The 49,980-nt window shown below is 71.2% G+C and carries 35 protein-coding genes, 6 tRNA genes and 1 riboswitch; of the genes, 20 read left to right on the top strand and 21 right to left on the bottom strand.

Annotation, left to right across the window (positions count from 1 at the left end; genetic code table 11):
* Window positions 1-422: 422 nt before the first annotated feature.
* Complete coding sequence (locus ACFVYF_RS04450; RefSeq protein ID WP_389450685.1) at window positions 423-977, bottom strand: MarR family winged helix-turn-helix transcriptional regulator; 555 nt, start codon at window positions 975-977, stop codon at window positions 423-425.
* A 171-nt stretch (window positions 978-1,148) separates the two neighbouring features.
* Here ACFVYF_RS04450 and ACFVYF_RS04455 point away from each other — a divergent pair, with 171 nt between their 5' ends.
* Window positions 1,149-2,426 (top strand): MFS transporter, encoded by a 1,278-nt coding sequence (locus ACFVYF_RS04455; protein ID WP_389450688.1) that lies wholly within the window; start codon window positions 1,149-1,151, stop codon window positions 2,424-2,426.
* Window positions 2,427-2,467: 41 nt separating this feature from the next.
* On the opposite strand, the gene ACFVYF_RS04460 is transcribed toward ACFVYF_RS04455, so the two are convergent.
* Window positions 2,468-4,156, bottom strand: a complete 1,689-nt coding sequence (locus tag ACFVYF_RS04460) for a SpoIIE family protein phosphatase (protein ID WP_389450690.1) — start codon at window positions 4,154-4,156, stop codon at window positions 2,468-2,470.
* A 124-nt stretch (window positions 4,157-4,280) separates the two neighbouring features.
* Complete coding sequence (locus tag ACFVYF_RS04465; RefSeq protein ID WP_389450693.1) at window positions 4,281-5,684, bottom strand: NAD(P)/FAD-dependent oxidoreductase; 1,404 nt, start codon at window positions 5,682-5,684, stop codon at window positions 4,281-4,283.
* 374 nt (window positions 5,685-6,058) lie between these two features.
* Between ACFVYF_RS04465 and ACFVYF_RS04470 the strand changes: the two genes are divergently transcribed.
* Together ACFVYF_RS04470 and ACFVYF_RS04475 are read left to right on the top strand one after the other, a co-directional pair.
* A complete protein-coding gene (locus ACFVYF_RS04470; protein WP_389450696.1) occupies window positions 6,059-6,823 on the top strand; it encodes a TetR/AcrR family transcriptional regulator in 765 nt (254 codons plus the stop codon).
* A gap of 442 nt (window positions 6,824-7,265) precedes the next feature.
* A complete protein-coding gene (locus tag ACFVYF_RS04475) occupies window positions 7,266-9,191 on the top strand; it encodes a sigma-70 family RNA polymerase sigma factor (RefSeq protein ID WP_389450699.1) in 1,926 nt (641 codons plus the stop codon).
* On the opposite strand, the gene ACFVYF_RS04480 is transcribed toward ACFVYF_RS04475, so the two are convergent.
* From ACFVYF_RS04480 to ACFVYF_RS04490, 3 genes are all read right to left on the bottom strand, one after another.
* Window positions 9,178-12,498 carry a BTAD domain-containing putative transcriptional regulator gene (locus ACFVYF_RS04480; RefSeq protein WP_389450702.1) on the bottom strand — a complete coding sequence of 1,107 codons (3,321 nt, stop codon included), beginning with the start codon at window positions 12,496-12,498 and terminating at the stop codon, window positions 9,178-9,180. The two genes, ACFVYF_RS04475 and ACFVYF_RS04480, sit on opposite strands and share 14 nt — an antisense overlap.
* A 176-nt stretch (window positions 12,499-12,674) precedes the next feature.
* Window positions 12,675-13,028, bottom strand: a complete 354-nt coding sequence (locus ACFVYF_RS04485) for a VOC family protein (protein ID WP_389450705.1) — start codon at window positions 13,026-13,028, stop codon at window positions 12,675-12,677.
* A gap of 4 nt (window positions 13,029-13,032) precedes the next feature.
* Complete coding sequence (locus ACFVYF_RS04490; RefSeq protein ID WP_389450708.1) at window positions 13,033-14,136, bottom strand: Glu/Leu/Phe/Val dehydrogenase dimerization domain-containing protein; 1,104 nt, start codon at window positions 14,134-14,136, stop codon at window positions 13,033-13,035.
* Between the two features lie 77 nt (window positions 14,137-14,213).
* On the opposite strand from ACFVYF_RS04490, the gene ACFVYF_RS04495 reads away from it, so the two are divergent.
* Entirely contained in the window at window positions 14,214-14,672 is a 459-nt protein-coding gene (locus ACFVYF_RS04495; RefSeq protein WP_389450711.1) for an Lrp/AsnC family transcriptional regulator, read from the top strand.
* A gap of 348 nt (window positions 14,673-15,020) precedes the next feature.
* Here the strand turns inward: ACFVYF_RS04495 and ACFVYF_RS04500 are convergent, their stop codons facing one another.
* Window positions 15,021-17,102: an asparagine synthase-related protein gene (locus ACFVYF_RS04500; protein WP_389450713.1), complete on the bottom strand. Its 2,082-nt coding sequence runs from the start codon at window positions 17,100-17,102 to the stop codon at window positions 15,021-15,023.
* 712 nt (window positions 17,103-17,814) lie between these two features.
* Between ACFVYF_RS04500 and ACFVYF_RS04505 the strand changes: the two genes are divergently transcribed.
* From ACFVYF_RS04505 to ACFVYF_RS04520, 4 genes are all read left to right on the top strand, one after another.
* Window positions 17,815-19,239: an MFS transporter gene (locus tag ACFVYF_RS04505; RefSeq protein WP_389450715.1), complete on the top strand. Its 1,425-nt coding sequence runs from the start codon at window positions 17,815-17,817 to the stop codon at window positions 19,237-19,239.
* A gap of 172 nt (window positions 19,240-19,411) precedes the next feature.
* A complete protein-coding gene (lhgO, locus tag ACFVYF_RS04510; protein ID WP_389450718.1) occupies window positions 19,412-20,626 on the top strand; it encodes an L-2-hydroxyglutarate oxidase in 1,215 nt (404 codons plus the stop codon).
* A 245-nt stretch (window positions 20,627-20,871) separates the two neighbouring features.
* Window positions 20,872-21,711, top strand: coding sequence for a tRNA (guanosine(46)-N7)-methyltransferase TrmB (gene trmB / locus ACFVYF_RS04515; protein WP_389450721.1), 840 nt, complete (start codon window positions 20,872-20,874; stop codon window positions 21,709-21,711).
* 66 nt (window positions 21,712-21,777) lie between these two features.
* Window positions 21,778-23,157 (top strand): PrsW family intramembrane metalloprotease, encoded by a 1,380-nt coding sequence (locus tag ACFVYF_RS04520; RefSeq protein ID WP_389450724.1) that lies wholly within the window; start codon window positions 21,778-21,780, stop codon window positions 23,155-23,157.
* A gap of 112 nt (window positions 23,158-23,269) precedes the next feature.
* Here ACFVYF_RS04520 and ACFVYF_RS04525 read toward each other — a convergent pair whose 3' ends face one another.
* The 6 genes from ACFVYF_RS04525 to ACFVYF_RS04550 all read right to left on the bottom strand — a co-directional run bounded on the left by ACFVYF_RS04525 (window position 23,270) and on the right by ACFVYF_RS04550 (window position 30,129).
* Window positions 23,270-24,217, bottom strand: coding sequence for an aldo/keto reductase (locus tag ACFVYF_RS04525; RefSeq protein WP_389450727.1), 948 nt, complete (start codon window positions 24,215-24,217; stop codon window positions 23,270-23,272).
* A 172-nt stretch (window positions 24,218-24,389) separates the two neighbouring features.
* The gene (locus ACFVYF_RS04530; protein WP_389450730.1) at window positions 24,390-25,433 is read right to left on the bottom strand and encodes a M23 family metallopeptidase; all 1,044 of its coding nucleotides are present in this window, start codon (window positions 25,431-25,433) and stop codon (window positions 24,390-24,392) included.
* Between the two features lie 11 nt (window positions 25,434-25,444).
* A riboswitch (cyclic di-AMP (ydaO/yuaA leader) is annotated at window positions 25,445-25,602 on the bottom strand.
* A 255-nt stretch (window positions 25,603-25,857) separates the two neighbouring features.
* Complete coding sequence (locus ACFVYF_RS04535; protein ID WP_389450732.1) at window positions 25,858-26,985, bottom strand: PP2C family protein-serine/threonine phosphatase; 1,128 nt, start codon at window positions 26,983-26,985, stop codon at window positions 25,858-25,860.
* 311 nt (window positions 26,986-27,296) lie between these two features.
* Window positions 27,297-27,370, bottom strand: a tRNA-Met gene (locus tag ACFVYF_RS04540).
* A gap of 108 nt (window positions 27,371-27,478) precedes the next feature.
* Entirely contained in the window at window positions 27,479-28,705 is a 1,227-nt protein-coding gene (locus tag ACFVYF_RS04545) for an alginate lyase family protein (RefSeq protein ID WP_389450735.1), read from the bottom strand.
* A gap of 269 nt (window positions 28,706-28,974) precedes the next feature.
* The gene (locus ACFVYF_RS04550) at window positions 28,975-30,129 is read right to left on the bottom strand and encodes a dihydrofolate reductase family protein (protein ID WP_389450738.1); all 1,155 of its coding nucleotides are present in this window, start codon (window positions 30,127-30,129) and stop codon (window positions 28,975-28,977) included.
* A 73-nt stretch (window positions 30,130-30,202) separates the two neighbouring features.
* Here ACFVYF_RS04550 and ACFVYF_RS04555 point away from each other — a divergent pair, with 73 nt between their 5' ends.
* The 3 genes from ACFVYF_RS04555 to ACFVYF_RS04565 all read left to right on the top strand — a co-directional run bounded on the left by ACFVYF_RS04555 (window position 30,203) and on the right by ACFVYF_RS04565 (window position 32,171).
* The gene (locus tag ACFVYF_RS04555) at window positions 30,203-30,715 is read left to right on the top strand and encodes a MarR family winged helix-turn-helix transcriptional regulator (protein WP_389450741.1); all 513 of its coding nucleotides are present in this window, start codon (window positions 30,203-30,205) and stop codon (window positions 30,713-30,715) included.
* Window positions 30,716-30,890: 175 nt separating this feature from the next.
* On the top strand, window positions 30,891-31,538 hold the full coding sequence (gene ribA, locus ACFVYF_RS04560) for a GTP cyclohydrolase II (RefSeq protein WP_389450744.1): 648 nt from the start codon (window positions 30,891-30,893) through the stop codon (window positions 31,536-31,538).
* Window positions 31,539-31,616: 78 nt separating this feature from the next.
* A complete protein-coding gene (locus ACFVYF_RS04565; RefSeq protein WP_389450747.1) occupies window positions 31,617-32,171 on the top strand; it encodes a DUF6817 domain-containing protein in 555 nt (184 codons plus the stop codon).
* A 174-nt stretch (window positions 32,172-32,345) separates the two neighbouring features.
* Here the strand turns inward: ACFVYF_RS04565 and ACFVYF_RS04570 are convergent, their stop codons facing one another.
* From ACFVYF_RS04570 to ACFVYF_RS04580, 3 genes are read right to left on the bottom strand one after another with little or no spacing between them, the layout of a single operon-like run.
* Window positions 32,346-33,200 (bottom strand): helix-turn-helix domain-containing protein, encoded by an 855-nt coding sequence (locus ACFVYF_RS04570; protein WP_389450750.1) that lies wholly within the window; start codon window positions 33,198-33,200, stop codon window positions 32,346-32,348.
* 25 nt (window positions 33,201-33,225) lie between these two features.
* Entirely contained in the window at window positions 33,226-33,753 is a 528-nt protein-coding gene (locus ACFVYF_RS04575; RefSeq protein ID WP_389450753.1) for a DUF6879 family protein, read from the bottom strand.
* Window positions 33,725-33,985 (bottom strand): hypothetical protein, encoded by a 261-nt coding sequence (locus ACFVYF_RS04580; protein ID WP_389452044.1) that lies wholly within the window; start codon window positions 33,983-33,985, stop codon window positions 33,725-33,727. Before ACFVYF_RS04580 ends, ACFVYF_RS04575 begins: the two co-directional genes overlap by 29 nt.
* 242 nt (window positions 33,986-34,227) lie before the next feature.
* Here ACFVYF_RS04580 and ACFVYF_RS04585 point away from each other — a divergent pair, with 242 nt between their 5' ends.
* Together ACFVYF_RS04585 and ACFVYF_RS04590 are read left to right on the top strand one after the other, a co-directional pair.
* Window positions 34,228-34,428 carry a hypothetical protein gene (locus tag ACFVYF_RS04585; protein WP_389450756.1) on the top strand — a complete coding sequence of 67 codons (201 nt, stop codon included), beginning with the start codon at window positions 34,228-34,230 and terminating at the stop codon, window positions 34,426-34,428.
* Between the two features lie 47 nt (window positions 34,429-34,475).
* On the top strand, window positions 34,476-34,634 hold the full coding sequence (locus ACFVYF_RS04590; RefSeq protein ID WP_389450759.1) for a hypothetical protein: 159 nt from the start codon (window positions 34,476-34,478) through the stop codon (window positions 34,632-34,634).
* Window positions 34,635-34,827: 193 nt separating this feature from the next.
* Here ACFVYF_RS04590 and ACFVYF_RS04595 read toward each other — a convergent pair.
* From ACFVYF_RS04595 to ACFVYF_RS04610, 4 genes are all read right to left on the bottom strand, one after another.
* A tRNA-Lys gene (locus tag ACFVYF_RS04595) sits at window positions 34,828-34,900 on the bottom strand.
* Between the two features lie 107 nt (window positions 34,901-35,007).
* The gene (locus ACFVYF_RS04600) at window positions 35,008-36,543 is read right to left on the bottom strand and encodes an amino acid permease (protein ID WP_389450761.1); all 1,536 of its coding nucleotides are present in this window, start codon (window positions 36,541-36,543) and stop codon (window positions 35,008-35,010) included.
* A 133-nt stretch (window positions 36,544-36,676) separates the two neighbouring features.
* Window positions 36,677-38,854 (bottom strand): DEAD/DEAH box helicase, encoded by a 2,178-nt coding sequence (locus ACFVYF_RS04605; protein WP_389450764.1) that lies wholly within the window; start codon window positions 38,852-38,854, stop codon window positions 36,677-36,679.
* A 1,392-nt stretch (window positions 38,855-40,246) separates the two neighbouring features.
* Window positions 40,247-40,597, bottom strand: coding sequence for a metallopeptidase family protein (locus tag ACFVYF_RS04610; RefSeq protein ID WP_389450767.1), 351 nt, complete (start codon window positions 40,595-40,597; stop codon window positions 40,247-40,249).
* Window positions 40,598-40,681: 84 nt separating this feature from the next.
* On the opposite strand from ACFVYF_RS04610, the gene ACFVYF_RS04615 reads away from it, so the two are divergent.
* The 5 genes from ACFVYF_RS04615 to ACFVYF_RS04635 all read left to right on the top strand — a co-directional run bounded on the left by ACFVYF_RS04615 (window position 40,682) and on the right by ACFVYF_RS04635 (window position 44,412).
* Window positions 40,682-42,265, top strand: a complete 1,584-nt coding sequence (locus tag ACFVYF_RS04615; protein WP_389450770.1) for a metallophosphoesterase — start codon at window positions 40,682-40,684, stop codon at window positions 42,263-42,265.
* 147 nt (window positions 42,266-42,412) lie between these two features.
* Window positions 42,413-42,485: transfer RNA gene (locus tag ACFVYF_RS04620), tRNA-Glu, on the top strand.
* Between the two features lie 49 nt (window positions 42,486-42,534).
* Window positions 42,535-42,609, top strand: a tRNA-Asp gene (locus ACFVYF_RS04625).
* 24 nt (window positions 42,610-42,633) lie between these two features.
* Window positions 42,634-42,707, top strand: a tRNA-Phe gene (locus ACFVYF_RS04630).
* 70 nt (window positions 42,708-42,777) lie between these two features.
* Window positions 42,778-44,412: a hypothetical protein gene (locus ACFVYF_RS04635; RefSeq protein ID WP_389450773.1), complete on the top strand. Its 1,635-nt coding sequence runs from the start codon at window positions 42,778-42,780 to the stop codon at window positions 44,410-44,412.
* Between the two features lie 151 nt (window positions 44,413-44,563).
* On the opposite strand, the gene ACFVYF_RS04640 is transcribed toward ACFVYF_RS04635, so the two are convergent.
* Window positions 44,564-45,616, bottom strand: coding sequence for an ABC transporter permease (locus tag ACFVYF_RS04640; RefSeq protein WP_389452047.1), 1,053 nt, complete (start codon window positions 45,614-45,616; stop codon window positions 44,564-44,566).
* A 169-nt stretch (window positions 45,617-45,785) separates the two neighbouring features.
* Here ACFVYF_RS04640 and hrpA point away from each other — a divergent pair, with 169 nt between their 5' ends.
* Together hrpA and ACFVYF_RS04650 are read left to right on the top strand one after the other, a co-directional pair.
* On the top strand, window positions 45,786-49,754 hold the full coding sequence (hrpA, locus tag ACFVYF_RS04645; protein WP_389450776.1) for an ATP-dependent RNA helicase HrpA: 3,969 nt from the start codon (window positions 45,786-45,788) through the stop codon (window positions 49,752-49,754).
* 95 nt (window positions 49,755-49,849) lie between these two features.
* Window positions 49,850-49,924: transfer RNA gene (locus tag ACFVYF_RS04650), tRNA-Asp, on the top strand.
* The last annotated feature ends 56 nt before the right edge of the window (window positions 49,925-49,980 follow it).

Here is a 49,980-nt window from a genome sequence, read left to right on the forward strand (position 1 = left end):
TTCGGTCTTGCGTTTCCGACTCTATCAGACCGTTTCCGGTTCCGATTTCCTCGGTGCTTTCCAGGTTTCCGCTTCCGCGTTTCCCTTTCCGGCGGTTCCGACTCTATCAGATCCTTTCGGGCCTGATTCCCAGTCAGCGGGGGTTGTCTTCCCGGCCGTTGGGCCGTTCCGACGTCCCAAACTTTAGCGGATCCTCTCGGCGGTTCCTAATCGGAGCCGTCGAACCCAAATCGAATTGAATTCGGGCGCGCCGAAATACAACCCGGTCAGGGAGATCGTGCTGGTGGTTTGGTGCCGCTTCTGCGGCGGGATGTGCTGTCGCAGAACCGTTACGGCTCCGTGGCAACTCGAAGAACCTTACGGATCCGGCATGGGGCTGTCAAGCCGCCCTGTCAAGATCTTTTGGGGGCCGCGCGGCGACCTCAGTCCAGGTCCGTGAGCCGGCCGCCGGCGTCCGGCTGGGCGTGCTCCACCCGACGCAGCAGCCGGGTCAGCACCTCGCCCAGGACACCGCGCTCCTCGGTGGAGAGGTCCTGGAGCAGGTCCTCCTCGAAGACCGTGGCCAGACGCATCGCCTCCAGCCACTTCTCACGGCCCTCGCCGGTGAGCTCCACGATGACGCGGACGCGGTTCGATTCGTCCCGCTCCCTGGTGACCAGTCCCTCCGTGACCATGCGGTCGATCCGGTGGGTCATCGCGGCCGGTGTGAGACCCAGCCGCTTGGCCAGGTCGCTCGGGCCCAGGCGATAGGGAGCCCCGGAGAGGACCAGGGCCTTGAGCACCTCCCACTCGGCGTTGCTGATGCCGAGGGTGGCGGTCTGCCGGCCGTAGGCGACGTGCATGCGCCGGTTGAGCCTGCCCAGCGCCGAGACGATCTTCTCGACCTGGGGATCGAGGTCCTGGAACTCGCGCTGGTAGGCCTCGATCTGCTCTTCGAGGGTCGGCTCGCTGACGCCGACGCCGGGGATGTCGCCCATGGCCGCAGTATGGCACGCCCTCGCTTGGCATCGAAGTCCTTCGAGGTGTACTGTTTAGCTCTGAACTTTAGCTTTGAAGTCTTCAGGGCTAACTCCTCGTACACCTCGGACCGGCTCCCCCTCGGGGGCCGGCCGGTCCGCGTTCAAAGGCAGGTGAAAGTGACCAGGGCGATGGGCGCAGCGATGCGCCGGATCCACGTGGGCAACGCACTCAGCGCGTTCGGGCTCGGCTTCACGGTTCCGTATCTCTACGTCTATGTGGCGCAGGTGCGGGATCTGGGAGCCATGACTGCGGGTCTTGTGCTCGCTGTCTTCGCCGTGGCCGCGCTGGTCGTGCTTCCGTTCGCCGGGCGGGCCATCGTCCGGCGCGGTCCGCGGCCGGTCCTCATCGCCGCCCTGGTCACCGCGGCCGTCGGTGCGCTGAGCCTGGGGCTCGCGGGCAGCGCCACCTCCGTACTGCTGTCGGCCGCCGCCCTCGGTGCCGGACAGGCCGTGATGCAGCCGGCGCTGGCCACGATGATCGTGGACTGCTCGTCCGCGGACACGCGGTCGCGTGCCTTCGCGATGCAGTTCTTCCTGCAGAACCTGGGGCTCGGCGTCGGTGGTCTGATCGGCGGCCACCTCGTCGACACCACGCGCGCCGGCTCCTTCACGCTGCTGTTCTCGATCGAGGCGGCGATGTTCCTGCTGCTCGCCGGGATCATGGCGACGGTGCGGATGCCGCAGGCGCCGCAGGTCGAGGACGCACCGCAGGCCGCGGGGGGCAGTTGGAAGCGGCTGCTCGGGAACCGCGCCATGGTGCAGCTGTGCGTGCTCGGCTTCGTGCTGTTCTTCGCCTGCTACGGGCAGTTCGAGTCCGGGCTGAGCGCGTACGGCGTCGAGGCGGCGGGCATCTCGACCTCCGCGCTCGGTACGGCGCTGGCGGCGAACACGGCGATGATCGTGGTCGCGCAGTTCGCGGTGCTGAAGTTCGTCGAGCGCCGGAAGCGGTCTCGGGTGATCGCGGCGGTCGGGCTCATCTGGGCCGTCGCGTGGGTCGTGGCGGGATACGCCGGGCTCGGGCACGGCAGCAAGACGATGGCGACGGCTGCGTTCGTCTCGACGTACGCGCTGTTCGGGCTCGGCGAGGCGATGCTGTCGCCGACGGTCGCTCCGCTGGTGGCGGATCTGGCGCCGAGCGGTATGGCGGGGCAGTACAACTCCGCTTTCGCCCTGGTGAAGCAACTTGCGCTGGCGGTCGGCCCGGCGGTGGGCGGTCCGATGGGGGCGTCGCTGCACGCGCCGTACGTGGTGACCTTCCTGCTCTTCTCCCTGAGCATCACGTATCTGGCCATCCGCCTCGGCCGCCGGCTCACGCCCGTACAGAACCAGCCGTCCCTGGGCAAGAGCCGCGTCGTCGCCCAAGGCGCCCCGCGGCATCCCGTACGAGACACCTCGCCGGCGGCCTGACCGTCGTACGGATGGGCCCCCCGGTGTCGGTGGGGCCCAGGTCAGTGTCCCGCGCGCGGGAGGGCGAATTCGCACCAGACCGCCTTGCCGCCGCCCGGCGTACGCCGGGATCCCCAGCTGGAGGCGATCGTGGCGACGATGGCGATCCCGCGTCCCGCCTCGTCCGCGGGATCGGCCCGCCGACGCCGCGGCAGGTGATCATCGCCGTCGGTGACCTCGATGATCAGGCGACGGTCGGTACGGCGCAGCCGCAGCCGCATCGGCGGGGTCCCGTGCTGGAGCGAGTTGGCGACCAGCTCGCTGGCGGCGAGGACACCGAGGTCATGCAGCTCACGCGAGAAGCGCCAGCTGGTGAGCACGCCGGAGGCGAACGCACGCGCGCGTGGCGTCGCCTCCACACCCCCCAGCAGCTCCAGCGCCGCATTGCGGAAGAGCTCACTGTCCGGACCGGTATGCGCCGGGTGCTGAAGGACGAGGACGGCCACGTCGTCGTCGTGGTCGGCGGTGACGCCGGCCGAGCGGACCAGCCGGTCGCAGACCACCTGCGGTGTCCCCGTGGCACCGGCCAGCGCCCGCTGCAGCGAGGCGATCCCCTCGTCCAGGTCCTCGGTGCGGCGTTCGACGAGACCGTCCGTGTAGAGGACGGCCGTGGCACCGGGGCCCAGCGGGACCGAGCCCGACGCGTGCATCCAGCCGCCCGTGCCGAGCGGGGGCCCGGTGGGTTCGTCCGCCCGCAGCACGACGCCGCTCTCGTCCCGGACGAGGATCGGCAGGTGGCCGGCCGACGCGTACACCAGCCGCCCCTCGTTGGGGTCGTGGACGGCGTACACGCAGGTGGCGATCTGGTTGGCGTCGATCTCCGTGGCGAGTCCGTCGAGGAGTTGCAGGACCTCGTGCGGGGGCAGGTCCAGGCGGGCGTACGCGCGTACGGCCGTGCGCAGTTGACCCATGACCGCCGCCGCGCGCACCCCGCGGCCCATGACGTCGCCGATGACGAGCGCCGTGCGGCCGCCGCCGAGAGTGATCACGTCGTACCAGTCGCCGCCGACCGCGGCCTCCGTGCCGCCGGGCTGGTAGGTGGCCGCGATGCGCAGGTCGTCGGGCTCCTCCAGCTCCTGGGGGAGGAGGGAGCGCTGGAGGGTGACGGCGGTCTCGCGCTGGCTGCGCTCGCTGGCGCGCAGCCGCTCGGCGGCCTCGGCATGGTCGGTGACGTCGGTGGCGAAGATCAGCACGCCCCCGCGCCCGCCCCCGCCCTTGCCGCCGGACGCCTCGTCGCCTTGGGGGCGGGCGGGGACGTCGACCGGTGTGCAGGTGAACGTGTACGACCGGCCGTCGGGGGCCTTGCGGGACTTGACCGTGCGCGGCTTGACGCTGCGCAGCACCTGGTCGAGGAGCGGCAGCAGGCCCAGCTCGTCCAGCTCCGGCAGCGCCTCACGCGCGGGTTCACCCGCGGGGCGTACACCGAAGGCCGCCACATACGCGTCGTTGACGTACGCGACGCGGTGGTCGGGGCCGTGCAGCAGGGCGACGAGAGCCGGTACGCGGTCGAGGACCTCGCGCACCGGCAGTTCGTCGACGGCGGGCACCGGCGCGTCGTCGGTCAGCTGCTCGGCCCGGGCCGCGGGCACGGCCCCTTCCCCTCGCCGGTCCGGGGAGACCACGGGCTCGGTCCGCGCTGCGGCGCGGCGCTGCGTTCCGGGAAGTCGGGCGCTCCAGCGCGTGAAGTTCACCTGGGAAAAGCCTCATGGGGTTCGAAGAGCGAGCGGTGGGCCCGCCCAAGGTCGGGGACCAGTCTGGCCGACCGGACCGGTATCCGTCAGACGCCGGCCTGTCCGGGGGAGTTCCTGGGTCCGGTCAGGACGACCCCTTCGGGTCCTGAGGAGGCTTTCCACCGGCCGCGAGTTCGAACTCCGCACGGGGATGTTCGAGTGAACCGAGGGACACGATCTCCCTCTTGAAGAGCCCCGAGAGCGTCCATTCGGCCAGTACGCGGGCCTTGCGGTTGAAGGTGGGCACCCTGCTCAGGTGGTAGGCGCGGTGCATGAGCCAGGCAGGGTAGCCCTTGAGCTTGCGTCCGTAGACCTGCGCTACGCCCTTGTGCAGTCCGAGGGAGGCGACGGAACCGACGTACTTGTGGGAGTACGTCTCCAGCTCCTCGCCGCGCAGGGAGTGGACGATGTTGTCGCCGAGGACCTTGGCCTGGCGCACCGCGTGCTGGGCGTTGGGCGCGGTCTCCGTGCCGGGCTCCTGGGCGGTGACGTCGGGGACGGCCGCGGCGTCTCCCGCGGCCCACGCGTGCGGGGCGCCGTCCACGGTCAGCCGGGGGGTGCACTTGAGGCGTCCGCGCTCGTTCAGCGGCAGGTCGGTGGCGGCGAGCAGGGGGTGCGGCTTCACTCCGGCGGTCCATACGACCGTACGCGTGGGGAAGCGTGCGCCGTCGCTCAGGACGGCGACCCGGTCGACGCAGGATTCGAGCCGTGTGTGCAGGCGTACGTCGATGTTGCGCCGCCGCAGTTCGGTGACCGCGTACTTGCCCATCTCCTCGCCGACCTCGGGGAGGATGCGGTTCGTCGCCTCCACGAGGATCCACTTCATGTCCTCGGGCTGGACGTTGTGGTAGTACCGCGCGGCGTAGCGGGCCATGTCCTCCAGCTCGCCGAGTGCCTCCACGCCCGCGTAACCGCCTCCTACGAAGACGAAGGTCAGGGCCGCGTCACGGATCGCGGGGTCGCGGGTCGAGGAGGCGATGTCCATCTGCTCGATGACGTGGTTGCGCAGGCCGATGGCTTCCTCAACGGTCTTGAAGCCGATGCCGTGCTCGGCGAGCCCGGGGACGGGCAGGGCGCGCGAGACGGAGCCGGGGGCGAGGACGAGTTCGTCGTAGGTGATCTGCTCCGCGCCCGCGCCCTCCTCCTCGGTGGCGAGTGTGACGAGGGTGGCCGTGCGCTTGGCGTGGTCGATCGACTGGACCTCGCCGATGAGGACCTTGCACTGGCCGAGGACCCGGCGCAGGGGTACGACGACATGGCGCGGCGAGATGGAGCCGGCGGCCGCCTCCGGCAGGAACGGCTGATACGTCATATATGGGTCGGGGGAGATCACGACGACTTCGACGTCGCCTGCCTTGAGCTCCCGTTTCAGCTTCCGCTGCAGACACAGCGCGGTGTACAGCCCCACATAGCCGCCGCCGACGATGAGAATGCGCGCAGTCTTCCGGGCTTCGGGGGTCGTCCCCTGATTGATCGCAGCCGTCACCACACCATGACGCACCCGACTCAGGAGTTTGTCCACAGGCCCGGCAATTTGTGTGACCGGCCGCCGCGGTCGCCCAGGGTTGGCCGATTTGCCGGAGCGTGCGAGAAGTTCGCAGGTCAGATGGGGTGAGCCAGGGACCGGGAGGGGAAGCAATCGGGATCAAACCGACCCGTACTCCGATCGGGGGGCGCTCCGTGCGGAACCTGCCCCTTCTGAATTGACCCCCTCTCAACTATGTTCGTGTGTCGACGGGGTGTAGGGGGATGCGCTCGGCGAGTCCGCGAGACGGGCTCGTGAAACACGCTCGTTCCACACGCTCCGGCTACCAATGGCGGGGAGAGTCTCCGGGGGGAGACGTCATTACCGGGGGAACGCTTATGCACATTCAGGACTCTCATTGGGCTTCCGCTTCCGCCCTCGCACCCAGTGGTGCGGTCGGCGCGGCGGGTGGCAACGGACGCGGTCCGGGGGACGGTTCACGGACGACCCCGTTGCGCGTGGACGCACAGCGCAATCTCGAGCACGTACTGCGCGCGGCGCGCGAGGTCTTCGGCGAGCTGGGGTACGGCGCGCCGATGGAGGACGTCGCGCGGCGCGCCCGGGTCGGTGTCGGCACGGTCTACCGGCGCTTCCCGAGCAAGGACGTCCTGGTGCACCGGATAGCCGAGGAGGAGACCTCCCGGCTGACCGACCAGGCGCGCTCGGCCCTCGGCCAGGAGGACGAGCCGTGGTCGGCGCTGTCGCGCTTCCTGCGCACCTCGGTGGCCTCCGGCGCCGGCCGGCTGCTGCCCCCGCAGGTGCTGCGGGTGGGGGTCGCCGACGAGGAGGCCGAGGACGTGCTGGTGGACGAGGCGCGGGTGCCGCAGCAGCGGTCCCAGTCCAGCGCGGAACTGCGGCTCATCGAGGACGCGGAGCCGGAGATCGGTGACGGCACCGGTGCGGCCGCCCTGCTCGAGGTCGTCGGGCAGCTCGTGGAGCGGGCCCGCGCGGCGGGCGAGCTGCGGCCGGACGTGACGGTCTCGGACGTCCTGCTGGTGATCGCCACGGCGGCGCCCTCGCTGCCGGACGCCGCGCAGCAGGCCGCGGCCTCGGCCCGGCTGCTGGACATCCTGCTGGAGGGACTGCGGTCGCGCCCGCTGTAGGCGACGGTCACCGGGCCTGCGCCGGGATCTCCGCCGCAGGCGCCGGTCGGGGCGCGACAGAGACCACCGCCGCAGGCGACGGTCGGGCACGACGGAAACCTGCGCCACGGGTGACGGTCGGGCGCGACACAAACCTGCGCCACGGACGACGGTCACCGGGCTCGCGACGGACATCTCCGCTGCCTGCATGGGGCGGTGTCCGGTGCGGGACCGGTGACCGGCTCCGGCTCCCTCTTCGGGCATTCCGGTCATTTCAGTCCATGTTCAACTCCCGTTCCGGGGAGGTCCGTTGAGCCTTCCCCGATCGGGTGACGGCTAGTGCTGTCGTATGGGAAGTCCCCACGGACGAGTGGTTGGTCCGTACTACAGGGCCTGCCCTGCGCCTCGTGTGGCACGCTTTCCCGGTATCCGGGTCCGAGTGTGCAGGCGGGGGCATTCCGCAATGAGCGTTGACGGGCGGGACGAGTCACTCGGTGACGGGGGCGCGGAGGCCGGCGGACCGGCTCCGCGGCAGGTGCCCAGTCAGGGTGGCCCCGCGAGGAGCGGCGGCCTGGCCGGGCCGCCCGGCGCGGGCCCCGGCATGGACGGCGGCCCCGACCCCAGCGTCCCTCCCCAGCGCGAGCGGCGCGACGAGGGCGTACTGCCGCCGCCGGTCGAACTCCCGCCCTCCGACGCCGGTCTGATCGCCCGCATGCGTGCGGGCGACGACACCGCGTACGAGGCGCTCTACCGCCGGCACGCGGATGCCGTACGCCGCTATGCCCGTACCTGCTGCCGCGACGGACACACCGCGGACGACCTCACGGCCGAGGTGTTCGCGCGCATGCTCCAGGCGGTGCGCGGCGGCAGCGGCCCCGAGCACGCCGTACGCGCATATCTGCTGACGACCGTCCGGCGCGTCGCCGCGAACTGGACGAAGACGGCGAAGCGTGAGCAACTGGTCGACGACTTCGCGGTGTTCGCCGCGCAGGCCGCCCGCGGTTCCGAGGTCTCCGACGACGACACCCTCGATCTGGGCGCGGACGTACGGGCGATGCACGAGGCCGAGCAGTCCATGGCCATGCAGGCGTTCCGTTCGCTGCCGGAGCGCTGGCAGGCCGTGCTGTGGCACACGGAGGTCGAGGACGAGTCGCCGAGCGAGGTCGCCACCCTCTTCGGTCTGGACGCCAACGGCACGCGCGTCCTTGCCAGTCGGGCCCGTGAAGGCCTCAAGCAGGCCTATCTCCAGGCGCATGTCAGCGCCACGCTGATCCTGGACGAGGAGTGCGCGCGTTACGCGGACCGGCTCGGCGCCTACGCCCGCGGCGGGCTGCGTACCCGGGCCGAGCGCGGGCTGCGCAAGCACCTGGAGGAGTGCGCCAAGTGCCGCCTCGCGGCGGGCCAGATCAAGGAAGTGGCCAGCGGGATTCCGGCGGTCGTACCGCTCGCGGTCATCGGCTGGTTCGGAGCCGCCGGGTACGCGAAGGCGGTCGCGCTCATCGCCGGCGGGGCCGGTGCGGGTGCGGCGGGGGCCGCGGGTGCGGCCGCAGCGGCGGGCGGCTCCGGCGGGGCGAGCGCCGGTGGTGGCGCGGCGGCCTCGGAGGGGCTGGGCGCACCGGTGAAGGCGGGTATCGCGGCAGGTGTCGTCGCGGTGGCCGCCGCGGCGCTGGCGCTCGCGCTGGCGGGCAGTGACGGCGCCGCCAAGAAGCCCGAGGCCAAGCCGGACACCTCGCACGCGGTCGAGTCGGAACCACCGGCACCGACCCCGAACCCGCCGAAGGCCGCGCCGGCGCAACAGCCGCTGCCGATCGTCGCCCCGACGTCGGCGGCCCCGGCTCCCCCGCCGAAGCCCACACCGTCGAAGGCCGAGCCGTCGCCGGCGCCCACCAAGGCGAAGCCGAGGCCCACGCCGCCCCGGCCCGCCCCGAAGCCCACCCCGCCCCCGGCGCCCGCCCCCGCCATCTACCAGTGGAACGAGCTGAAGTACGGCATCACCGGCGACGGAACGGCTCCCGAGATGCGGCTCGGCGAAAGCAGCTGGGTGTGGCAGCGGTGGGGCGTCTCGGTCGGCGACCGGCAGTACGCGCACGGCGTGACCGTCCACGGCAGGTCCTCGGTGACCATCGACCTCAACCGCAGCTGCACGGCGTACGACGCGATGGTCGGGGTCGACGACATGACGCTGGGGCTGGGCAGGCTCCGCTTCTCCGTGTACGCCGACGGGGTCCGTCAGTGGCAGTCGCCGCTGATCAGGGGCGGCGACCCGGCCGTCCCCGTCCATGTGAACCTCAGCGGGCGCAAGACGATCCGCCTGGTCGTCGAACCCCACACCGCGTTCGACTCCGTCGCGTTGGCGGACTGGGCCGAGTCGAAGTTCATGTGCCGGTGACGCCGGCGGCGTCCTTCAGCGCGTCCGCCAGGTCCTTCAGCACGTCGTCCGGGGTGAAGCCCGCGCCCCTGGCCCGCTCGGACTCGTAGCGGGGACGGCCCAGGGCCGCCAGCGCGCCGGCCTCGATCCGCTCGGCGTCCGAGCACTCCCGGCCCGGCCGGGCATGGCCACCGCGCCAGCGTCCCGACGCGGCGAGCAGCCGGACCGCGCGCGGCAGATCGCCGTACTCGGCCAGCAGCCGGGCCGCGTGGTCGACGAGCGCGCCCGTCACCCACTCCGCGCAGCGCGCGTCCACCGCCTCGCGCAGTGCGTCGGCCAGCAGGCTCAGGCCCCGCAGCGGACCGGACTCGGCGGCCGCGGCCAGGGCGTCCGTCTGGTTCAGGACGGCGGCGAACTGCGGCGGCGGGCTGCCCCGCCCGGCCTCCGTGCGCGCCGCGTCGCTGAGCTCGCGCGCCCGGGCCGTCTCCCCGTCGTCCAGCGCCAACTGGGCCCGCAGCAGGAGGATGAAGGCACGGGAGTCGATCACCCCGTAGCGATCGGCCGCCGCGCTCGCCTCGTCCAGCCGCGCCAGGGCTCCGGAACGGTCCCCCGTGCGGTAGGCGATCTCGGCGAGCCGGGCCATGAGGAACGGCGTCTCCGCCTGCGCGCCCACCTCGTAGGCGAGGCGCAGGGCTTCCTCGTACTCCTCCTTCGCCTCGTCGAAGGAGCCGAGGGCCATCGCCCGCTCACCGGCCGCGCTGGAGGTCTGCGCGCGCATCCAGCGGTCGCCGACCCGGCGGCTGAGGGCGCGCAGTTCCGTCAGGTCGCCGTCCATGTCGCGCAGGCCGCCCGGTGAGTCGACGACCAGGTGCGTACGGAACATCAGGCTGACGCCGATCTCCCAGTCGCCGCCGTACGCACGGCAGTTGGCGACGGTCGCGTCCATGGCGGACAGCATGTCCTCACCGCCGCCGAGGAAGAAGACGGCCAGCCCCCAGGCGAGGCCCGGCAGCCGGGCCGCGTCCGGGCCGCCCTTCTCGAAGGCGGCCCGCGTCCGCCGGACGTATTCCTCCGCGACCTCGTCGCGCAGGAGTTCGGCCGGCTGGGCCTCCGCGACGAGGAAGAGGTGCTGCATCCGCAGCCTCATCCGCATGCCGTGCAGCGGATGGGTCGCCTCGGCGTCGGCCCCGGCCACATACGCCTTGGTCGCGTCGATGGTGGTCAGCCTGTCGAGGATGTCGTCGCCCAGGGGCCCGCCGGTGTCCAGGACCACTCCGAGCTGCAGGACGCGGCTCGTCCACTCGATGCCCTCGCGGCGGAAGTTGCGCAGCCACCAGAACCAGCCGATGTCGAGGGCGAGGGCGCCGGCCTCCTCCTCTGCGCCGGCGGCGGTCGCGCGGTGGAGGGCCGCCCTGATGTTGTCGAGCTCGGTCTCCAGGCGCCGGATCCACGGGAGTTGGCCACCGGAGCGGATCTGGGGCTCGGCCTCCGCGAGCAGGGCGCGCACCCATGCGCGGTGGCCGAGCTCGGCCGCGACGCGCTGGTCCGGCTGCTCGGCGGCGCGCTCGGTGGCGTACTCGTGGATGGTCTCCAGCATGCGGTAGCGCATGCCGCTGCTGCGGGCGGTGCCGGCGCCGCCGTCCTCGTACGGGGTCGCGACGATCAGGGACTTGTCGACGAGCGCGCCGACCAGGTCGGACACGGGACCGCTGCATACGGCCTCGGCGGCGGCGAGGTCCCAGCCGCCGGCGAACACGGACGCCTCGCGCAGCACGGTCCGCTCCCCCTCGTCGAGCAGGTCCCAGGACCAGTCGACGACGGCACGCAGGGTCTGCTGGCGGGGCAGCACCGTACGACTGCCGGAGGTGAGCAGCCGGAAGCGGTCGTCGAGACGGTCGGCGATCTGCCGGGGGGTGAGCAGCCGCAGCCGGGCCGCGGCCAGCTCGATGGCCAGGGGCAGTCCGTCGAGCCGGCGGCAGATCTCGTCGACGGCCTCGGGATCGTGCGCCGCCTCGCCGGCGGGGCGGACGGCGGCGGCGCGCTCCATGAAGAGGCGGTGCGCCGACACCGGCGGCAGCGGCTCGACCGGGCGGACGGACTCGCCGGGCACGCCCAGGGGTTCACGGCTGGTGGCGAGGATCGTGAGCCCCGGGCAGCGGGTCAGGAGCGTCTCCGCGAGGGCGGCGGCGGCGCCGATGACATGCTCGCAGTTGTCAAGGATCAGCAGCAGGCTGCGCGGAGCGCAGTACTCCACGAGAAGGGCGACGGGGTCGTCCTGCGCGACCGCTGCCGACATCTCGCTGGTGATCAACGCCGTCTCGCGCAGACCGAGGGCGCTGACCACCGCACTGGCGACCGCCTCCGGCCGGTCGAGCGGGGCGAGCTCGGCCAGCCAGGCCTGCGGAAGCCCGGCGGCGGCTTCCTCGGCGAGGCGGGTCTTTCCGGAGCCGCCCGGTCCGGTCAGGGTGACCAGGCGTGCCCTCTGCACATCCGAACGGATGGCCTCGATCTCCGGTTCCCGCCCGACGAACGAGTTCAGCCGACGCCGGATGTTCCCCCGCGGCTCGCCCCGTGCGCCGTCGGGTTCGACCCCTGCACCCGGGGCGGGGTCCAGCAACTCCTGGTGCAGTGCGCGCAGTTCCGGTCCAGGGTCCGCGCCCAGCCCCTCCAGCAGCGCGCGGCGCGCCCCCTCGTACGCGGCGAGCGCGTCCGCGTGACGGCCCGTGTCGCGCAGGGCGCGGATGAGCAGCGCGTGCAGCGGTTCGTCGTACGGATGGTCCGCCGTCAGCGCCTGCAACTCCGGTACGGCGTCGGGGGCGCGGCCCAGTCGCAGATCCGCGGTGAGCCGGGTGCGCGTCGCCTCCAGGCGCAGCGCTTCCGGGCGGGTCGCGGCGGAGCGGTCGGGGAGGTCGGCGAGGGCGGGGCCGCGCCACAGGGCGAGGGCCTCGCGGAGCAGCCGGGCGGCGGCCGTGGCGTCCCCCCGGCCGAGGGCCGCCTTGCCGTCCCGCACCAGCCTTTCGAACACGAACAGGTCTACGTCGTCCGGTGCGGCGGCGAGCCGGTAGCCGCCGGGTTCCGAGGTGACCGCGTCCTTGCCGAGGGCTCGGCGCAGCCGGCCGACGAGGGCCTGCAGGGCGGCCGGGGCGTCCTGGGGCGGGTCCTGCGCCCACACCTCGTCGATGAGGGTCTCCGGGGTGGCCGTGCGGCCGGGGCGCAGGGCGAGGGCCGTGAGCAGGGTACGCAGGCGGGGGCCGCCGACGGCTACGGGCGTCCCCTGGTCGTCCTCCGCCTGGGTAACGCCCAGGATTCTGTACCGCACCCCACCCATTCTCCCTGCCCATCCCCCCACAGCAGCGCCTTTCCCCCGGCCCGGCGCCCCTGCCCGGCATATCGAGAGTGACCGGCAGTTCCGGGACCGGAACGTCCGCGGGCCGTCTGCCGGCGAACGATCCTTTGCCGGCGCCCGCTTGACATGTGGTGCGCCGTGACGGGGCGTAGCGCGGGTCAGTAGTACTGGGCCAGGCAGAATTCGTGTTCTTCGGGATCGGCCATCACGACGACCACACCCTCGTCGTAGTCGTGCCGTTCGCCGGTGAACCGGCCGCCGAGGGAAATGACTTGGGCAATGCCCTCGTCGATGTCGTCGACGACGACGTCGAGGTGCAGGCGTACCTTGCCGCGCTTCGGCTCGGCCACCGGCTGGAAGACGAGTCGGGGCAGCGGGTCGTCGCGGTCGCCGAGGTAGACCCAGCCAGGCCGGGACGGCCCCGGCTGACGGTCCAGCAGGACGCTCCAAAAGGCTGCCACCTTTTCGACGTCGGCGCAGTCGATGGTCACTCCGGCCCAACGGTTCGGCATGTTGTCAGCGCTCCTGTTTCATGGCGTGGGTGGTTGTCGGTCCCCGGCGGACCCGGTCCTGGGTCAATCGTGCGGCCGCGACCGCGGGTGTGGTCCGGTGGGTCCTGGCCAGGTGGAAGACCTGGCGGAGCGTGACCGCGATGCCGTCGATCCGCGCGGTCAGCCGCTCCTCGGATTCCTGGCGCAGTTCGACCCCGGTGGCGTGGATGACGCCTCCGGCACTGACCACCACGTCCGGCGCCCACAGGATGCCACGCGCCGCGAGGAGGTCTGCGGTGGCCGGTTCGTCCAGTTGATTGTTCGCCGGGCCGGCGACGGCGACGCACCGCAGGCGCGGCACCGTGCAGGCGGTCAACAGCCCGCCGAGCGCGGCCGGAACGAGGACATCGACCTCCATGGCGAGGGCGTCGTCCGGATCCACCCAGGTCGCGCCCAGCTCCTCGGCCAGGTGGTGTGCGGCCGGGTCGATGTCTGTCACCACGAGCCGGGCACCAGCCCGGTTGAGCAGCCGCGCCACATGGCCACCGACCGCACCGAGACCGATCACCCCGAACGTCCGGCCTGCGAACTGCGCTGCCCCGAAGGCTTCCTCAGCCACCGCGCCCAGTGCCGCGAGGGTGCCGCGCGCGGTGTGCAGAGAGGAGTTGCCGCTGCCGCCGTCCTCGACGGGCCGGCAGCAGACATGGCTGGTGCGTGCGCCGATCACAGACATGTCGGCCGGGCTGCTGCCCACGTCCGGCCCTGCGATGTAACGGCCGCCCAGCGATTCGATCGCGTCCCCGAGGTCGTGGAGCAGCGCCGTGCGCTCCGCTCCGGCCGGCCGGGCTGCGGTCGGCAGGGCGACAACTGCCTTGGCGCCGCCGTGTTCCAGACCGGCCAGCGCGTTCTTCCCGGTCATTGCCTCCGAAAGCCGCAGCGCGTCCGCGACCGCCGCGCCCGGGTCGGCGTAGTGAGCGATCCGGCAGCCGCCGGCAGCCGGGCCGAGAACGGTCGAGTGGATGGCGACACAGATCGCGTGGCCGCTGCGGCGGCCGCGTACCACCTGTACCAACTCGTGCGAGAGATTCGGGATGTCAAGGGTCAGAGCTTGCGCAAGTACGGCTGTCATCCCGTGAAGCTAAGCGCTCCGGCACAGCTTGCGGCCTCCAGCCGAATGAAAGTCGGCACGAGGGCGATACTCGCCGCATGGACGAACTTGATTCGGCGATACTCCGGCTTCTGCAGCGTGATGCGCGCCAGACCAACCGCGCCATCGCCCGCACCCTCGGCATCGCCCCCTCGACCTGTCTCGAACGCATCCGGGCGCTGCGCGCCCGCGGGGTGATCACCGGCTTTCACACGGCGATCGACCCGGCGGCCCTGAACCGCCATGTCCAGGCGCTCATCCACTTCCAGATCCGCCCCCTCAGCCGGTCGGTCATCGAGGCATTCAAGACGTACGCCGTCGGCCTGCCCGAGGTCAGCACGGTGTACGTCGTCACAGGCGGCGACGACATGATCGTGCACGTCTCCGCGCCCAGCGTGGACTACCTCCACGGCTTCCTGATGGACAAGTTCACCGCGCGCCGCGAAGTCGTCGGATTCCGCACCTCGGTGATCTACCAGCACACCCACAACCAGGTGCTCCCACCCCTCACCGCATGACCGCACCAGATGTCGCGCTGACGCCGGCACCCAGGGGACCGCCCCCGCACACCCGCACCCGCCCACGCACCGACGAGGCCACCCCGGGGCCCCCGCCCGCAACCCCCACACCCCCGCAGCCGCCCACTCGCCGAAGGGTCCGTGCCGGTACATCACATGCCCGTCGCCATGCGCGAGAACACCCGACCGAGCACCCCCAGAAGACAGCACAGCCGGTAGGGCGACGGGCGGATGTACCGGCACGGACCCGACCCACCCCCGGGCGCCAGGCGACCCACCCACCCACCGCCGGACAGCGAACCGACGCCCACCGGCACAAGGACCCCCGCTCAAGGCGCCCCCGCCAGATCACGCTCCCAACGCCCTCCCCCGAGGCGCAATCCCCGCAGGAACCGCCCGCTGCCGAGCCGGCGTCCCCGTCCAGCACGTGCCCCGGCGGGACAGCAGCCGGCGGAGCCAGAGTTCGAGGGAGACCAGGTCGGCGAGGCCGTCCAGGGGCAGCGGCTCGCCGTCCGCCGCCGCGCGGAGCGCCTTGCGGACGACGCGCGCCTCGACCAGCCCCGCCTCGGCAAGCAACGGCGTGTCGAACAGGGCGACAAGGGAGTCCACGGAAACCCGCAGCCCCGTACGCGCGGCCGCCGCCGACGAGGCGTGGGACGGCGCCCCCCAGCCGGCCGGAAGGTCGGCGACCCCGGCCCCCTCCAGCACCGTACGGAGAATCGCCGCCCGCGCCCCCGGCTGGACCCGGAGCGCCTCGGGAAGGGCCCGGCACGCGCGTACCACCTGGTTGTCCAGGAACGGCGCGTGCAGCCGCTGGAAGCGGACCTCCGCGGCCTGCTCCAGGATGCGCAGATCCGCCGCGTGCCTCGCCAGCGCGGCACGCGCGCGGAAGTCGCCGGGCCGCTGCCCCGGCCCCACCCCCGGCCGCCCCATCGCCGCCGTCCCCAGGCGAACCGATACTTCAGCAAGCGCCTCACCGGTCAGCCAGCGCGCGGCGGGCCCGGGCCTGGCCCAGGTGAGCGCGGCGAGCGACGCCCCGACGGCACCGCCGGGCTCCTCGAACCGCCGGTGCAGCAACCGGTCGGCGAGCGCGTCGACGCCGGTCCGGTACGGCGTACGGGCCAGTTTCCGCGCCGCGCCATACACGCGCGCGGGGACCATCACCGAGCCGTCCGCCTTCGCCAACGCGGCCACGGGCCGCACCAGATGACGCCGTTTGCGGTCCATCAGCAGATCGGCGAGGCGCGCGGGGTGCGCGTCCAGCACCTGCCGGGCCCCGTACCCCGTGAAGTGGTCCGCGCTGCCCGCGGCGAGCCGCGCCCGGTGCCGGGCGGCCGTGACCAGCGAGGGCCCCGGCTCGTCGGTCAGCGGCCCCTCCAGGTCGGCGTACGGCAGGACCTCTTCACCGCCGGCGACGACCACATGGTGCAGCCGGGGATTCGCGGCCAGCGACCCGGCGCGCTGCAGCTCGGCCTCCCGCCCGCTGACCGCGAGGTCGTTGAAGGTGAGGGCCAGCAGCCGCTCGCCGGCGCCCGTGCCGTGCCCCAGGACGGTCCCCGGCATCCCGGGGAGCCCGGCCGCGAGCAGCGCGAGTGTCCCCGAGGCGGGCCCTCCGGAGAGGTCGGCCCCGATCCCGGGCACCGGCATACCGCGCGCCGCGCGGCGCTCGGCGGGTCCCATCCCGGGCACGGGGCCGGGGTCCACATCGGCGCCGGGGACATGCCGGGGCGCGGCGAGCCGGGCGCGTACGGCATCGATGAGGGCGTCCCGGACGGCGTCCACGGCGCTCGTCGGGTCGGCGATGGGCGCGGCCACCGCGAGCGAGGCGACCTGCTCGTACCCGGCGATCTCCCGGGCGCCCGCGCGCAGAATCAGCGCGTGCCCCGGCGGAATGCGCCGCACGCCGTCGTACGGCGTCGAGTCGTGCACCGCGGCCGGTACGTCGGGGGCGGCGAGGAGCGCGGCGAGGTGCCCGAAGTCGAGGTTGGCCTCGATGAGGTCGGCGAGGGGCAGGGCGGCGGTCGCGTAGGCCGTACCGCCCGCCCAGGGGGTGTAGAACACGGGCCGCGCGCCCGCGATGTCGCCGCAGACCATGACGCGGCGGCCGACCTGGACGACGGCGGTGTAGCTGCCGGACCAGTTGGTCAGATGGCGAAGTGCCCCTCCCCGGGCGGCGACGAGACCGAGCCGGAGCTCTTCGTCGGAGGCGCCGCAGATGCCGAGGACGGCGATCCGGTTCTGTGCGTCGGCCTGCACGACGCGCACTTCGTCGGGACGCCAGTCGCCGACCGCCCAGAGCGGATCGGGGTCGCCCCACAGGAGTTGGGAGCCCACCGGGTGCACGGTCTCGCCGTCGCTTCCGGTGGATCCTGCCGAGCCGATCTCAGAGGCTCTGGCGGCGGTACTGCTCCACCCCACCAACCACCGCATCGCCGCCTCCACAGGCTGTGGACAACCAGTGCACCGTACGAACTCGGCACCATGCTGCCACGAAGGAAGCACACAGGAGACTCCGTGCGACTGCTCGCGCTCCCCGCAATGCGCCCCCGCGAGCCTCCCACGGGCTCCGGGGCGACGCCGGCGGGTGGCCGAACTGCCGCACAGGGCACGGCGATCCGAGGGGAGGCGGGCGAAGGCGGCGACGCGAATGCGCCCCCGTTGCGCTCCCCCAAAACTCCTAACGCGCCCTCAAGACACGTGGTGAGAACGGGAATTACCCTCTGGGGGCACCGTCGAAAATCAGCCAAATCGTCGACAGATGGCCAGCCCTGCACACGCTCCGTACAGGCCTTGCGCAAGGCGAGCGGCGCACAGTCCGGGAGGCGGAGTCCGCCTCCCGGACCGGTCCGCCGCCCGCGGGGATGTAGGCGGCGGCGTTCCCCCAGCCCACTGGATCCAGTACAGCGGGCCGACCCACGCACGATCCATGGAAGCGCTCCCCCGGTGGCCGGAGAAGAGCGCACGGACAGGCGCACAGCCACACAACGGGAGCACGCCGCAACCGTCCGTACTGTCGTACGGACCACAATCCCGCCATCCGGACCTACGCCCCTTAACGCTTGGGATCGGGCGAACTACGCTGGGTTTACGAATGCCGCGTGGTTATGCCAGCGCGGCAGCCGTCTGTGTCGAGGGGTGGCGCATGTCCAGGGAGCAACGCGGGCCGAACGAAAAACTCGGCACCGTTCTCGCCCTCGCGGGAATCAGCAACGCAGGCCTCGCACGACGCGTCAACGACCTTGGCGCTCAACGCGGTCTGACTCTTCGCTACGACAAGACGTCGGTGGCGCGCTGGGTGTCGAAGGGAATGGTGCCGCAGGGTGCGGCGCCGCATCTCATCGCCGCCGCCATCGGCCAGAAACTCGGCCGCCCCGTACCGCTCCACGAGATCGGTCTGGCGGACGCGGATCCCGCACCCGAAGTGGGCCTCGCCTTCCCCCGTGACGTCGGGCAGGCGGTGCGGTCGGCGACGGAGCTGTACCGCCTCGACCTGGCCGGGCGCCGGGCCGGCAGCGGCGGCATCTGGCAGTCGCTCGCCGGATCGTTCGCAGTGAGCGCTTACGCAACTCCCGCTTCACGGTGGCTGATAACACCGGCCGACAGTTCGGTGGCGCGGGACGCGAGCCCGGCCGAGGGCTCCGGAGCACCGCTGAAAGTCGGCCACACCGACGTGCTGAAACTCCGCGAGGCGGCGGAGGACGCGCGGCGCTGGGACTCCAAGTACGGCGGCGGCGACTGGCGTTCGTCGATGGTGCCCGAGTGCTTACGGGTGGAGGCGGCACCCCTGCTGCTCGGCTCGTACTCGGACGACGTGGGCAGAGCCCTCTTCGGGGCGAGCGCCGAACTGACCCGGCTGGCCGGCTGGATGGCCTTCGACACCGGCCAGCAGGAAGCGGCCCAGCGCTACTACATCCAGGCACTGCGCCTGGCCCGCGCGGCCGCCGACGTGCCCCTCGGGGGCTATGTGCTCGCCTCCATGTCCCTCCAGGCGACCTACCGCGGCTTCGGCGACGAGGGCGTCGACCTCGCCCAGGCCGCTCTGGAGCGCAACCGCGGCCTGGCCACCGCGCGCACCATGAGCTTCTTCCGCCTCGTCGAGGCACGGGCCCACGCGCGCGCGGGTGACGCCCACGCGGCAGGCGGCGCCCTGAAGGCCGCCGAGGGCTGGCTGGAGCGGGCCCGTGACGGCGACCAGGATCCGTCCTGGCTCGGCTTCTACTCGTACGACCGGTTCGCCGCCGACGCGGCCGAGTGCTATCGCGACCTGAAGGCGCCGCGCCAGGTCCGCCGCTTCACCGAGCAGGCACTGTCGAAGCCGACGGAGGAGTTCGTACGCTCGCACGGGCTGCGCCTGGTGGTGTCCGCGGTCGCCGAGCTGGAGTCGGGCAACCTGGACGCGGCCTGCGAACAGGGCGTCCGGGCGGTCGAGGTCGCCGGCCGTATCTCGTCGGCGCGCACCACCGAGTACGTGAAGGATCTCCTGCACCGACTGGAGCCGTACGGCGACGAACCGCGCGTGGTGGAGCTGCGGGAGCGCGCACGCCCGCTGCTCATGGCTCCCGCGTAGGCGCTCCGCTTTGATCGCCTGTCCCGGAGAGCGTCTGCCCGATTGCTCGCGTCTTGGGCTGCGGGTGATCTGTGGCTGATCACGCACTTCCTCGCGCCCCTACCGGGGCGCCGGGGCCTCCCCCTGGTTTGAGGGCGTTGTCAGTGGCGCAGTGCACTCTTGAAGTCGGGAGGTGGTGCAGGTGTCCATCGTGTACGACTGCGATGTGCTGGTGATCGGCGGCGGGATCGTCGGTCTGTCGACGGCGTACGCGATCACGCGGGCCGCGCCGGGCACGCGCGTCATGGTGCTGGAGAAGGAGCTGGGCCCCGCCCGCCATCAGACGGGGCGCAACAGCGGCGTCATCCACAGCGGGATCTACTACCGCCCCGGCTCCCTGAAGGCGCGCTTCGCGGTGCGGGGCGCCACCGAGATGGTCAAGTTCTGCGCCGAGTACGGCATCGACCACGCCGTCACCGGCAAGCTGATCGTCGCCACCCACAAGGCCGAGCTGCCCCGGCTGCACGCGCTCGTGCAGCGCGGCCGGGAGAACGGCATTCCGGTCCGCGAGCTGGGCGCGGCCCAGATCGGGGAGTACGAGCCGGAGGTCCGCGGCCTCGCCGCCATCCAGGTCGGTACGACAGGGATCTGCGACTTCGTCGCCGTGGCCCGCCGCCTCGCGGAGTCCTCCGGCGCGGAGATCCACTACGGCGCGCGGGTCATCCGGATCGACCGCCGCCCCGAGCTCGGCGTCGCCGTCCGCACGGCCGACGGCCGGGTCGTCCGCGCGCGCGTGCTGGTCAACTGCGCGGGGCTGCACTGCGACGAGATCGCCCGGCTCAGCGGGGACGACCCGGGGATGCGGATCGTCCCGTTCCGGGGCGAGTACTACACGCTGGCGCGCCCGGAGCTGGTGCGCGGCCTGGTCTATCCCGTCCCGGACCCGGCGTTCCCGTTCCTCGGCGTGCATCTCACCCGCGGCATCGACGCGAGCGTGCACATCGGACCGAACGCGGTCCCGGCCCTGGCCCGCGAGGGGTACGGCTGGGGGACCGTCCGCCCCCGCGAGCTGGCGGCCACCCTGGCCTGGCCCGGTTCCTGGCGCATAGCCCGCCGCCACTGGCGCTACGGCGGAGGGGAGCTGCTGCGCTCGGTGTCGAAGGCGGCCTTCACGGACGCCGTCCGGCGGCTGCTGCCCGCGGTGACCCCGGACGACCTGATCCCGGCAGCCGCCGGGGTCCGGGCCCAGGCGGTCCTGCGGGACGGGACGCTGGTGGACGACTTCCTGATCCAGGAGACCCCCCGGACGGTCCACGTCCTGAACGCACCGTCACCCGCGGCCACCGCGTCCCTGCCGATCGGCCGCGAGGTCGCCCGACGGGCCCTGACCGCACTGTCGACCGCCTGACCTGCGCGAGGTGCCCGGCCGGCCACGGATCGGGCACCGGCTTCTCCGGCCGGCGCCTTGCCTGCACCGAGCCGCCAGGCACGAAACCCGCCCGAGGCCACCGCCCTACCCGCACCAAGCCGCCAGGCACGAAACCCGCCCGAGGCCACCGCCCTGCACAAAATCGCCCGCAGGGCACTCCGTCCGCACCCCCCGTACCGCCGCGGGAGGCGCGTCCGCCGGACCCCCGTAAAATCGACCCCACTGTGTCTGACTCCCTCAAGTCCTCCGAAGAGTCCCCAGAGTCCCGGCCCTCCGTCGCCGGCGGCTCGCTGCGTCATGCCCGGGCCAAGGGCGAGCCCCGCTTTCCGGACGGCCCCAAGGCCGACCCCGCCGGATCGCACTTCGAGCGGCGGATCCGCAGCTTCCAGCCGCGGCGCAGCCGGGTGACGGCCGGGCAGGCGGACGCCCTGCAGCGGCTGTGGCCCAAGTGGGGGCTGGACATCGACGGGCACGCGCTGGACCTCGCGGAGCTGTTCGGCTCCGACCGTCCCGTCGTCCTCGAAATCGGGTTCGGGATGGGCGAGGCCACCGCGCGGATGGCGGCCGAGGACCCGGAGACCGGAATCCTCGCCGTCGATGTGCACACCCCTGGGCAGGGCAACCTGCTCAATCTCGCCGACCAGAGCGGGCTGTCCAACGTCCGGGTCGCCAACGGCGACGCGATCATCCTGCTCCGGGAGATGCTCCCGCCCGAGTCCCTCAGCGGACTGCGGGTGTACTTCCCCGACCCCTGGCCCAAGAAGCGGCATCACAAGCGCCGCCTCATCCAGCCCGAGTTCCTGACGCTCGCCGCGACCCGCCTCCGGCCCGGTGCCCTCGTGCACTGCGCGACCGACTGGGAGCCGTATGCCGAACAGATGCTCGAAGTGCTGACCGCTCACCCGGACTTCGAGAACACCCGGACCGACGGCGGATACGCGCCACGTCCCGACTTCCGCCCGCTGACCCGTTTCGAGGGCCAGGGACTGGAGAAGGGTCATGTGGTGAATGACCTGCTCTTCCGCCGCGTACAGCATCGAGACCAGCCCTCTGCCGGCGACTGAGCCGGGCCCCCGGGCCCCACCAGGCACCGTCGCAGGCAGCGTCCCTCCCTCGTTAGGGTCAATGCCGTGGCCACCTGTCCTCCGTACCCGACGCACCCCAGCGGTCCCGCCGGCGGTGCCCTGCGGCACGCGCACTGGTGGCAGCGCAGGTGGGTCCGCTACGGGGCACTGATCACCCTGCTCGCACTCTCCGGCCTCGTCATCCTCGCCCTGGTCCGCCAACAGACCGGCACCGAGGGCTTCCTGGTCGGCCTGGGCCTTGCCGTGCTGCCGGTACCGCTCCTCATGGCCGCCTTCCGCTGGCTGGACCGGGTGGAGCCGGGCCCCTGGCGCAACCTGCTCTTCGCGTTCGCCTGGGGCGCCTGCGCCGCCGCGCTCATAGCGATCGTCGCCAACAGCTTCGCGACGAAATGGATAGCGACCGCCACCGCCGACCCGTCCAGCGCCGACACCCTCGGCGCGACCGTCATAGCGCCCATCGTGGAGGAGTCCGCGAAGGCCGCGGCCGTCCTGCTGATCTTCCTCTTCCGCAGACGGGATTTCACGGGGATCGTCGACGGAGTGGTCATAGCCGGGGTCACCGCCACCGGCTTCGCCTTCACCGAGAACATCCTCTACCTCGGCACCGCGTTCGGTACCGACCAGCTCAGCGGCGAGCGCGGGCTCGCCTCCGTCACCGCCGCCACCTTCTTCGTACGCGTGGTGATGTCGCCCTTCGCGCACCCCCTGTTCACCGTCCTGACCGGCATCGGCTTCGGCATCGCCGCGCTGTCCCCGGAGGGCCGGCAGCTGCGCCGGGTCCTTCTCCCGCTGTCCGGGCTGCTGCTCGCCATGGGGATGCACGCCGTCTGGAACGGCTCGTCGTCCTTCGGGGAGTACGGGTTCTTCGCCGTGTACGCGGCCTTCATGGTGCCCACGTTCGGGCTGCTCACCTGGCTCGTCATCTGGACCCGGCAGCGGGAGCTGCGCACGGTGCGCGCCGAACTGCCCGCCTACGCGGTCGCCGGGTGGCTGGCCCCGCCCGAGCCGTTCGTACTCGGCTCCATGCGGGCGCGGCGGCTTGCCCGCGACTACGCCGGGCAGCACTTCGGCAAGGGCGCCGCGCGCTCCGTCGCCGAGTACGAGGCGTACGCGACCTCGCTCGCGTTTCTGCGGCACCGCGCGCGCCGGGGCCGTGCGGGGGCCGGTTTCGGTGACCGGGAGCGGGAGTTGCTGAACGAACTGTGGCGGCGCCGGGAGGTGGCCCGGCCGGCCCTGGCATACGCCGCCCGGGCGACGGCACCGGTCGCGTTGCCGCCGTGGCCGATGTACACGCCCTTGTACGGCCGCGGCGGGCCGTACATCGGGTCTGCGACGCCGTATCCGGGCGGGGCGCCCTATTCGGGCGGGGCGCCTTATGCCGGTCCGGCGGCGCCGTATCCCGCGTACAACCCGTATCGGTCGTAGACACGGGGGTACGGCGGGTACGGCACCGCCGGAGAACACCGTCACGGCTGATCACCGTCGCGGCGGAAAGGACTCCGGCCCAGCGACGGGAACACGCTTCCGCGAGACGGAACTACACGGCCGACGCCTTCGTCAGCGTCGTCAGTTCCCCGTCCGTCAGGGTCAGGTCGGCGACCCCCAGCAGCGCGGGCAGTTGCTCGACCGTCCGCGCGGAGGCGATCGGCGCGGCCACCGTCGGCTGGGCGGCGAGCCAGGCCAGCGCCACCGTGGCGACCGGGACGTCGTGGGTCCGGGCGATCTCGTCCAGGGCCGCGAGGACGTTCACACCACGCTCCGTCTCCAGGTGCTTGGCGGCGCCGCCCGCCCGCGGGGAGTCGACGGTCGTACCGGGCCGGTACTTGCCCGTGAGGAAGCCGGAGGCGAGCGCGTAGTACGGGACGGCGGCCAGGCCGGAGCGGGAGGCGACCTCCTGGAGCGGACCCTCGTACGTCTCGCGCGAGACCAGGTTGTACTCCGGCTGGACGGCGACGTACCGCGCCAGCCCCTCGCGGTCGGAGAACTCCAGGGACTCCTGGAGCCGCTCGGGCGAGATGTTGGAGGCGGCGATGGCCCGCACCTTGCCCGCCCGCACCAGCTCGTCGAGCGCGCCGATGATGTCCTCGACGGGGACGGAGGGGTCGTCGCGGTGCGTGTAGTAGAGGTCGATGTAATCCGTGCCCAGCCGGCGCAGCGACGCGTCGGCCGCGGCCCGCACGTTGTCCGGGGCCAGCCCCTTGTAGTCGGGGTGGGAGCCCACCTTGGTGGCCAGGACGATGTCGGAGCGGTTGCCGCGCGCGGCGAACCACTTGCCGATGATCGTCTCCGACTCACCGCCCTTGTTGCCCGGCACCCAGGCGGAGTACGTGTCGGCGGTGTCCACGAAGTTGCCGCCCGCGGCCGCGTAGGCGTCCAGCACGGCGAAGGACTGTGTCTCGTCTGCGGTCCAGCCGAAGACGTTGCCGCCGAGGGCGAGCGGGAAGACCTCGAGCTCGGACGGGCCCAGCTTGCGAAGAGAAGTCATGTCGATCAGCAACACCGGTGGCGGAGCCATCTATTCCGCAAGCCCGCGGAAAAGCCCGCACGAAACGGGCGAAGCGCCCCGCGTAGAAGGCGAGGCGCTCACACCGGGAAACTGTCAGGGATGCCGGGTGCCGATGTGGCTGCCAGGAGCCGTCATGGGCGCCCGGAAGCTGTCAGGGGTTGAGTCCCTTGCTCTGCAGCCAGGCCATCGGGTCGATTCCGGTGGCGTTGCCGCCGGGGTGCACCTCAAGGTGCAGATGCGGCCCGGTCACGTTGCCGGTCGCGCCCACGCGCCCGATGACGTCACCCGTGGCCACCTTCTGCCCCACGCTCGCGCTGATGGAGGACTGGTGGCAGAACCACAGCTCCGTACCGTCATCGAGGGTCAGGATCGTGCGGTAGCCGTACGAACCGGCCCAGCCCGCTTCCGTGATGGTGCCGCTGTGGACGGCCTTGATCAGCGTGCCCGTGGGAGCCGCGAAGTCGAGGCCGGTGTGGTACCCCGAGGACCACAGCGCGCCGGCCTCGCCGAAGCGCGAGGTCAGCGTGTACGAGGAGGTGGGCAGCGAGTAGCTCTTGGCCAGCTTGGCGAGGCGCTCGGCCTCGGCCTTCTGCTTGGCCTCCTCCTCCGCCTTCTTCTTGACGGCGGCGGCCTTGGCCTTCGCCTCGTCCTGCGTCTTGGACGCTTCGGCGGCGGCCTTCTTCGCGGCGGCGGTCTCGGCGGCCCGCTGGGCCGCGCTGTCGACCTGGTCCTGCTGCGACTCGGCCTGCTGCATGATCCGCGCGCGCAGCGCCTCGCCGGCGTCGGTGGTGCCCTGCGCGGTGTCGTCGGTGGTGAGACCGGCGCTGGTGAGCGGGGTGGCGGAGCCCTTCGCAGGGGCCTCGCCGTCGGATATCAGGGCCTTGGCCGAGGTGGCGACCGACGACAGGTCGGGCATCGAGATGGACACCGGGGGCTTGCCGGTCTGCGCGGTGGCCATGCCACCCGCACCGACGGCGGCGATGACGCCGACGCCCAGAACGGTGGAGCTGCGGGCGAGTCCTCCGCCACGCTGCTTGGAGACGCGGTGCCGGCCGCGGACGGGACGGACGGAATCCGCGGTGGGATTCCACTCCTCCCAGGGCCCCTCGTCGCTGCCGCGGCCGTAGCCGAAGGTGTCGCTCTGCTTCTCACTCGGCGCGAACGAGGTGGGTTGTGCAGGCCGGTTTGACGCCACGTGGGCGCGCTCCTTTCCTTCCTTCTCGCCTACCGGGTTAGCTGACGGGTTCGGAGCAGGAAGGTCTCCTACGCGCGTCAACCGCAGTGTGATCCACCGCGAAAGACGCTCGATTCACCCCAAGTTGGTGGTTCCCCGGTTCCCTTGCGGGATTCGGCGCGTGCGCACGGAGCCGACTCCAGTGACGGCTGTGACGACCGCGCTGCGTTATCGAACGTTAATAGACTCGGGCTACGGATTCCAAGCTGTTCGGACTGATCATTAACGTCTTCCGCCTGGACTTACGGGTCATGAGGGGTGGAAAACGGGCGAGTTGACCACGCCTCATAAACCCCAGTTCAATTGACGGTTCGTCAGCTGTTATGCGGAGGGGTGCCATCCGGTCACCTCCGGTGACAACGATCAAGAACAGTTCGTACGACGCTCATGGCCGGCGTACGGCGAGCAGCGCGAGGTCGTCCGTCGTCCCGCCGCCCGTGTGCCGGCGCACGTCTCGCGTGAGGGCTGCCAGCAGCGCGTCGGGGCCGGCGAAGACCCGTCCGGCCAGCCGCGCCGCCGGATCGTAGAACTCCCCGCGCCCGTCACGCGCCTCCGAGAGCCCGTCGGTGTAGAAGAGCAGCGTGGCCCCGCTCGGGAAGGCCGCCTCCTCCGCACGGTCGGGCCGGCTGCCCAACTCGCCCAGCCCGAGCGGCAGTGCGGGCTCCGCGGCGTCCAGGACGCGCAGCGTGCCGTCCGCGCCCAGGAGCAGGGGCGGGGGGTGGCCGCGACTGACGATGCGTACGACGCCGTCGCCGTGCGGGATCTCGGCGAGGACGGCCGTGGTGAACCCCTCGAAGGCGTCGAGTCCGTCGCGCCGGGTCCCTTCGCGCGCCAGCGCCCGCTCCAGTCGCTGGGCGACCGCCTCCAGCGTCGACTCGTGCTCGGCCGCCTCCCGGAACGATCCGATGACCACCGCGACGGCCGCCACCGCGCCCATGCCCTTGCCCCGTACGTCGCCCACCACCAGCCGTACGCCGTGCGGGGAGTCCTGCACCGCGTACAGGTCGCCGCCGATGAACGCGTCGGCCTGCGCCGCCTCGTACCGGGCCGCGAACTCGAAGCCGCCGATCCGTTCGGCCGGCCGCGGCAGGACGGCGCGCTGGGCGGCCTCGGCGATCTCGCGGGCGGAGGCGAGCCGCTCGTCGGTGCGCCGGACCAGGATGTTGATGAGGACGGCCAGGACGGCGACGGTCGCCACGGTGACCAGTTCGGTGACCGAGTCGACGTTCAGGGCGATGCCGAGCCTGATGTGGATGGTGAGGACGGACACCAGGGCGCCGAGGCCGGTGAGGATCGTGCCGCGCAGCGAGAAGAGGGGCGCGGCGACCAGCGGGGCCGCGGTGAAGAGGGGGGCCGCGGTGAAGTCCGAGGGGGTGAGGTAGTCGTAGACGATCCCGACCACGATGAGCAGCGCGGGCAGCGCCCGGACGAAGCTGCGGGCGCGCGAGATGCGCCGGGTGGCCGGCTCGGCAGCGGCGGGGGACGGACTCTCCCCGAGCCCGGGATCAGGCACGGCATCCCCGGGCAACCGGCCCCCGGCCCACTCGAACCCATCGGCATCCCCGGGCAACCGGCCCCCGGCCCGCTCATACCCATCGGGATCGGCCTCGCGGCCGGCCCCGCCGGACGCCTTCTCCGGCCGCTGTGAACCTCCCTGCTGCCCCACCCGTCCAGGCTTCCCGGCGCGGGGGCGGGCGGCGACCGCTGAGGGCCGACCGGATGACGTCCGGCGCACAGGGCGGGACCCGGATCGGACGGATCGGACCCCACGGCAAACACCAAGGGCCGGAACTCAATATCTGAGTTCCGGCCCTTGGCCTTCAGTAGCGGGGACAGGATTTGAACCTGCGACCTCTGGGTTATGAGCCCAGCGAGCTACCGAGCTGCTCCACCCCGCGTCGTTAGAACCAGTGTACGCCATGCGCGGGACCCCTCGCGCACACGCTGACGTGCACCGGCCTTCACCAGGCGTATTCCGCCCGTCGGGACCGGAGGCCCGGGGGCACCTAGTCGGCCGGGTTGCCCGCGTGGGTCAGCGTCTCCCAGGACACGAACAGATCGTCCGTGCCGGCGGGGCGCGTCTGCTCGACGAGCTTGTGAGCGGCCGGGACGTGCACGTCCATCCGGTTCTCCAGGTGGTTGAGCGCGACCTCCACGTCGGGCCCCATGTTCCGGTCGACCTTCCCGCCGCACAGCCAGGCGGGCGCCGCCTCCCCCATCTGGTACCTGGAGTGGAAGTCGAGCGCGGCCTTCAGCCGGTCCTTGACGTCGCGGTAGAGGTCGACGCCCTGGTGCCAGGCGGTCTCGGCGATGTGGGCGGTGGCGGCGAGGGAGTACCCGACGTGCTTGAAGTTGCGGCAGGTCTCCTGCGCGACCCCGTCCATGTACCGCTGCTGCCCGAACCAGTACGTGGTCATCTTCTGCGGGGTGTCGACGGTGCTGCCGACCGGCGTGAGCGGCACGTGCCCGTCCTTCTGGAGGTAGAAGTACGCGGGCACGCGCTGGCGGAACCGTTCCAGGGCGTCGTCGAAGGCCTGGTGGTCGTCGAGGAAGACGGCGATCCCGATGGCGGCGTCGGTCATGGCGAGGTCCCAGTTGCCGTTGAAGTCCGGGACCTTCTTGGTGACTTCGGGGAGATAGGCCGTGCGCAGCATGGTCCGGAACCGCTCCACCCGGTCGGCCGGCCAGCCCGCGCCCGGTGTGTACCGGACGAGCTCGGCGGCCCGCGACCAGGTCGACCCGGCCCACGCGGTCTGCAGCCCGGCGTCCTCCTCGGTGTGCCCCTTCATCTTGGCCGACCAGGCGTCCATGATCTCCCTGGCCTTGACCGCGTGCTCCTGCTTGCCGGTGATGCCGAACAGCAGGGCCTGGGTGTAGGCGGCGATGGCGTCCTCGCGCTCCTCGACACAGCCGTGCACCGGCTCGGCCGACTTGTCACCGCCCGGGCAGTCGACGCTGGCGTACGGCTTCGCCTGGTACTTGTACGAGCCGTACTTGCTGTCGCGCATGTCGAGGAACGCCTTCAGCCAGGGCTGCTTGCCCGCGCCCACGCGGGCCCGCACGGTGTCTAGCTGCCCCTTGCTGACCAGCACTCCTGGGTGCTGGAACGCCGCGTTCTTGGGCCGTGCCCGCGCTTGCGTGCGCGTCTGCGACGACGCCCCGCACGAGGCCACCAGCCCCACCAGCACCGGCGCGAGCAGCACCGCCGTCACACGCCGCCCGACTGAACGCATCGCTCCGCCTCCCGGGTCCACCACCGCACCGACTCACTCGCAGCCTGGCGCTTCGGCGGCACCCCCGCAGAATCTCTTAGCCCGTCCGGCGTTCGGGGCCAGGCCCTTCAGGCGACGGGGGCAGGCCCTTCGGGCGAACGAGCCCGTGCGGCGTTCGGAGGCAGGCCCTTGCAGGCCCGTTGCGCGAACCAGCCCGCCCGGCGTTCGCAGGCAGGCCCGTCGCCGAAGCCGAACGAGGGCGCGGGACCGGGGACAGGTGGGCCAGGACCTCACGCCCGGTCGGCGGCCGTCGGCGGCAGGAGGTGCCGATTGGGCGCCTTGGCCGGCTCCTCGTATTCGGGGAGTACGACGACATCGGCGCCCCCGGCGGCCAGCACCCCGCTCCCGTCGGCCCCGGCGACGAACGTGTCGGGCTCCCGCCACGCCGTCACCACCCGTCGTACTCCGGCATCGAGAATCAACCGCGCGCAGGGCGCGGGGCGTGACGCCCGCCGTGCGCATGGCTCCAGGCTGCTGTAGACCGTGGCCCCGGCCAGCCGCGGATCCGCGGGGTCGGCCTTGACGAGCGCGGACTCCTCGGCGTGCTCCACCGGGTCGCCCTCGCGGGAGTACCCGCGGGAGATCTCGGTGCCGTCCGCCGCCACCACGACCGCGCCCACGCTGAACGCGGTCCGCGACGGCGGGCACTGCGCGGCCAGTTCGCAGGCCAGCGCGAGCCACCGCCGGTCGGCGGCCGAGGCGAGCGGCCCGCTGCCGGGTGCGGTGGGGACGTACCGCATGAGGACGACGTCCCCGACGGGCCTGGTCTCCACCAGGCGCAGCCGCCCGCCGGGATAGGGCCCGGGGCCGAGCATGCGGGGCGCGTCCGGCTCGCCCACGAACAGCGGCGCAAGGACGAGTTGGAGCTCGTCGGCGAGGCCCTGGCGCAGCAGCTGGGTGTGGACCCGGCCGCCGCCCTCGACCATGAGGCGCCGCACCCCGCGCACGTCGTGGAGGTGCTCCAGGACGACGCGCCAGTCCAGTTCGGGCCCGGCGGCGACGACGTCGACGCCGAGACCGCGCAGGGCGTCGGCGGCCCGGCCGGCGCCCTTGTCCGTCGTATAGACGACCTTCTCGCCGCCCGTGTGCCAGAACTGGGCGGCCGGGTCGAGGTCGCCGGATCCGCTGACCGTGACCTTCAGCGGGTACTCCGGCCGCCCGGCGGCGACCCGGGCCGCCCGCCGCTCGGCCGAGTTGACCAGCAGCCGGGGGTTGTCGGCGCGGATCGTGCCCGCGCCGATCAGGATCGCGTCACTGGACGCCCGTACCTCGTCGACCCGGTCGAAGTCGGCCGGGCCCGAGAGCAGCAGCCGGTCGGGACCGGTGTCGTCCAGGTAGCCGTCGAGGGAGACGGCGGCGGACAACAGGACGTAGGGGTGGGGCATGGGACGCACCCTCCAGCTCCGAGCTCTCGGCTCTTAGTGGTTCAACTTTTAAACAATACCTACACTGGACGGCATGACGTCGACCCGCTGGCTCACCCCCGAGGAACTGCGCGCCTGGAAGGCGTACCTCGCCGCGTCGCTGCTCCTGGAGGACGCGATCGACCGGCAGCTCCAGCAGGAGGCCGGCATGCCGCACCTCTACTACTCCGTCCTGGCCACCCTCTCCGACGCGCCGGACCGGCGCCTGCGTATGACCGAACTGGCCGAGGCGCTGAAGATCACGCGCAGCCGGCTGACGTATGCCGTGACGCGGCTGGAGAAGGACGGAACGGTACGACGCGAAGGATGCCCCACGGACCGGCGGGGCAACATCGCGGTCCTGACGGAGGCCGGGACGGCCGTCCTGGAGCGGACGGCGCCCGGTCATGTCGAGACGGTTCGTACGGCCGTCTTCGAGCACCTGAGCCCGGAGCAGGTGGGGCAGCTGGAGGAGATCTGCACGGGGATCGCCGAGACCCTCCAGCAGAACCGGCCGGCCACCACGCCCGACGACGTCCCGTGGCGCCGCCGCTCCTCGGCGCCCTGACGCATCAGGCACTCCCGCGACACAGGCCCCGCCCATTTCCAGTTGCTTGAACTTTAAAACAGGAGTTAGAGTCTCCGTTCCAGGGCTTGCTTCAAATCTGAAGCACGAGCCGCAGGCCGGGTACCGCCCGTGCAGCACCCGCCTGTCCGCCCATCCGCCGGACCGGAGAACCCCCATGCGCGACTTTCCCACCGCCACGGTGCGCACCCGCGTCCCCGTGCCCCTGCGCTTCGCCGACGGCTACTCGGCCGACGCCGAACTGGTCACCTTCCACGGACTCACCGACGGCCGGGAGCACCTGGCCGTCGTCCTCGGCGACCCGGGGCCCGCCCCGCTGGTCCGGCTGCACTCCGAGTGCCTCACCGGCGATGTCTTCGGCTCGGCCCGCTGCGACTGCGGCCCCCAGCTGCGCGAGGCGGTGGAGCGCATCGCCGAGCGCGGCGGGGTCCTGCTCTATCTCCGCCAGGAGGGCCGGGGCATCGGCCTCTACAACAAGCTCGACGCTTACGCCCTCCAGGACGAGGGCCTGGACACGTACGCCGCCAACGCCGCTCTCGGCCTCCCCGAGGACGCCCGCGACTACACGCCCGCCGCCCAGATGCTGGCGGCCCTGGGCATCGACGCCCTGGACCTCCTCTCCAACAACCCCGACAAGGCCGGCCAACTCCGCGCCCTGGGGCTCGACGTGCAGACCCGCGTCCCCACCGGCGTCTTCGCCACCGCCCACAACGTCCCCTACCTCCGCGCGAAGGTCCTCCAGACGCAGCACACCCTGCCCCTGCCGCAAATCACCGTGGCCCCGTCCGCCCTCCGGCGGGATTGACGCGGCCCCCGTCCCGGCCGACGATCCGGACAGGCCCCTCACCACGGCTCCGGGCCGGCCCGTCAGGAGAAGCCACGCGTGGACGCACCCGACGACACACCCCCGGGGACCTCCGAAGCCCTCGCCCTGCTGCGTGAACTGGGCGCCGAGAAGATCGACCACCCCGGCGGCACCCTGCTGGCCCATCTGATGCGCGTACGCGAGCGGCTGGCCCGCTGGCAGGCACGCCCCGCCCTCCAACTCGCCGGACTGTGCCACGCCTTCTACGGCACCGACGGCTTCGCCACCGCGCTGCTGCCCACCGAGCGCCGGGCCGAACTACGGGCCGTCATCGGCACCGAGGCCGAGGAACTGGTCCACTTCTACGCCAGCTGCGACCGCACCGCCTCCTACCCGACCCTCGTTGACCCGGCCCCGTCCTTCCACGACCGCTTCACGGACACCACGTCGGCCCCCACCCTCCAGCAGCTCCAGGACTTCGCCGAACTCACCGTCGCCAACGAACTGGACCTGGTCGACCAGAACCCGTCCTGGAAGGCCCACGGCGGCGCGGATCTCCTCCCCCTGTTCACCCGTTTCCGCCCACTCCTGACCCCCGAGGCATGGCAGGACTGCGAGGCGACGCTGACGTGACTCAGGCGCGGGCCTGGACGATCAGGGTGCCGATGTGTCCGGGGCGTCGGGGCTTGGCGAAGGCGTCCCACAGTTCGGCCTCGGCGGGAATGTCATGGGGTACGGGCACAACGCTTCCTCTCGTCGTCGGGACGCGGGAGCCCCCCGCCCCGGGAGCCGGGAGTCTCGGAGGCGTTACCGCAGAGCGTCGATGGCCTTCACGATCAGGGCGCGCGCGTCGGCCCCGTACACGGCCATGCCGCGCAGCTGCTCGAACGTCTTGACGTAGAGCGCGACTTCGGAAGGCTGTGTGACCTTCACGTGCGCGGACACCAGCTCAACCGTGGCGAGGGTGCCGTCGTACACGTGAAAGGTTTCCTCCGGCCACTGGGCTCGTTCGCGCGTCGCCATCGGGATGATGCCGAGCGAGACCGCCGGTAGTGACCCTGCGGTGAGCAGATAGCCGAGCTGGCCGGCCATCGCCTCCCCGTCCCCGATCTGGTATCTGAGCACGGACTCCTCAATCAGCAGCACGAAGCGGTGTCCCGGTTCGTGGATGATGCGCGAGCGCTCGACACGGGCCCGTGCCGCCTCTGCGCTGTCATCAATGGGGAGGTCGCGAAAGCGGGCAGACATGCCGAGCACAGCGGTGGCGTAGCCCTCGGTCTGCAGGAGCCCAGGCACGATCGTGGAGGAATACACGCGGAACAGCTCAGTCGCCCGGTAGAGCTGCACGTAGCTGTCCTGCAGGCGTTTCAGCCCGGCGCGGACCCTGCGCCGCCATTCGACGTACTGCGACTCGGCATCACGCGACTGGGCGACGATGTCCGGGGCCTGGTCGGCAACGCCGCAGGCACGGCACCAGAGGCGGATGTCCTGGGGCGTAGGGGGTGTGCGAGCGTTCTCGATGCGGGAGGTCTTCGGATGCGTCCAGCCGCAGCGAGAGGCCAGCTCAGTCCCGCTGATACCCGCGTCCGCGCGGAGTTCACGCAGCCGCTGCGCGACGCGCTCGCGCGCAGCCTGAGCCGAGGACGACGGGGAGATGGGCATGAGCTGACCTGTACGCCTTCCGCCACTATCTGATCTTGTAGTCCTCGTGCGGGATGGCTCGCTCCCACACCGCTTCGAAGGCATCGGCGCACAACTTCGCCGCTGCCGGATCTTCGGAGATCTCCTCGTCGACCCACGTACCGTTGCCGGCGAAGTGGTTCCAGCGGATCACGCGGTCGTCGAACAGCCAGAAGTCGTTGCCCGGCAAGGCGATGTCCGACGCGCGTCGGCGGGCCAGCCACCGCACTTGTTCGCCCGCGGCAACGTTGGTGAACGTGCCCGAATGCTCGTAGCGAATGTACTCGGTGACCGGTTCGGACACGATCCGGGCCCTGCGCACCACGACACCCCGGCCCACGGTCTCCTGGATCAGGTCGAGCCACGGCCGCCACCAGGACGCACGGTCGGCCGGGTCATGGCGGAAACCGGCCCTCCATTCGGCGAACGGCCCCTCTTCGTAGTCGACGTCGTAGGCGTCACGCATTTCCAAGTGCACTGCGGAACGCGTGCAGTTCGCGATCAGCTCATCGAATGTCGGCACGCTCGACGACATCGCACGCCTCCCTGATCATGTGCACCATCCTGGCTGGGATACGGATTACCGCCTCGTCGTCCGGGATCCCCTTCGCGTGCCCCGGCAGCTCGAACGCGGCACATTCCGCTTCGAGTTCAGGGCTTGGCTTCCAGCCCTGGAAAACAAGCTCTTGCTTCTCCTGGTCGATCCACACGGTGGGACTCTTGTCGTCACCCGTGTTGGGGTCGATCCCGATGAACCGTAATTTCATCGTCACCTCCATCGCTCATGGTGTGCATGGATGTACACCACCGTCAGTCGTCCCAGGCAATGGGGTCAAGAGGGCGAAGTCGCCAACGGCATGGCCGACGGATTGCCGTGAACATCGGTGAACATCTCTGGAGTTGGCCAGCACCGCGCTCCTAACGTCATGACCAGCGGCAGCCCCACTTCTGCCCGTGCACACGCCGCGCACCGGTGCCAGGGCAGTCCCACGCCAGCGGAGGCACGCGGATGAAGACGACCATGGACCCGCCAGTCACGCTCGAACTGCCCCTCGCCGAACCCGTACCGGCGCCGGGGTGCGGTGTCTGCGGGGCCCTGGCCCGGCAGCGGGCGGAGTACACGGCCACGGGGAACCCGTCGCGGGCGACGGACTGCAGTGTCGAGATCCGCAACCACCCGCACCGTGCACGCAAAGGCCGGCGGTCGTGAGCGGTGCCCGGTGGGAGTGGCACGACTCGGGTAGCGCTGGCGGCCACATGCAGCGCGTGGCGTCGAGCGGCACGTACAACCGGATCCAGACCGCGTACCGCGCCTACATCGACCACTCAGTGGGGTGCGCGGACTGCGGCCACGGAGAGGTTCGCTGCGCGACTGCCGACGGCCTCTGGGCCGAGTACCGGGACGCGATGACGTAGACCCGCCCGCCCTGGGTCCCGTGGCTACCGGGGGCGGGCGGGATCAGGCCCCGGCCGGACGCCGATCCGGCCGGGCCGCTCCATGTCTTGATCGTCAGCGCTTCGGGCGGGCATCGGGCCGGCTAACGATCACCAAGACCCCGAAACACACCGAAGGCCCAGATCAGATCGCCTCTGACCTGGGCCTTCTCGGTAGACCCTGTGGGACTCGAACCCACAACCAATGGATTAAAAGTCCACTGCTCTGCCAATTGAGCTAAGGGTCCACGCATCGGTCGCGCCGATGCATCCCCGAGCATAGCCGGACACGGCCGGGACTCCGATCGGGTATCGGGGTCCCGGCCGCGCCGTGTGGTCGGAATGGGCGGGGCGGTTACGGATCGACCGATTCGGGGGCTCCCGCGCGGGCGGCCTCGCGGGCGATCGTGCGGGCGTGGCCGGGGTTGAGGAACCAGTGGCGGGCCGAGGCGAGCCACCAGGTCGCGGCGAAGCCGAGGACGACCAGGACCGCGATCGGGGCGTAGTTGAAGGTCTTCCAGGTGACCGGCGAGACCTGGGGCAGCATGAACAGGATCGTGATGACGACGACCCAGGCGACCGCCACGACGCCGATCGCCCGGGACCAGCGCCCCAGGTGCCAGGGCCCGCGGTCGAACGCGTCGCCCTTCCGCAGCCGCAGCAGCGTCGGGATGACGTACGCGATGTAGAGCCCGATGACGGCGATCGACGTCACGGCCGCGTACGCCGTCACATTGATCAGGTACGGCAGACCGAGGACCAGCGCGCCCAGCGCCGCCAGCCACACCGCGGCCACCGGCGTCCGCGTGCGGGGGTTCACCGTGTGCCACACATGCGAGAACGGCAGTGCGCCGTCCCGCGAAAAGGCGTAGATCATCCGGCTGTTGGCGGTGACCGACGCCATCCCGCAGAAGAGCTGGGCCCCGATCACGACCAGCAGCAGGAGCTTGCCGGCCGTCGCACCGAGCGCGTCGAGCAGGATCTGCGCGGGCGGTGCCCCCGTCGCCGAGCCCAGCTCCTTGTCGTACGACTGGATGGCGAAGGTGAAGCCGAGGAGCAGCACGAAGCCCGCTATCCACGACGTCCAGATGGACTGCACGATGCCCTTCGGGCCCGCCGTCGACGCGTCGTGCGTCTCCTCGGTCATATGGGCCGAGGCGTCGTAGCCGGTGAAGGTGTACTGCGCCATCAGCAGTCCGACGAGTACGACGTACACCCCGCTGCCCCAGCCCGTGTTGTTCACGAACTCCGTGAACACGAAGGACGCCGACTGGTGGTGGTCCGGTACGAAGGTGAGCGCGCCGACGATCACCACGACGCCCACCACGTGCCACCACACGCTGATGCTGTTGAGGAGACCGACGATCCGGACTCCGAAGGTGTTGAGCAGCCCGTGCAGGACGAGGATCGCGGCGAAGAGCAGCACGGTGCGGCCCGGCGTCACCTCGAAGTCGAACTGCAGGTTCAGATAGGCCCCGAGGAACGAGGCCGCCCCGAAGTCGATGCCGGCGGTCACCGCCACCTGCCCGAGGACGTTGAACCAGCCGGTGAACCACGCCCAGGCCGCGGCGGTACGGGGTGGAGCGAGCCGATGGGCCCAGAAGTAGAGCCCGGCCGATGTCGGATAGGCCGAACAGATCTCGGCCATCGCGAGTCCGACGAACAGCGTCATCAGTCCGACCGCGACCCAGCCCCAGGTGATCACGGCGGGACCGCCGGTGTTCATGCCGAACAGATACATCGTCAGGCAGCCCGACAGGACCGAGATGATCGTGAAGGAGACCGCGTAGTTGGAGAACGCCGACATGCGGCGGGCGAGAACCTGCGTATAGCCGAGCTGGGCAAGCCGTTCTTCGTCCGACAGCCCACTCGCCTTGGCGTCTTCTGTCATGCCCCCAGCGATTCCCTCGCCGGGAGCATGACATGCGCCAACTCAGGGACCAGGTTGGCCAAAAAGCATCGTGGCCCCCACCCGAACCGGATGGGGGCCACGCTGCTTCACTGCATCACTGCTTCACCGACGGTCAGCCGTTGCGCTTCCAGCGGGGCTTCTCGTCACGGCGGCCGAAGGAACCGGTGCCGGTGCCGGTGCCGCGGTGGTCGTCACGACGGCCGTACGGGCGGTCGTGGCTGCCGGAGCGGAAACCGCTGGAGGGACGGTTGTCCTGACGGTCGCGGTTGAAGGGACGGTCGCTGCCCCGGTGACCGCCACGCTCGTCGCGACGCTCGAAGGGACGGGCACCGCGGTCGTTGTCGCGGCGGACGCCACCACGGTCACCCCGGTCGTTGTTGTCACGACGCTCGAACGTACGACCACCACGGTCACCGTCACGACGCTCGTCACGACGGAACCCACCACGGTCACCACGGTCGTTGTTGTCACGACGCTCGAACGTACGACCACCACGGTCACCGTCACGACGCTCGTCACGACGGAAGCCACCACGGTCACCACGGTCGTTGTTGTCACGACGCTCGAACGTACGGCCACCACGGTCACCATCGCGACGCTCGTCACGACGGAAGCCGCCACGGTCACCACGGTCGTTGTTGTCACGACGCTCGAAGGAACGGCCACCACGGTCACCGTCACGACGGTCACGGTCGAAGCCGCCACGGTCACGACGCTCGTAGTTGCCACGGTCGTCCCGACGCTGACGCGGCGCGTCGTACGAGGACGAACGCTCGACGCGCTCGGCGGGCTGCGCGGCCACGGCGGCGGCCTCGGCGGTCGCCTCCGCGACGATCTGCTCCGCGGCGGCGGCGACGGCCGCCTCCGGGTCGTCGCCCCGCTCGCGCGCGGCACGGGCGATGAGGCGGTCGGCCTCCTCGCGCAGCTCGGACGCACGACGCTGCGCACGCTCCAGCTGCTTGGTGAGGTCCTTGAGGTCACGCTCGGCGGCCTGCGCGGCGTCGGCCGCCGACTGCGCCTGCACCTCGGTCATCGACCGGGCGCCGGTGATCTCGGCGACCTCGGGCTCGAAGGCCGTACCGGAGTTGATGATGTGACGCGTGGCGTCGACGCCCGCGTCCTCCATCAGCCGGAAGATCTGCCGACGCTGGTGCGGCAGCGACAGCGACACGACGGTGCCGGAGCGGCCGGCACGGGCGGTACGGCCGGACCGGTGCAGGTAGTCCTTGTGGTCACCCGCCGGGTCCACGTTCAGCACCAGGTCGATGCCGTCGACGTGGATGCCGCGAGCGGCGACGTCGGTGGCGACCAGGGCGTTGACGTAGCCCTTCTTGAAGTCCTCGAGCACGCGGGTACGCGCGCCCTGCGTCATACCGCCGTGCAGCGCGTCGGCCTTCACACCGGACTCGCAGAGCTGCTCGGCGATGCGGTCGGCGCCCAGCTGGGTACGGACGAAGATGATCGTGCGGCCCTTGCGCGAGGCGATGGCCGCGGTGACCGGCGCCTTGTCCTTGGGCTTCACGATCAGGATGTGGTGCGACATGGTCGTGACGTTGCCCTGGGCGCTGTCGACCTCGTGCGTGACCGGGTTGGTCAGGTAGCGCTTGACCAGCGTGGAGATCTCGTTCTCCATGGTGGCCGAGAACAGCATGCGCTGGCCGCCGCCGGGGATCTGGTCGAGCAGCTCGGTGACCTCGGGCAGGAAGCCCAGGTCGGACATCTGGTCGGCCTCGTCGAGGACGGCGACCTGGACGTTCGCCAGCGAGCAGGCGCCACGGTTGATGAGGTCGCGCAGCCGGCCCGGGGTGGCGACGAGGACGTCGACACCGCGCTCCAGGGCGTACATCTGGTTGCTCATCGACGTACCGCCGCAGACGACCTTCATCTTCAGGCCGAGCACGTCGCCGTACGGCTGGAGGGCGTCCGCGACCTGCATCGCGAGCTCACGCGTCGGCGTGAGGATGATGCCGCGGGGCTTCTTCTTCTCGGTGTGACCGCCGGACAGCTGCGTCAGCAGCGGCAGACCGAAGGAGAGGGTCTTGCCGGAGCCGGTGCGGCCTCGACCGAGGATGTCCTTGCCGGCCAGGGCGTCCGGGATGGTCGCGGCCTGGATCGGGAAGGGGCTGGTCACGCCGTTCTGCGCGAGCTTGCGGACGACACCCTCGGGGAGACCGAGGTCACTGAAGGAAACCTCGGGAGCGGACTCCACGGTCTCCTCGACCTCGACGATCTCGACGGCCTCATCAGCGTTCTCGGGCACGACGATGTGATCAGTACTGGAAACAGACATGCGAAATGCGAACCTTCCGGAGTTCTTCGGCACGCGCCCATAACTCCGTGAAGTCGCAATCGACCGCCTCTATGCGGTCCGGCCACGGCAAGGGAGAGTACGCGCCACGCGGCGCTCTCTGCGTTGGCGCCGGGCAATGGGATCAAACGATCTACCACCATACGCACCCCCCACCCCCAAAGGCAAACCGCCCCCCATCCTCCCAGGCCAGAGCCCCCACGCCCACAAAAAGCCCCGCCCCGGGAACCGCCCTGGCGCAACCCTACGCACCCGCGCCCGCCCACGCGCCGAAGAGGCCGCCCCGGAGACCCGCACCCCCCACGCACCCGCACCCGCCCACGCACCGAAGGGGCCGCCCCGGAGACCGCCCCCGCCCGCAACCCCCACGCCCCCGCAGCCGCAAGACGGCCGAAGGGTCCGTGCCGGTACATCAAATGCCCGTCGCCATGCGCGAGAACACCCAACCGAGCGCCCCCAGAAGACAGCACAGCCGGTAGGGCGACGGGCGGATGTACCGGCACGGACCCGACCCACGGCACCACCGGACGGCGAACCACCCACCCACCGCCGGACAGCGAACCGACACCCACCGGCACTAAGCGAACCGCCCCCGCTCAAGGCGCCCCGCCAGCTCAGGCGCCCCCGCCAGAGAAAGGCACACCAGCCCGAGGCGCCGGCTCCCGCTCCACCAACTGCGTGCTCTGCTCATGCGCGGACGACGAAGGCTCCGCGGACGGATCGGACGACGGCGGCGGGGACGCCGGCGGCGTCGGCTCAGCCGCCGTACCCGTGGAACTCGGCTCGCCCTTCGTGGGCGCCGGCGGCGACGGCCTGCCCCCGCCCCCGCTGCCGCCACCGCCGGCAGCACCACCCTTGCCGTCCTTGGACGTGGCCTCGGCGGAAGGCTTCGCGCCCCCGTCCCGCCCCCCGGCCCCCGAAGCGGACGCGGAAGCCGAGGCGGACTCCCCCGGCCGGGCCGAACCCCCGTTCCCCCCACCACCGGCATGGAAGCCCACGCCCCCGCCGGTCACCGCCGACCCGCCGTCGGGCCCTTCCCCACCGCGCTGCCCCGCGGAGTGCGAGGGCCCGGGCTTGGCCCCGTCGTCGCCGACGCTCATACAGCCGGCGGCCGCGGCGACGGCGACGACCGCGGCGGCCAGACGGACGGGTACGTACAAGGCGCGCACGGGCAGCCACCTCCGAGGGCGGATCGGGGAGTCCCGTGCCCAACTCCCGGCGCCCGCAAGAAGACACGCGCCCCCACCCGAGAACCACCGGAACCAAGCCACCCGGACCCAGGGAACCGCACGCGACGAAACCGCAGTCCAGCGAACCGCACCCACCACGAACCCGGCGCAACCGAATCCAACCGGCTGCAATCGCCCCCAACCGTCACCCATACCCCAGCGCATGCAACCGCTCGTCGTCGATCCCGAAGTGGTGAGCGATCTCATGCACCACGGTCACCTCGGTCTCCGCGACGACCTCGTCCCGCGAGGCGCACATCCGCAGCGTCGGCCCCCGGTAGATCGTGATCCGGTCCGGCAGCACCCCGGCGTACCACTCCCCCCGGTCGGTCAGCGGCGTCCCTTCGTAGAGCCCGAGCAGCTCGGGATCCTCGGCGGGCGGTTCGTCCTCGACGAACACCGCCACGTTGTCCATCAGCCGGGTCAGCTCCGGCGGAATCCGGTCCAACGCCTCGGCGACCAGTTCCTCGAACTCCTCGCGCGTCATCTCCAGCACACGGCCATTGTCCGGCACGACCGCCCCGTACGAGAGTCGGCGGCCCACCGCATATCCGCCTGCGCACCTGGGCATACGGGACCAATGGCCCGCGACCTTGCCGCAGCCCTGCACCGCATGCGAAACATCGCCCGTACGGCACCCCGCGCCCTGACCCGGCACTACCGCGCCCGCCGCCCGCGCCCGGTGGTCGAACTGGTCCAGCAGCCGCACCCGTACACCCGGGCCCTCGGCCTGATAGCCGTGGTGCTGCTGGGTGCCTGGCTGGGTCTGCTGATCGTCGGCAACGTCCGCGTGCCGGTCGGCCCGATGAACACCACGATGACGCTCCGCCCGTCCCTGACCGGCGGCACGAAGATCAACATCTCTCCGCTCGGCGCCCTGGAGCTGCGCAGCCACCAGGCCCCGATCCGCCTGGACGTGGACGTGGACCAGCTGGACCCGGTCCGCTCCCAGGCCCTGGTCGACCATCCGGAGCGGCTGTCCGGGCTCCAGGACGAGGTCGCGCGGGACGTGGAGCACGGCACCCTCGACCTGGCCGTACGCTCCTGCATCGCGGTCGTCGCGGGCGCCACCGCGCTCGGCCTGGCGGTCTACCGCCGCCCCCGCCGGGCCCTCGCGGCCGGTGGCCTGGCGCTGGCCCTGCTGGCGGCCTGCGGGGCGACCGCGTTCGCCACCTGGAACCCGAAGTCGGTCCTGGAGCCGAAGTTCTCCGGGCTGCTCTCCTCGGCGCCCTCCCTCGTCGGCGACGCCCGCAACATCGTGACCGAATTCGACGTCTACCAGAAGGAGTTGGCCCGCCTGGTGACGAACGTGACGAAGCTGTACGACGTCACGTCGACGCTCCCGGCGTACGAGCCGGACCCGGCCACGATCCGGGTGCTGCATGTGTCCGACATCCATCTGAACCCGGCGAGCTGGAAGATCATCGCGTCGCTCGTGAAGCAGTACGACATCGATGTGATCGTCGACTCCGGCGACACGATGGACCACGGAAGCGCCGCGGAGAACGGCTTCCTCGATCCGATCCCGGACCTCGGCGCCCCGTACGTCTGGGTGCGCGGCAATCACGACAGCCGCGACACCCAGGAGTACCTGGAGCGCATGAAGAACGTGCACGTACTGGACGACGGAAAGGCCGTGTCGGTGGCCGGCCTGCGTTTCGCGGGCATCGGCGATCCGCAGTTCACCCCGGACCGCGCGGTGCAGGCGGCGGGCGACCCGGCGGAGCGGCTGGCGGGCCTGCGGCTGGCGTCGGCCCTCGTCGACCAGCGGAACGCGGGCACCCCGGTCGACATCGCGATCGCCCACAACCCGGTCGCGGCCCGGCAGACGGACGGCGAGGTGCCCCTCGTGCTGGCGGGTCACGTCCATCACGAGGACACGCAGGTCATGAAGTACGGCACGCGGCTGCGTATCGAGGGTTCGACGGGCGGCAGCGGACTGCGCGCGGTGGAGGGCAAGTACCCGGACCCGATCGAGGCCTCGATCCTCTATCTGGACCGGGACACCCGGCATCTCCAGGCCTGGGACGAGATCAAACTGGGGGGCCTGGGCCTGACAACGGCCGAGGTCAGCCGCCACCTCCCGGAGGAGAACCAGCCGGGAGCCCCGCAGTCCCCGAGCCCCACACCGAGCACTCCCACCCCCACGGGCAGCACCCCGTGACGCCCGTGGCCAGGCCCCCTGACCCCCGCAGAACCGCTCTCCCAGCGTCGGCGGAACGGTTCCGTAAACCGTTTTGGCGATACCTCCCGCCATCCCATATGCTTCTCACGTCCCCGACGCGCTGAGAAGCGCCCAGGCGGGCCGATAGCCCTCATCGTCTAGCGGCCTAGGACGCCGCCCTTTCAAGGCGGTAGCACGGGTTCGAATCCCGTTGGGGGCACGCAAAGCCGTGTGCGACACTGTTTTACGCATGTCGCGCACAACAGCAAGGTCCTGTGGAGCAGTTTGGAGTGCTCGCCACCCTGTCAAGGTGGAGGCCGCGGGTTCAAATCCCGTCAGGACCGCTGAGGTTCCGCAAGGAATCTCGTGGCTGGGTAGCTCAGTTGGTACGAGCGATCGCCTGAAAAGCGATAGGTCGCCGGTTCGACCCCGGCCCCAGCCACACAGAACGAAAACCCCCTCCGGTCACCCGGAGGGGGTTTTCGTCGCTCACAGGGAGCCTAGGGGGGTTCTTGAGACACATCAGCAGGGGAATCGTTACGGCCGGCGCCGTCCTGTTCGCCACTCTCGCCGTGCCCGGCACGGCCCACGCCGCCGGTCCGGTCGTCAAGGAGGCGTACAGCGACACGGCCGACTGGTCGGTGATCGACGTACACCTCAACCACGGCAGCGCGGTCGGCGAGGACGTCACCAAGGTCACCGCGGAGCTGCGTCCCGCCGGCGGTGCCGGGACGGACGCCCCGGTGGCCACGGTCGGCGGCTTCACGGAGAAGTACTGGATCAGTACCTGGGAAGGGATCTGGGCCTCCCAGCCCGTCCATCTGGAGACACTCGGCGACTACACGATCGACATCGAGGTCACGGACAGCTCGGGGGACACCACCGTCCAGAAGAACGCGGGCACGCTGCGGTACCGCGAGCAGCCCGTCATCACGGACTTCGCCGTGACGCCGACCGAGCCGACGATCGAGGACAAGACGGTCGCGGTCGGGGGTGACCTGGTGGTCCGCGATCCGAGCACTCGTAAGACGGTCCCGCTGCCCGACGCGACCGTCGACCTCAAGCTCGACCAGAACGGCGAGACGACCGCGGTCACGGACGACAAGGGCCACTTCTCCCTCTCGCGCGAGCTGAAGCAGGGCGGCTGGGTCTGGGCGGAGTACCACGGCGAGTTGGGCTATGCCTCGGTCCCGTGGGTCATGGTCACGCCCAAGGCCGCGCCGACCCGCTTCGTCCTCGACCAGAAGTCGTTCCATCCCACGGCGGGCGACCGGATCACGGTCTCCGGCACGCTGGAGTACCAGAGCGGCACGGAGTGGAAGCCCCTGCCGGGCATCCCGCTGGAGATGGACCACAAGGGCAGCAGCACGTCCAGCCCGATCGAGGCGACCACGGACGCCGACGGCCGCTTCTCCTTCGTCGCCAGTCCGTACCAGAAGACGGTGTACGAGGTGGCCTTCACCCCGTACCCCTACAACGCCTGGATCCAGCGCACCGCGACCGCCGACGTCGCCGTCGCGGTCACGGCGACCACGAAGTTCAAAGAGTTCACGGCGTCCCTCGACAAGAACGCAGAGCTCAGCGTCTCCGGCATCCTCGCCGTCATCGGTGACGACCACAGTGAGCGGGTCGAGGTCGCGGTCCAGTACTCGCCCGACGGGCGCACCGGCTGGAAGACCCAGAAGACGGTGAAGACCGGCTTCGACGAGCAGTTCTACACGGACCTGCCGGGCTACACGGACGGCTACTGGCGTCTGTCGTACGCGGGTTCCACGAGCAGGGACGTCAAGGGCACCGCCAGTGACCCCCTGCGCAGGAACCGCTCCCTCACCCGGATCAAGGGCGCCAACGCGTCACCGGAGCCGGTGCGCAAGGGCAGGACGATCACCGTCAAGGGCGTGCTGCAGGACCGCAAGCCCGGTGCGTCGAGCTGGCAGGCGTACGGCGGCAAGAAGGTGCAGATCCTGTTCCGCCCCAAGGGCAAGAAGACCTGGTATCTGATGACGACCGTCACCGCGAAGGCGAACGGTTCCTTCAGCAAGGGCCTCACCGCGCAGCAGGACGGCACCTGGGTGCCGGTGTTCCTGGAGCCGGACGGCAAGCACTTCGTGGGCAGCGGGAGCGAGGACTACGTCGACGTGCGCTGAGGCCGTCGTAGCGGAGTCGTACGTGCCCCGGGGGGCCGGGCCGATCGCGGAGTCGTACGTGCCCCGGGGGGCCGGGCCGGTCGCGGAGTCGTGCGCGCCCCGGGGGCCGGGCCGGTCCCGCAGTCGTACGCGCCCCGGGGGGCCGGGCCGGTCAGTGCGCCGCGTGCGCCGGCTCGGCCGTCCGGCCGCCGGGGTGCCGGTGGCGCCAGAACCAGAAGACCGCGCAGGACAGCAGGGTCCAGGCCGCGAGCACCAGGAACGGGAACGCGTGCTGGTGGCCGGCGAAGTACACCGCCGTGTGCTGGGCGTTGACCGAACCGCCCGGCGGCAGCCAGCGGCCGATGAGGCCCAGCACGGACGGCAGCAGCGGCCAGGAGACGGCGCCGCCCGACGAGGGGTTGCCGAGGAGCACCATCAGCCCCCAGGTCGGAAGCATGGCCCAGCGCCCGAAGAGGGTGTTGAACATCGTGAAGACCATGCCGGAGGTGAACATGGTCAGGGCCAGGATCAGCCAGGACTCCACGAACGGCAGGTCCAGCACGCCCAGCAGCCAGTCCACCACCGCCGCGATCACGAACCCCCCGAGCAGGGAGTACGCGGCCGTGAACCCGATGCGCTCCAGCGGAGTCAGCGCCTTCGCGTGCACACTCAGCTGGATCGCGCCGACGAATCCGATGATCACGGCCGCCAGCGAGATGTAGAAGATCGCGAGGCCTCGCGGGTCGCCCTTCTGCAGGGGCTTGATGTCCCGGACGGTGACCGCCACGCCCGTCTCCTTGCCGACGGCCGGCCCGGCCTCCTCCAGCAGCTCCGCGACCGACGCGCCGGACGCCCCGGAGACATCGAGCGTGACGGCTCGGCCGTCCTCCCGCGTCTCGAGGATCGCGAACACCTTCTGCTCGTCCACCGCTTCGACGGCCGCCGCCCTGCTGTCGTAGGTGTGGATCTTCAGCGAGGCGTCGAGCGCCTTCTCCATGCCGGCCAGGAAGGCCTTGCCCTGCGCCTGGTCGTACGAGCCCACCACCGCCGTCGGCACGTGGTGCGGCGTCGGGTTTGCCATGGCGTACGTGTACGAGCCCGCGAAGAGGCCCGCCGCCGCGGCGATGATCAGCAGCAGCACGGTCGCGGGCAGGAACGGTGACTCCTTGAAGGACGCCCACCGGTCACCACGGGTGGGCGGCTTGCCATGGGCGCCGTGCGGCATCTCGGACATACGGCCACGCTAAAGCCGCATAAGGGATATTTCTCAGCGAGGAGCGCGGCCGGAGCAGCGGCGCGAGCGAGGCCTCGGCAGGCCCAACCGCCCCCGCTGCCACCCCCGGGCGCAAAAGCGTTCGCCAGTCATTTCGTCGAGGTGAGATCCTGGACCGCGTATGTCTACGCATCCTGCCCCCGTACTCGGCGATCTCGCCGCCCGCCTGACCGAGCTGTCCCTGCGCGACGCGCACCGGCTCGGGCGCAGGCTCGAAGGCGCGCGCAAGATCCGCAAGCCCGAGGCCCGGTCCGCCGTGCTCGCCGAGATCGAGGCGGAAGCGACCAAGGCCGAGTCCCGTATGGCCGAGCGGCGCACCCGTGTGCCGGCCATCACCTATCCCGAACAGCTCCCGGTCAGCCAGAAGAAGGACGACATCGCCGCGGCCATCCGCGATCACCAGGTCGTGATCGTCGCGGGTGAGACCGGCTCAGGCAAGACCACCCAGATCCCCAAGATCTGCATGGAGCTGGGCCGTGGCGTCCGCGGCATGATCGGACACACCCAGCCCCGCCGGATCGCCGCCCGCACCGTCGCGGAGCGCGTCGCCGAGGAGCTGGACACCCCGCTCGGCGAGGCCGTCGGCTGGAAGGTCCGCTTCACCGACCAGGTGAACCCGGACGGCACCTTCGTCAAACTGATGACCGACGGCATCCTGCTCGCCGAGATCCAGACGGACCGCGAGCTGCGCGCCTACGACACGATCATCATCGACGAGGCCCACGAGCGGTCGCTGAACATCGACTTCCTGCTGGGCTACCTCGCGCAGCTCCTCCCCAAGCGCCCGGACCTCAAGGTCGTCATCACCTCCGCGACCATCGACCCCGAGCGCTTCTCCCGCCACTTCGGGGACGCGCCGATCGTCGAGGTCAGCGGCCGGACGTACCCCGTCGAGGTCCGCTACCGCCCGCTTCTCGAAGAGGACGGCGAGGATTCCGACCGCGACCAGATCACCGCGATCTGCGACGCCGTCGAGGAGCTCCAGGGCGAGGGCAAGGGCGACATCCTCGTCTTCCTCTCCGGGGAGCGCGAGATCCGCGACACCGCGGACGCGCTGACCAAGAGGAACTACCGCTTCACCGAGGTCCTCCCGCTCTACGCCCGCCTCTCGCACGCCGAGCAGCACCGCGTCTTCCAGCAGCACACCGGCCGCAGGATCGTTCTGGCGACCAACGTCGCCGAGACCTCGCTCACCGTCCCGGGCATCAAGTACGTCATCGACCCGGGCACCGCCCGTATCTCCCGCTACAGCCACCGTACGAAGGTGCAGCGGCTGCCCATCGAAGCGATCTCCCAGGCCAGTGCCAACCAGCGCAAGGGCCGCTGCGGCCGTACGAGCGACGGCATCTGCATCCGCCTCTACAGCGAGGACGACTTCCTCGCCCGCCCCGAGTTCACGGACGCGGAGATCCTCCGTACGAACCTCGCCTCCGTCATCCTCCAGATGACCGCGGCCGGGCTCGGCGACATCGAGAAGTTCCCCTTCATCGACCCGCCGGACCACCGCAACATCCGCGACGGCGTCCAACTCCTCCAGGAACTGGGCGCGTTGGACCCCACGGAGAAGGACCCCCGCAAGCGACTCACGCAGACCGGCCGCAAGCTCGCCCAGCTGCCCGTCGACCCCCGTCTCGCCCGCATGGTCCTGGAGGCCGACAAGAACGGCTGTGTCCGCGAGGTCATGGTGATCGCCGCCGCGCTGTCCATCCAGGACCCACGCGAGCGCCCGGCCGAGAAGCAGGCGCAGGCCGACCAGCAGCACGCCCGCTTCCGGGACGAGACGTCCGACTTCCTCGCGTACCTCAACCTCTGGCGGTACGTCCGCGAGCAGCAGAAGGAGCGCGGCTCGTCCTCGTTCCGGCGCATGTGCAAGCAGGAGTACCTGAACTTCCTGCGCATCCGCGAGTGGCAGGACATCTACAGCCAGCTGCGCACGGTCGCCAAGCAGATGGGCATCCATCCGAAGGAGGAGGACGCGGCCGACCAGAGCGTCCATGTCTCGCTGCTCGCCGGCCTGCTCTCCCACGTCGGCATGAAGGACGTGAAGGAGACCGGCGGCGAGAGCGGCCGGAGCACGGGCAAGAACGAGTATCTGGGCGCCCGCAACGCCAAGTTCGCGATCTTCCCGGGCTCGGCCCTCTTCAAGAAGCCCCCGCGTTTCGTGATGTCCGCCGAGCTGGTGGAGACCTCGCGCCTGTGGGCCCGGGTCAACGCCAGGATCGAGCCCGAGTGGGTCGAGCCGCTCGCCGGGCATCTCCTCAAGCGCACCTACAGCGAGCCGCACTGGGAGAAGGACCAGGCCGCGGTGATGGCGTACGAGAAGGTGACGCTGTACGGCGTCCCGATCGTCGCCCAGCGGAAGGTGAACTACGGGCGGATCGACGCGGAGGCGAGCCGCGAGCTGTTCATCCGCAACGCGCTCGTCGAGGGCGACTGGCGCACGCACCACAAGTTCTTCGCCGACAACCGCCGGCTCCTCACCGAGGTCGAGGAGCTGGAGCACCGGGCCCGGCGCCGGGACATCCTGGTCGACGACGAGACGCTCTTCGACTTCTACGACCAGCGGGTGCCCGAACACGTGGTGTCCGGCGCGCACTTCGACTCCTGGTGGAAGCACAAGCGCCATGAGGAGCCCGAACTCCTCGACTTCGAGCGCTCGATGCTCATCAACGAGCGGGCCGGCGACGTCAGCAAGGACGACTACCCGGACTCCTGGCGCCAGGGCGCCCTCAAGTTCCGTGTCACCTACCAGTTCGAGCCGGGCGCGGACGCGGACGGCGTGACCGTCCACATCCCGCTCCAGGTCCTCAACCAGGTCACGGACGAGGGCTTCGACTGGCAGATCCCGGGGCTGCGCGAAGAGGTCGTCACGGAACTCATCCGCTCCCTCCCGAAGCCGATCCGCCGCCACTACGTGCCCGCCCCGAACTTCGCCCAGAAGTTCCTGGAGCGTGCGGTGCCCCTCCAGGAGCCGCTGGCCCTGACCATGGCGCGTGAGCTGAAGCGCATGGTCGGCGTCCCGCTCACGGCCGACGACTTCGACTGGTCGCGTGTCCCGGACCACCTGAAGATCACCTTCCGGATCGTCGACGAGCGGCGTCGCAACGTCGCCGAGGACAAGGACCTGGAGGCGCTCAAGCTCCAGCTGAAGCCGAAGGCGCGCAAGGCCATCTCGCAGGCCGCGGCGGCGACGGCGGAGCGCGAGGGCGGCGAGTCCCTGGAGCGCAAGGGCCTCACGGACTGGTCGATCGGCTCCCTCACCCGCATCTTCGAGACGCGGCGGGCGGGCCAGCCGGTCAAGGCCTACCCGGCGCTCGTCGACGACGGCGACACCGTCTCCGTACGGCTCTTCGACACGGAGGCCGAGCAGCAGCAGGCCATGTGGAAGGGCACCCGGCGCCTGATCCTGCGCAACATCCCGGTGAACCCGGGCAAGTTCGCCTCGGACAAGCTCACGAACGCCCAGAAGATCGCCCTGTCCGCGAACCCGCACGGCACCGTCCAGGCGCTCTTCGACGACTGCGCGACCGCCGCCGCGGACAAGCTGATCGGTGACTTCGGGGGCCCGGCCTGGGACGAGGAGTCGTACCGGAAGCTGTACGACAAGGTGCGCGCCGAGATCGTCGACACCACGGTGCGTACGGTCGGCCAGGTCCAGCAGGTCCTCGCCGCCTGGCAGGCCTGTGAGCGCCGCCTGAAGGGCGTCAAGAGCCCCACGCTGCTGGCGAACCTCACGGACGTGCGCAAGCAGCTGGACGCCCTCGTGAAGCCCGGCTTCGTCACGGAGACCGGCCTGCGCCGCCTCCCGGACCTGATGCGCTATCTGGTCGCCGCGGACCGCCGGCTCCAGCAGATGCCGACGAGCGTCCAGCGGGACACCTCGCGCATGGAGAAGGTCCACGAGATGCAGGACGAGTACGCGTGGCTGCTGGAGCAGATGCCGCAGGGCCGGCCTGTCCCCCAGCAGGTCCTGGACATCCGGTGGATGATCGAGGAGCTCCGCGTCAGCTATTTCGCCCACGCGCTCGGCACGGCGTACCCCGTCTCCGACAAGCGGATCGTGAAGGCGATCGACGCGGCGGTGCCGTAACCGGCCCGGCACGATGGGTGAGTTCGACCACCGGGCCCACCCTCCTGTACAGTCTCTTCTCGCAGCACAGCGCACAAATAGTGACTGCGAGACCAGGTCCTGTGGAGCAGTTTGGAGTGCTCGCCACCCTGTCAAGGTGGAGGCCGCGGGTTCAAATCCCGTCAGGACCGCAGCGAATGAGAGCCCCGCATCCGGCAACGGAGCGGGGCTCTTCCCGTTCCTCCCC

The organism is Streptomyces sp. NPDC058274 (assembly GCF_042881375.1).
GTDB lineage: Bacteria > Actinomycetota > Actinomycetes > Streptomycetales > Streptomycetaceae > Streptomyces.

What these genes read in the sequence shown, in the direction of transcription:
- ACFVYF_RS04480 (WP_389450702.1), bottom strand. Translation starts at nt 12,498, where the DNA reads ATGGGTGGGGTGCGGTACAGAATCCTGGGCGTTACCCAGGCGGAGGAC.
- ACFVYF_RS04590 (WP_389450759.1), top strand. Translation starts at nt 34,476, where the DNA reads ATGCAGCGCGTGGCGTCGAGCGGCACGTACAACCGGATCCAGACCGCG.
- ACFVYF_RS04455 (WP_389450688.1), top strand. Translation starts at nt 1,149, where the DNA reads ATGGGCGCAGCGATGCGCCGGATCCACGTGGGCAACGCACTCAGCGCG.
- hrpA (WP_389450776.1), top strand. Translation starts at nt 45,786, where the DNA reads ATGTCTACGCATCCTGCCCCCGTACTCGGCGATCTCGCCGCCCGCCTG.
- ACFVYF_RS04475 (WP_389450699.1), top strand. Translation starts at nt 7,266, where the DNA reads ATGAGCGTTGACGGGCGGGACGAGTCACTCGGTGACGGGGGCGCGGAG.
- ACFVYF_RS04555 (WP_389450741.1), top strand. Translation starts at nt 30,203, where the DNA reads ATGACGTCGACCCGCTGGCTCACCCCCGAGGAACTGCGCGCCTGGAAG.
- ACFVYF_RS04500 (WP_389450713.1), bottom strand. Translation starts at nt 17,102, where the DNA reads ATGCGGTGGTTGGTGGGGTGGAGCAGTACCGCCGCCAGAGCCTCTGAG.
- ACFVYF_RS04640 (WP_389452047.1), bottom strand. Translation starts at nt 45,616, where the DNA reads ATGCCGCACGGCGCCCATGGCAAGCCGCCCACCCGTGGTGACCGGTGG.
- ACFVYF_RS04600 (WP_389450761.1), bottom strand. Translation starts at nt 36,543, where the DNA reads ATGACAGAAGACGCCAAGGCGAGTGGGCTGTCGGACGAAGAACGGCTT.
- ACFVYF_RS04575 (WP_389450753.1), bottom strand. Translation starts at nt 33,753, where the DNA reads ATGTCGTCGAGCGTGCCGACATTCGATGAGCTGATCGCGAACTGCACG.
- ACFVYF_RS04470 (WP_389450696.1), top strand. Translation starts at nt 6,059, where the DNA reads ATGCACATTCAGGACTCTCATTGGGCTTCCGCTTCCGCCCTCGCACCC.
- ACFVYF_RS04580 (WP_389452044.1), bottom strand. Translation starts at nt 33,985, where the DNA reads ATGAAATTACGGTTCATCGGGATCGACCCCAACACGGGTGACGACAAG.
- ACFVYF_RS04605 (WP_389450764.1), bottom strand. Translation starts at nt 38,854, where the DNA reads ATGTCTGTTTCCAGTACTGATCACATCGTCGTGCCCGAGAACGCTGAT.
- ACFVYF_RS04490 (WP_389450708.1), bottom strand. Translation starts at nt 14,136, where the DNA reads ATGACAGCCGTACTTGCGCAAGCTCTGACCCTTGACATCCCGAATCTC.
- ACFVYF_RS04545 (WP_389450735.1), bottom strand. Translation starts at nt 28,705, where the DNA reads ATGCGTTCAGTCGGGCGGCGTGTGACGGCGGTGCTGCTCGCGCCGGTG.
- ACFVYF_RS04585 (WP_389450756.1), top strand. Translation starts at nt 34,228, where the DNA reads ATGAAGACGACCATGGACCCGCCAGTCACGCTCGAACTGCCCCTCGCC.
- ACFVYF_RS04550 (WP_389450738.1), bottom strand. Translation starts at nt 30,129, where the DNA reads ATGCCCCACCCCTACGTCCTGTTGTCCGCCGCCGTCTCCCTCGACGGC.
- ACFVYF_RS04495 (WP_389450711.1), top strand. Translation starts at nt 14,214, where the DNA reads ATGGACGAACTTGATTCGGCGATACTCCGGCTTCTGCAGCGTGATGCG.
- ACFVYF_RS04505 (WP_389450715.1), top strand. Translation starts at nt 17,815, where the DNA reads ATGTCCAGGGAGCAACGCGGGCCGAACGAAAAACTCGGCACCGTTCTC.
- ACFVYF_RS04615 (WP_389450770.1), top strand. Translation starts at nt 40,682, where the DNA reads ATGGCCCGCGACCTTGCCGCAGCCCTGCACCGCATGCGAAACATCGCC.
- ACFVYF_RS04525 (WP_389450727.1), bottom strand. Translation starts at nt 24,217, where the DNA reads ATGACTTCTCTTCGCAAGCTGGGCCCGTCCGAGCTCGAGGTCTTCCCG.
- ACFVYF_RS04570 (WP_389450750.1), bottom strand. Translation starts at nt 33,200, where the DNA reads ATGCCCATCTCCCCGTCGTCCTCGGCTCAGGCTGCGCGCGAGCGCGTC.
- ACFVYF_RS04450 (WP_389450685.1), bottom strand. Translation starts at nt 977, where the DNA reads ATGGGCGACATCCCCGGCGTCGGCGTCAGCGAGCCGACCCTCGAAGAG.
- ACFVYF_RS04485 (WP_389450705.1), bottom strand. Translation starts at nt 13,028, where the DNA reads ATGCCGAACCGTTGGGCCGGAGTGACCATCGACTGCGCCGACGTCGAA.
- ribA (WP_389450744.1), top strand. Translation starts at nt 30,891, where the DNA reads ATGCGCGACTTTCCCACCGCCACGGTGCGCACCCGCGTCCCCGTGCCC.